We start from the raw sequence: 56,364 nt of genomic DNA, 5'->3' as shown, positions 1-56,364 counted from the left end.
AACCGGAGCAACAGGACTGCCACCGTGAAGCCATCGCGCCCCGGACAAGGATCGTCGCCCCGGACCTTGTCGGATTGGATCAAGCAACAAGAGCGCAGCGGCGGGCGATACTGACGGTTTCAACGCGCGAGTGCCCCCCGGCCGCGGTCTGATTGAGCGGCAGTCCGTCTGGCGGATCAGCGCAGCGTGATCCGCCGCCTCGCGTCGCAGTTCAGCACAGTCACGTCCATCCCCGCACATGCGCGCAGCAGCGCTGGACCCCGGCCCGCGCAGGGGCAGTTTGACGCGCCTCTCGCGGCGATCCGTGGGGAACGCGCCCTGCGGCCGCACGTTGCCGACACTCGCGGGAACGAAATCCGCAAAGCCAGCGCGGCGTTGCCGTGCAGCCAAGCCCACCCGCGCCATCCCTTCAACCGGCACAACCCAACCCCGACAATGAATTGGAGCCCCTGATGCGAGCAACCATCGTTGCACTCTCCGCCATCCTTCTCGTCAGCTCCGTCGGAGCCTCGGCGGCGCCGATGGCCGCCGCGGCAGATGAGGGCGAAGCGGCTGCTTCTCCGATGCGCCTTGCGCAGCGGGATCACGGCAACGGAGACGGTCGCTGGCAGCACGAGCAAAGACGTCATGGCTATCGCGGCCACGACGGACGGCGTCACGGTCCTCCTGCCGGCTGGCACCGCTATCGCTTCCGCCCGCACGACCATCACCGCCGGGGCTGCATGCAGATCGGACCGGCCTGGTTCTGCCCGTAGGCGCCGCGTGTCCGTCCCGCACGTTGCTCCGCGGAGGACAGTGCTGGACGGGCTAGGCAACTCCGATCACGCCCGTCCGACTCAGCGCGATGCGACGGGCGCGGCAAGCACTGCGAGCATGCCAATGGCAGCGACGTTGGCCGCCACGTCCCTCCGTCGCAGCCGCCTTCGGCTGAAAGAGCCTATTCTCGGAACTGTCGCCGCGTTCGCGGCGCAAATGGCGCGGCCGACCGGACGGCGGCGAGGTCGCGATCGCCGGCAGGCGCATCTTCATCCCTCCGCCCGCCCCGCCGTTAGCACGTCTTTAGGCGATGTCCGCCTTCATCAGGTCGCGCAGCGCTTTCGGTATCGGCTGCGCCCTGCCGCCGCTGATGAACGCGACTCTCACGTCGGCCTTGACGAGCACCTCCTCGCCGCGCCTGACCTCCTGCGCCAGCGTGATCGACGCCCCCTTCACCGCCACGGGCCAGGTGACGACGTCGAGCACGTCGTCCATACGGGCCGGCCGCAGGAAGTCGAGCGTCATCGAACGCACCACGAAGGCGAAGCCCGGGGCCTCGCTTGCCGCCTCCGCGAACAGCGCGTGCTGCTCGGCGCCCATCAGCCGCAGATGATTGGTGCGGCCGCGCTCCATGAAGCGGAGGTAGTTGGCGTGATAGACGATTCCGGAGAAATCCGTGTCCTCGTAGTAGACCCGCACCTGCATGTGGTGGCGGCCGTCGCGGATCGCGCCGTCGAGATGTTGTTGGGTCAAGGGAAGCCCTCGATAGCCGGAAATGGCGATCGTTTCGCCCAGTTCAACGGTCAGCGCAAGAGCAGGCCAGCAAGAGCCGGCTAGGACGTCACCTCGACGGGTTCCCTGCCGACGGTGACCAGCACGATCTCCGGCGGCATGCCGATCCGGACTGGCATGATGCTGCAGCCGAGGCCGCCGGAGACGATCACGTCGCATTGGGTGCGGATGTGGCCGTAGGCCAGATTGACGCCGTTGCGCGCGGGAACGGCCGGCGACCAGCCGAGCACGCGGATCTGGCCGCCATGCGTATGCCCCGACAACTGCAGCGCCACGCGCGGCGGCACGCGGAGCGCGACGTCGGGCTCGTGCGCCAGCAGAATTACCGGGGCGCTGTCCGTCACCTTGCGCAGCGTCCCTGCGAGGTCATCGATGCCGATCCGCGGCATCGGCCGGAAGCGCCGCGCTGGCATGTAGGCCAACTGATCGCCGAGGCCGGCAAGCCAGAAGGCATGGCCATTCTTGGTGAGACGCACGACGTCGTTCTCGTAGACGGGAATGCCGGCGGCCTCGAGCGCCTTCTGGGCATACGGCGCGCCGCGGCCGTCGCGCTGCACGGTTCGATCATCCCAATAATCATGATTGCCCAGGATGGCGTGCACGCCCAACGGCGCCCTCAGGCCGCCGAGCACCGGCGCCCAGGCATCGGCGTCGATGCGTCCGATGTGATGACGATGACCGGCGACGTAGTCGCCGAGCAGGACGATCAGATCCGGCTGCAGCGCGTTGGTTCGCTGCACGATCCCGTCGATATGCACCAGCGACATCCAGGGATCGCAGGCATGGATGTCGGCGATGGCCGCGATCTTCAGTCTTAGCCCAGCCGGCCAGTTGCGTGGATGGATGTGATAGTCGGTGACGCCCAGGCGGAGCGGCTCGACGCCGACGCCGTAGGTCGCGGTCGAAAAACCGGTCGCGGCAAGACCGCCTGAGAATGACAGAAAGCGACGGCGTGACAGCATCGATAAACTCCTCGCAGCGGCTCCCTTCTCCCTGATCATTGCAACCGATTTCGGGTGCGTTTGTGCAGATTGTCAGCAGTTTCGTCAGTCATCATCCTCGCTGCCGAACAGGCCGAACTGGCCGGGATCGCGGTTCGAGGGCTCGGCCAGGCCGAGATGCCTGAATGCATGCGACGTCAGCAGCCGGCCGCGCGGCGTACGCTGCAGATAGCCGCATTGGATCAGATACGGCTCGATGATGTCCTCGATGGCATCGCGCGGCTCCGACAGCGCTGCCGCCATGGTCTCGACGCCGACCGGCCCGCCGCCGTAGTTCAGCGCGATGGTCGAGAGATAGCGCCGGTCCATCGCGTCCAGCCCGGCGGCATCCACTTCGAGCGCGCTCAGCGCGTGATCGGCGATGGCGCGATCGATCGCGTCCGCGTTGGCGGCCGACGCGAAGTCGCGCACGCGGCGCAGCAGCCGGCCGGCGATCCGTGGGGTGCCGCGGGCGCGCCGCGCGATCTCGTTGGCGCCGTCGGCGGTCATACCGACCCCGAGCACGCGGGCACCGCGCGTGACGATGCCTTCGAGCTCCTCGACCGTGTAGAAGTTCAGCCGGATCGGAATGCCGAACCGGTCACGCAGGGGATTGGTCAGCAGGCCCGCGCGCGTCGTCGCGCCGACCAGCGTGAACTTCGACAGGTCGATCTTCACCGAGCGGGCCGCGGGGCCTTCGCCGATGATGAGATCGAGCTGGAAATCCTCCATCGCCGGATAAAGGACCTCCTCGACCGCCGGGCTGAGACGATGGATCTCGTCGATGAACAGCACGTCGCGCTCTTCGAGATTGGTCAGCAGCGCGGCGAGATCGCCGGCCTTGGCGATGACCGGGCCCGAGGTGGCGCGGAAGCCGACGCCGAGCTCACGCGCCACGATCTGCGCCAGCGTCGTCTTGCCAAGTCCGGGCGGACCGACGAACAGCACATGGTCGAGCGCCTCGCCGCGCTTGCGCGCCGCCTCGATGAAGATCGACAGATTGGCGCGCGCCTGCTGCTGGCCGACGAACTCCGACAGCTGCTGCGGACGCAGCGCGGTGTCGCCGACATCATCGGAGCGCCGCTCCGGACTGACCATGCGCGCAGGCGGCTTCATTCGTTGCCGCGCCTGTACTTGTTCGGCAGCAGCTCGCCGATGGTCACCGCCGCAGGCCCCTTGCCGTTCGACGGCACGATGACGCGCGCCTTGGCATCATAGTCGTGGATCAGCTCGCGGCAGGTGCCGCAGGGCGAGACCACGGCGACCTCGCCGGGCTCGCCGGGCTTGGGATGGCGCACCGCGACGATGGTCTCGATGCCGTGGTCGCCGTACTCCGTGATGGCGCGGCCGATCGCGATGGCCTCGGCGCAGACGGCGTTGCGGCCGAGATAGGCATCGATGTTGACGCCGGTGATGATGCGGCCGTCGCGCGTGCGCATGGCTGCGCCGACCTCCTGCCAATCGTTGCGATAGCGGCTCTTCACCGCTGATGCGGCCGCCTCGATCAGCTCCTTGTCCTTCTTGCTCACCATGGTGAAGATCGTTGTCCTTCTGCTCGCCCGGTGCGGCGACCTACTTCGCCAGCTCCTTGAGGCCGAGGCGGATGAGTTGGGCGGTCTCGGCCTTGTCGCCGGCCGTACGCGAGGCGGCGGCGATGGCGGCGGCCGCCTGCGGCTGGCCGTAGCCGAGATTGATGAGCGCCGAAATCGCGTCCGCAATCGGCTGCGGCGCGCGGGACTCCTCGATCGCGCCGGACAGCCGCACCACGCCGGGATCGACATCGGCGAACGCCGGCGCCTTGTCCTTCAGCTCGGTCACGATGCGCTCGGCGACCTTCGGACCGACGCCCGGCGTGCGCGCCACCGCGGCCTTGTCGCGCAGCGCGATCGCGTTGGCGAGATCGGCCGGCGGCAGAGTGCCGAGGACGGCGAGCGCGACCTTGGCGCCGACGCCCTGCACGGTCTGCAAAAGGCGAAACCATTCCCGTTCGACATCCGAGCGAAAACCGAACAGCTTGATCTGGTCCTCGCGCACATAGGTCTCGATCGACAATGTGGCGGCTTCACCCGGCGACGGCAAGGCCTGCAGCGTGCGCGCCGAGCAGTGCACCTGGTAGCCGACGCCGCCGACATCGAGGATGACGAAGTCCTCGGCATAGGAGTCGATCAGCCCCTTCAGCTTGCCGATCATAGCCCGGCCACCTTCATGCGCAGCGCCTGGCCCTGGCGGTGATGGGCATGGGTGATCGCAATCGCGAGCGCGTCCGCCGCGTCGGCCGACGGCGGCTCGGCCTTCGGCAGCAGGATCTTCAGCATCACCGCGATCTGGCCCTTGTCGGCGTGCCCGGCGCCGACCACGGTCTTCTTGACCTGGTTGGGGGCGTATTCGGCGACCGAAATTCCGAACATCGCTGGCGCCAGCATCGCGATGCCGCGAGCCTGGCCGAGCTTCAGGGTGGCGACGCCGTCCTTGTTGACGAAGGTCTGCTCGACCGCGGCCTCCAGCGGCTGGAAGTCATTCAGGACCTTGGCGAGACCCTCGTGGATGGCGAGAAGTCTGTTCGCCAGCGGCAGGTCGTCGGGCGGCTCGACCGAGCCGCAGCCGACATAGATCAGCCGGTTGCCCTCGCTCTCGATCACGCCCCAGCCGGTGCGGCGGAGGCCAGGATCGATCCCGATGATGCGGACGGCTGCGCGAATCGGCTGGGCTTTCATGGGTTAGAGATAGCCTCGCGCCGCACCGATGGAAACATAAACGGAACGCACGAACGGCGTAGTTAACCGTCCGTCAACCGCCCATCTTCGCCATCAGCGCGTCCGAGATCTCGAAATTGGCGTAGACGTTCTGGACGTCGTCGTGCTCGTTCAGGAGGTCCATCAGCTTCAACAGCTTCTCGCCGGTCTCGTCGTCGACCGCCACCGTGTTCTGCGGCTTCCAGGTCAACGCCGCCTTGCGCGGCTCGCCGAACTTGGCCTCGAGGTTCTTGGCGACTTCGTGGAAACTGTCCGGCGAGGCATAGACCTCGTGGCCGCCCTCGCCCGAGATCACGTCATCCGCGCCGGCCTCGATCGCGGCGTCCAGCACCGCGTCGTCAGAGGCGACGCTGCGGTCGAACTCGATGATCCCGACGCGGTCGAACATGAACGAGACCGAACCCGTTTCGCCGAGATTGCCGCCGGACTTGGTGAAATAGGAGCGAATGTCGGAGGCGGCGCGGTTGCGGTTGTCGGTCAGCGCCTCGACGATGACGGCGACGCCGCCCGGGCCATAGCCCTCGTAGCGGATCTCGGCATAATTGTCGCCCTCGCCGCCGAGCGCCTTCTTGATGGCCCGCTCGATATTGTCCTTGGGCATGTTCTCGGCCCGGGCGGCGACCACGGCGGCGCGCAGCCGCGGGTTCATCGCCGGGTCGGGCGTGCCGAGCTTGGCGGCGACGGTGATTTCGCGCGCCAGCTTGCCGAACAGCTTGGACTTCATCGCATCCTGCCGGCCCTTGCGATGCATGATGTTCTTGAATTGGGAATGGCCGGCCATGCGAGGTCTCTTGCAATCGTAGGGGATCAATGGGGGAAGCGCGGCCTTATAGGCCGGGAATCGGCAAAATCAAAGATTTGAGGTGGATTCTGCGGTGGCTGCCCCCTTCGGGAAGCCGGCCGGGTGCCCTGCAGCATAAGCCAATGTTAACCATGGCTTCACAGTCAAGTGCAACGATCCCGCCCCTCTGCACCTTTTCACCCGCACCGGGGCCCACCCCATGGCGTTTGGTTTCCTTGCAAGACGACCCTCTGCGCCCGATCCGGCAGCCGAACCGAACCCGGTGGCCGCGCCGGAGCCGCCGACGTCGTCGGATGCCGATTCGGCCAAGGCCATCCTCGACCTGCTGGAGCTGGAACTCGGCGGCATGATTCGTCAGCTCGAGCGCGCCGCCGATGCGGTCGCCAGCGGCGCCGAGGCGACGGCGGGGACGCTGACGGACATTCGCCAGCGCGCCGATGCGCTGAGCGGGCGCAGCAGCGCCGCGCAAGGAACGGCGGCGACGTTCGCCCACGCCGCGGAGAAGGTGACCCAGTCCGCCCACGGTATCCGTGCCCAGGTCCAGGACGCCGGCCAGCTCGCCGACCAGGCCAGCGCCGCCGCCACGGAAGCCCAGGCCAACGTCGACCGCCTGCGCGAATCCTCGGCGGCGATCGGCAACGTCGTCAACCTGATCTCCCAGATCGCGCGCCAGACCACCCTGCTCGCGCTCAACTCGACCATCGAGGCCGCCCGCGCCGGCGAGGCCGGCCGCGGCTTCGCGGTGGTCGCGACCGAGGTCAAGGCCCTCGCCGTGCAGACCCAGAACGCGACCGAGGAGATCACGCGCAAGATCGAGGCACTGCAGAAGGACGCCGCCGGCTCGGCCGACGCCGTCCACCGCATCGCCCAGGCGATCGAGGCGATCCGCCCCGTCTTCACCAACGTCAACGGCGCCGTCGCCGAACAGAACCAGACCACCGGCGAGATGTCGAACAATGCGGCCCAGGCCTCGCAGTTCATATCCTCGGTGGTCGACAGCGCCGCCGACATCGGCAGCGCCACCCAGCAGGCCGAGAGCTATGGCGAGCGCGTCACGAACGCCGGGCGCGCCGTGACCATGTACGCCCAGAAGCTGAAGGCGCGCTGCGCCGTGCTGCTGCGGCAGGGCGATCGGCCCGTGCGCAGCGGCAGCGAGCGTCTGCCCTGTCACCTCAAGCTCGAGATCAAGTCGGGCGCACGTACGATCGATGCGCCGGTCTATGAGATTTCCAACGACGGCCTTCTGATCACCGGCCCAGATGCCAGCCGCCTGCCCGTGAACGAGCGTCTCGACGCCGTGCTGGAGGACGTCGGTCCGTGCCGCCTGCGCGTCACCGAGCAGGTCAAGGCCGGCGCCCAGGCGCGGTTCGATGCGCCAAGTGCCGAACTGCGCGAGAAGATCGAGGACAAGCTCTGGGCGCTGCACGAGGAGAACAACGAGTTCGTCACCCGCGCCATGGAAGCCGGCACCGAGCTGAACCGGATGTTCGAGAGCGCCGTCGCGCGCGGCGAGGTCACGATCGAGGACATGTTCGACACCAACTATGTCGAGATCCCCGGCACCAATCCGCAGCAGCATCGCAGCCGGATCCTCGACTGGGCCGAGCGCGCGCTGCCTGCGTTCCAGGAGGCCTTCCTGGCCAAGGATCAGCGCTTGGCGTTCTGCGTCGCGATCGACCGCAACGGCTATCTGCCGGTGCACAACAAGATCTATTCGCATCCGCAGCGGCCTGGCGATGTCGCCTTCAACACCGCCAACAGCCGCAACCGCCGCATCTTCAACGATCCGGCCGGGCTCGCGGCCGGCCGCAACCAGCGACCTTATCTGATTCAGAGCTACGCGCGCGACATGGGCAACGGCAACACCGTCATGATGCGCGAAATCGACGTGCCGATCCGGGTTCGCGGCCGGCACTGGGGCGGCTTCCGCACCGCCTATAAATTGTGAGCCGCGCGGTGATTTTCTGATCCTTTCAAGCCCGGGAGTCTGGACATGTCGGTCGCGCAACGCGCCATTCTGGAAAGTCACGACGCGCGCACCGGCGCCGAGCGGCTGATCGACGAGATCGCCGACCGCATCGGGGGCCTCGGCGTCGAGCTCGCCGACGTCGCCGGCAACGTCCAGGAGGTCGCCAACCGCGTCAGCTACCAGTCGCAGCGGTTCGGGCATCTGCAGGCCACAGCCAAGACCATGGTCGCGGCCAATCACGACATCGCCACCGCCTCGCAGGCGGTGCAATCGGCCACGACCGCCGCGGTCGGCGACATCACCCAGTCGCGCAACGTGGTCGACACCGCGGTGCGGCACATCGCCGAACTGGTCGAGTCCGTCGAGCGCATCGAGCAGCGGCTCGGCTCGGTCGGCGATGCGCTGTCGCAGGTCGCCAAGGTCTCGGTGGCGATCGAGGCGATCGCCAAGCAGACCAACCTGCTGGCGCTGAACGCCACCATCGAGGCCGCGCGCGCCGGCAGCGCCGGCCGCGGCTTTGCCGTCGTCGCGAGCGAGGTGAAGTCGCTCGCCGAGGCGACGCGGCAGGCCACCCAGGAGATCGGCGATACCCTGCGTGGGCTCGACTCGCAGGTGAAGAGCCTGCTCGGCGAGAGCGGCCAGGCCTCGTCGCGCGCCAAGACAGCGGGTGAAGGCGCCCAGCAGATCGGCGGCATCATCGTCCGCGTCCAGGACGGCTTCACCAGCGTCGGCCAGGAGATCGACGGCGTGGCGAAGGCCGCGACCTCCAACCTCGCGCATTGCGACGCCGTGATCAGCGAGCTCAACGAGCTCGCCAAGGGCGTCGACCAGTCCTCGGTCGAGCTCAAACAGGCCGACAGCCGCATCGCCAAGCTGCTCGATCATTCCGAGGCGCTGATCGGGCTGATCGCCGAAAGCGGCGTACAGACCACGGACGCGCCGCTGATCAAGACCGTCGTCGACACCGCCCGGCAGATCTCGGCGACCTTCGAGGCGGCGATCGATCGCGGCGAGATCACGCTCGCCGACCTGATGGACGAGACCTATCGCGAGATCCCCGGCACCAATCCCAAGCAGTACATGACGCGCTACGTCGAGTTCACCGACCGCGTGCTGCCCGCGATCCAGGACCCGATCCAGGGCAGCGACCCGCGCATCGTGTTCTGCGTCGCCTGGGCGCGCGGCGGCTATCTGCCGACGCACAATCCGAACTACCGCAGGCCGCAGGGGCCCGATCCGGTCTGGAACAACGCCAACTGCCGCAACCGCCGGCTGTTCGACGACCGCGCGGTGAAGAAGGTCGCCGCCGCCAGCAACAAGCCGTTTCTGCTCCAGACCTACCGCCGCGACATGGGCGGCGGGCAGTTCGTGCTGATGAAGGACCTGTCCGCGCCGATCGTCATCAAGGGGCGGCATTGGGGCGCGTTCCGGATGGGCTTTCGCCTCAAGGCCTGACGCAGGCTCTCATCCTCCCCAGAACGCCGGCCTCGTCTGCGACAGCCGGCCGCCGATCCGCACCGGCGCGACCTTGATCGCAAGCCCGGTGCCGTTGTCGGTCTCGACCGCCACCCCGCTCAACGTCGCCTCGCCCGTCGCCGGCTCGAACCGCGCCGACGGGATGCCCGACTGGAAGCGCCGCAACGGCTCGTCCTTCTGCATGCCGATGATGGAATCGTAATCGCCGGTCATGCCGGCATCGGTCATGTAGGCGGTGCCGCCGGGCAGGATCTGGTGATCGGCCGTTGGCACATGCGTATGGGTGCCAACGACGAGGCTGGCGCGGCCGTCGCAGAAATAGCCCATGCCCTGCTTCTCGCTGGAGGCCTCGCAATGCACGTCGACCACAACAGCATCCGCCGCCTGGCGCAGCGGGCAGGCGCCGAGCTCGCGCCCCAATGCCGCGAACGGATCATCGAACGGCGTCATGAACACGCGCCCGAGCACGTTGACCACCAGCGCGCGGGCGCCGTTCTTGGCATCGATCAGCGCGGCGCCACGGCCGGGCGTGCCCGCCGGATAGTTCGCGGGACGCACCAGGCGCGGCGCGCGCTCGATGAACACCAGCGCCTCGCGCTGGTCCCAGGAGTGGTTGCCGAGCGTGACCGCGTCGGCGCCGGCATCGACCAGCTCCTGATAGATCGCCTCGGTGATGCCGAACCCGCCGGCCGCGTTCTCGCCATTGATGATGACGAGATCGAGCGCCCAATCGCGGATCAAGCCCGGAAGGTGGTCCGAGACGGCGCTCCGGCCGGCCCGGCCGACGACGTCGCCGACGAAGAGAATTCGCAACTCAATTGCTCCGGAAATCCAAGGTCTCGCGCTCGGTTAGCACATAATCCAGCGCCGCGTCGTGGGCCAAGGCCGGGACGGCCTCGGTTTCCTGCACGGCAAAGCCGAGGCCGACGCCGATGAGATGATGTGTCTTCCGCAAGTGCGAAAAGGTGTAGTCGTAGTAGCCGCCGCCATAGCCGATGCGATGGCCGGTGCGGTCGAAGGCGGCGAGCGGGACCAGCATCACGTCCGGCACCAGCTCGGCCGCGACCGGCGACGGCTCGGGGATGCCGAGCGAGCCCAATGTCAGCCGATCGCCCGGCGACCACGCCCGGAAAGAGAGCGAATGGCCGCGCGCCAGGATGACCGGCAGCGCCAGCCGCGCGCCCTTCGTCGCCAGCACGCGCATCAGCGGCACCGGATCGAGCTCGTTGCGAATCGGCGCATAGCCCGAGACCACCTGGCCCGGCTCCAGCGCGAAGGGCAGCCCTCGCACCGCGATGGCCTCCGCCGCGGCGCTGCGCGCCTCGTCGCTCAGCGCATCGCGCGCGGCCAGGGCTGCAGCCCGCAGCTGCTGCTTGGTGTGCTGGACGGCCTTCATCGGCATGCGGCGGGACCTCCGTCAAGAGCGCGCGGACGCGGGCACTCCAACGTTCTCAGAAACGCAGCAGGTCGGCAATCGAAGGGGCAGAGGAGAGATACAAAGAGGAGAGAGACAAGCGCGAAGCCGCAATCGCCGTTGAAACGCTCGATCCCGGAGTTCCCTACGAAAGTAGGTGGGCACCATATGTCCAGGTCCACGGACCTGGCCAGGGACAGTTCCCTAAAGGATCGATAAGGCCCCGGGGATATGTTGGTTCCGGACGCGCGTCGCAGCCTCGCCGGCGCAATGTAACCATGGCGGGGTGATTTTGCCAGCGGTGCCGACGGATTGGGACGGGACGCCGTCGCCCATCCTCGGTGTCGTCGCTCGGCTTGCCGCCTTCGCTGAAGCTCAAGCGCGCCCTGCGTGCCCGTGGCCGCGTCGAAGCCGCAGGCGAAGAAGGGGCCGGGCGCCCTAGTACGCCGTGACGGCAGTGGCTCAGCCGAGAGGCCGCGGCGTACTGGATCGCCCGCCTGCGCGCGCGACGACAGCGGTGGGGTGGCGGCAGCCGGGCTGATCCCTGCTGAGCCGATTGCCGCGGGGCCTTTCATTCCAGTGCAGATCACGGTGGATTCGGCGTCGGCCATGGCTTCGACTCCTCGCGGCGCGTAGCGTCCGAGCTGTTGAACTTCGATCGCCCTCCGTGAACAGAGGGCACAGGGAAGGCCGGGCGTCGGCTGACGCCCGTGGCCCGCCTGCTCAAAAAATGCAGGCGGCAGGTACCACAGGTGCAGCCGGAAACACCCGGCCTTCCCTGCGCGACGGTTGGAACGGCTGCTTCGCGATCTCCCTGGTGCGCCGGGCTTGTTGGCCACCATGCTCTGCGCGACGCCTCAAGCGTCGTCGCAAAGGTAACACCAGCATCGGGGTGTCAGGACCACGCGACTTGACCGTACGTGCATCGCCGTTCGTCCGCGCGATCAACTCACGCTGCGGCAATCCACGCCCATCGCATCCCACTGCCAACGTCTCGTGACGGTCGCGACACGCCCCTCATGCGGCAGCAGGACGAGCGGAAGCATCCGCCTGATTTGCCCGACACGGCAAGCGACGTAGCCTGCGACATCGTAACGCGACGGGCAGTTTGCGCATGATCGACATGCGCGGCTTGCCCGTCGTGCAGTCCACCGCGTGCATCTGCTCACGTGCCGCCGCCCTAACATTCCGCCGTCGTCCCGGCCTCGCGCGCTTTGCGCCGAGGCAATTCAGGATCTCTCCGCAGTTGCAGCCTGGATTGCTTCGCCACTGCGCTCGCAATGACGCCGTGGCGATGACGGCGCTCCCGCGGCAGCGCCGCGTCGGCAGCGCATAGTCTTGCCACGATTCAGGCCCATCGACTGGAAGCTGAAGTTGTGGCAGATCGTGCCCACATCCGAATGCCCCGTATCGTACGTTGGAGTCCTGGCATGCGCTTCAATCTCACAACTGTCACGGCCGCGTGCGCGCTGCTGATTGTGTCGGCTGGAGCGGGCCTCGCCGCCGACGTCAAGATGCATCGCGTCGCGATCCAGGTCGATCAGAACGATCCGGCGATCATGAATCTGGCGCTGAACAACGCCACCAACATCATGGAGACGTTCAAGGAGAAGGGCGAGGAGGTCGAGATCGAGCTCGTCACTTATGGCCCCGGCCTGAACATGCTGCGCGAAGATACCTCGCCGGTGAAGGACCGGCTTAAGCAGATCGCCGAGCTCAGCTTTCCCGCCAAGATCAAGTTCTCCGCCTGCGGCATCACCAAGCGCGGCATGGAGAAACGCGAAGGACATCCGATTGAGATCGTCTCCCAGGCGAGCCTGGTGCCCTCGGGCGCAGTGAGGCTGATGGAGCTACAGGAGGGCGGCTGGAGCTATCTGAAACCTTAGGTAGTTTTTGCCCCAAAACTGCCCGCTTTAAGGCTCATTGAGATACGACCTTGGATTGAGCCGTATCATCGGTCTGCTCGGGGGAATGGCGAGCGGACGATCGGGGACTAGTCACATGCACAGAGTACTCGCCCGTCCGGCGCTGCTGGCGCTGGCAACGCTTTCGGCTGCCTTGCTCACCCCCGTCGGCGCGGTGCTTGCGCAAGGGCAGTCCGCCGCTCCGCTCTCGATCAAGCCTGCGCGCGCGTCGGAACGGCGGGCCGTCGAGCCTCGGGTCTCCGAGACCCGCGCGCCCGAGCCACGGAGCGCCTCGGACGAAGCCGCCATCAAGACGCGCATGAACCAATGGACCGTCGGCCTGGCCGCCGGCCTGCCCGACGGTGGCTTCGTGCGCTTCGCCAGCGAGATGGCGCGGACCATGGACGACGGCGACAACATGCGCCTGATCCCGATGGTGACGCGCGGCACCACCTCGAATATCGCCGACCTGCTCTATCTGCGCGGCGTCGACGTCGCGATCACCTATGCCGACGCCTTCGACTTCTACGCCAGGCAGGCCGGTCTTTCCAACATCAACGACCGCATCCGCTACGTGCTGCGCTTCTTCATCTCCGACGTGCACATCTATGCGCGCGACGAGTTCAAGACGCTGCAGGATCTGAAGGGCCAGAAGGTCGCGGTGGGCACGGCGGGCGTCGCCGCTGCCCACACCGGCCCGCTGATCTTCCGGCGCCTCGGCATCGACATCGAGCCGGTCGCGGTCGGTGGCCCCGTCGCGCTGGAGAAGCTGCACAAGGGCGAGATCGCCGCGATGGTCTATGTCGCCTCCAAGCCCGGCGAACTGTTCAGCGGCAAGAAGGCGGATCCAGGATTCCACTTCGTGCCGGTGCCGTATACGCAGCAGTTCTCGGATTTCTACTATCCGACCAGCATCAAGGCCGACACCTATCCAGGGCTTGTCGCACCTGACACCGCCGTGGAAACCATCGCCGTGCCGTCGGTGCTGGCCGTCTACAACTGGAAGCCGGGCAGCGATCGCGCCGACCGCGTCGACCGCTTCGTGGATACGCTGTTCACCAACCTCGCACGGCTGCAGCAGCCGCCGTTCCATCCGGGCTGGAAGGATCTCAATCTCGAGGCCCAGGTGCCGGGCTGGCAACGCTATCCGTATGTCGACGCCGTGCTGGAGCGGATGAAGAAGGAGGCCAATGTCGGCCTGCCCCCCACCGCGACCGGCAGTCTCTCGCAACAGGACCGCTTCGAGGCGTTCCTCGAATCGCAGGCCAAGGCGCCGACCTCGAAGGCGGAGAAAGAGGAGCTGTACCGCTCGTTCCTGGACTGGAGCCGCAAGCGGCAGAGATGAGGGGGACCGCCAATAGCGGCTCGGGCAGTCGGCTCCCTCTCCCCGTTCTTACGGGGAGAGGGCTGGGGTGAGGGGCCGCCACACGGGAAGTGTGAGTTGGGGCAGACGCGCAGGGAGCGTCCTTGGTGAGACCTGTACCCCCTGACCCGGATTGCATCTGGCGATGCAATCCGACCTCTCCCCGCAAGCGGGGCGAGGTACACCGAGCCAGCCGCGTGAGCGATCGCGCAAACTTCTTGCAATCAACTCAACAACAACTTCATCCCCGGATCGCCCTTCTCCATCGCCCGCTGATAGGCCGGGCGGGCGGCGATGCGTGACAGATAGGCGCGGATGTTGGGGAAGGGGCTGAGATCGTAAGGCAGGAAGTAGCGCATCGTCGTCAGCGAGAACACGGTCATGATGTCGGCGGTGGTGAGCGCCGGCCCCGCCAGATAGTCCGCCTCGCCGCAGCGCGCCTCGACGGCCGCGAAGGCGCGATCGACCCGCGCCCGCATCGCGCCGAGCATGGGATTGTCGTCGGGCAGATCGAGACGGTTGAGGATCATCAGCCGGCCCATCGCCGCCTGCAAGGTGCCGTTGGCGAAGTGGAACCAGTAGAGGAATGGCGCGAAGTTCGGATCATCGGGGCCTGGCCGCAGCCGGCCCTGGCCGTATTTGGAGATGATGTAGTCGACAACGGCGCCGGATTCGGCGAGCACCAGATCGCCGTCGGTAATGACCGGCGCGGCGCCGATCGGGTGCAGCGCCTTGTACTCCGCGGGCGCCAGGACCGTCCTGGCGTCGCGCGTGTAGCATTTCAGCTCGTATGGGATCGCCAGCTCCTCGCAGAGCCAGACGATGCGCTCGGATTGGGACTTCCCTAGATGATGGATTGTCAGCATGCGCTATCTTACCTCACCATCGCGCCGTACACGATGTCCTGCACCTGCTCGCGATAATATTTGCGCAGGTCGCCGGGCGCCGCGGTGCCGACCACCACGACGAGGCGCTCCTTCGGGTCGCAGAAGAACTGCGTGCCATAGGCGCCGTTCCAGCTGAACTCGCCGGGATTGCCGGGCACGGCCGAGAGGCCCTCGCTGACGCGCACCGCGACGCCGAGCCCGAAGCTGAAGCCGGCGCGATGCGGCTCGACATTGGCGACGGTGTTCTTGATTTCGGGCCCGAGATGGTTGGAGGTCATGTGGTGCACCGTCTTCGGACTCAGGATGCGCGCGCCATCGAGCTCGCCGCCATTGAGCAGCATCTGGCCGAAGCGGACGTAGTCGCCGATGGTGGCGAACGAGCAGGCGCCGCCGCAGTCCGACTTCGTCGGCGTATCCAAGAGCTTGATCGCCTGCGGCTTGCCGGTCAGCGGATTGTTCGGAAACGGATGCGCCAGGCGCGGGCGTTGTGCGTCGGTCGGCGCGAAGGTCGCATCGACCATGCCGAGCGGCTTCCAGACATTGGCTGACAGATATTCGCCGAGCCGCTGCTCTGAGACCTTCTCGATCACCGCGCCGAGCACGTCGATGGAGAAGCCGTATTCGAACTGCGTGCCAGGCTGGTGCGCCAGCGGCAGCTTGGTGATGCGCTCGATGAAGGCCTGGGTGTCGCCCTCGATCGCAGGCGCGGTGCCGTCGGGATAGAGCCGCGCCACCGGGCTCGAGCTGTCCGGCCGGCCGCCATACATCAGGCCCGAAGTGTGGCGGTAGAGATCGTGGATCAGGATGGGGCGGGCCTGCGGCACCAGCAGCAGCGCGCCGTTCTCCTGGGTGACGCCGACCTTCATGTCGGCGAAGGCCGGATAGTAGTCGGCGAGCCTGGCCTGCAACGGCAGTCGCCCCTGCTCCATCAGCGTCAGCCCCGCCACCGCGGTCATCGGCTTGGTCATCGAGGCCAGGGCGAAGATCGCGTCGAGCGGCATCGGCGTGCCCTTCACCGGATCGAGCTGGCCGTAGGCCTTGTAGTGCACGAGCTTGCCGTCACGCGCGATCGCCACCACTGCGCCTGGCACGCGCTTGGCGGCGATCTCGCGGGCGAAGAAGTCATCCATGCGCGCCAGGCCAGCTTGCGAGAAGCCGACCTCGTCGGGCTTGGCCTCCGGCAGGGGCGCGGCGGCGAGCTGCGTGATGATCATGGTGAAGGCTGTGGCTACGGCCGCCTTGAGCAGCGTCTTCATGGGCACCTCCCTGATGCGCGGATGATCCCGCTTGTCTCGCGGGATTCGATCGCTCCGCCTGACCAATGGGTAGAGGACATGGGAAAGAACGACAAGCGCTCGCAACACGAACACATCGCGATGACGTGATCGGCTTCGCTGCCGCTTAATGGCGTATCCGCGCGACCCATCGGAAGGGGACGGGTGAGACCGCTGACAGGCGATATCACGCATGCTGAGGACGATCGGACTCATCCTTCACACGCTCTGGGCCATCTGTACGCTTGCGACGGGAGCCTTCGTCGGTGCAACCGTCGGCTTTCATTCGGGCGGCTGGATCGGTGCCGTCGTCCTCGGCCTCGTCGGTCTGGTCATCGGCGCAGTAGGTGCGGCATTGCCGTTGGAAACCATCGCATTGATCATAGAAGGTCTTTGATCCCTGTTCGGAACCGTTGCCGCTGCGAGAGGTTGCCTGCTCTCGTCTCGAACGGACGCAGCGCCATGACCGGACCCGAGCTCGCCAATCACTATCGCGCCTACATCGTGTGCCTGAATGCGCAGGCATGGCCGGTGCTCGGCGATTTCGTGCACGACCACGTCGTTCACAACGGCCGGCAGCTCGGGCTCAACGGCTATCGCGATATGCTGGTGGGAAACTTCGCCGATATCCCCGACCTTCGCTTCAACATCGGCCTGCTGCTGTCAGAGCCGCCTCGCGTCGCAAGTCGGCTGGAGTTCGACTGCACGCCGCGTGGCGCGTTCCTCGGGCTGCCGGTCAACGGCCGGCGGGTCGCCTTCACGGAGAACGTGTTCTACGCATTCCGCGACGGCAGGATCGCGGAAGTATGGTCGGTGATCGACAAGGCCGCCATCGAGGCGCAACTCGCGCGAGCGTGAGTGAGGCTGCGAAGGAAGAGCGTGCTCTCAGATACAGCGCCCTCGCCCGTTGTGGGAGAGGGCATCGCCGGCCTATCCACGCACGCGGTTGGGTGAGGGGTTTCTCTCCACGAACAACGCTCGCCGCGAGAGACCCCTCACCCAACCGCGCTCGCCGCACTGTCATACATGCCCTCTCCCACAAGGGGCGAGGGCACACTCATAAGCACCGCGAAATGAGGCGGTCCACGTTGACTGCACTAGGACTGACTTGTTAGTTCCGCCCTATCCGATCGCCACCCCGCCACCGATGGTCCGGTTGAGCACCTGCGTGGTGCGCTCGATGCGCTCGGCGGCGGCGTTCAGCGCCTTGGCCACCGCGACTTGCGTGGCGCGGGCGCGGTCGCTCGCCTGGTTGCGCACGTTGCGCAGGCCTTCCAACTCCTGCTCCAGCATCTGCACGCGCTGATTGGCGTCGATCAGCTCATCGCACACGGTGAGCGCAGCCATCACGGTCAGGCGGGCGTCGCCGATCTCGCCGAACTTGCCGCGCAGATTGGTGATGCGCGATTCCAGACTCTCCGCGAGTTTCAGCAGCCTGAGCTCCTGGCCCTCCTCGCACGCCATGCGATATTGGCGGCCGTTGATGGTGACGTTGATGTGGCTCATTCTTCGTCCTCATCGTCTTCAGCGGCGTCCTGCCCGTCGCCGCCAGCGAGCACGGCGCGGATGGTGCCGATCGCGGTGTCCAGACGTTCGGCGATCTCGCGATTGGTGCGCTCGAGCCGGCGCGTCTTCATCAGGGAGCCGTCGAGCTCGTCGGCGAGACGCGAGCGGTCGGCGCCGAGCGCCTGGATGCGCGTCGCCAGCTCGTCCTCGTCACGATCCGCCTCACGCCGCCGCTCGACCGCGCTCTCCAGCGCGTCGAGGGCCGTCATCAGTCGCCGCGTCGCCGCCTCGAGATCGGCGGCGCCGGGTTCCACCTGGCCGGCAAGATTGGCAGGGTGATCGTTCATGGCGCGGATGCGAGGCCCTCGGAGCAAGCGGGACGCGACAAAAGCGCTGTCCGGCAAGCGGTTACGGGCAAAATCTTACGTGCTGGGCGAGCCAAGCGCAACGCTCGGCCGAAACTATGCACTACTAAGCAACTTTTGGGACGTCCGGGACGTTGCATTGCCTTTGATTCCCGGAACCGAGGTGCTAATCAGCCCGCAAAATCCCGGCCCGCCAGCAATACCGGCGGCGTCCCTGTCATCAGCATTTCACGTTTGGACGGATTCCAGCATGACGCAGGTCGATCATTCCCGCATGGCCAACGCCATCCGCGCGCTCGCAATGGATGCCGTCGAAAAGGCGAAATCGGGCCATCCCGGCCTGCCGATGGGCGCCGCCGACGTCGCCACCGTGCTGTTCACCCGCGTGCTGAAATTCGATGCCGCGGCGCCCGCCTGGCCGGACCGCGACCGCTTCGTGCTGTCGGCCGGCCACGGCTCGATGCTGCTCTACGCGCTGCTGTATCTGACCGGCAACGAGGAGATGACGCTCGACCAGATCAAGCGCTTCCGCCAGGTCGATTCGCTCACCCCCGGCCATCCGGAGAATTTCCGCACCAAGGGCATCGAGACCACCACCGGCCCGCTCGGCCAGGGCATCTCCACCGCGGTCGGCATGGCGCTGGCCGAGAAGATGCTGCAGGCGGAATACGGCAAGAAGATCGTCGACCATCACACCTATGTGCTGGCCTCCGACGGCGACCTGATGGAGGGCATCTCCCAGGAAGCGATCGCGATGGCCGGGCACTGGAAGCTCAACAAGCTGATCGTGCTGTGGGACGACAACGGCATCTCGATCGACGGCCCGCTGTCGATCGCCGACTCGGTCGACCAGGTGAAGCGCTTCAAGTCTGCCGGCTGGGCCGCCGAGCTGATCGACGGCCATGATCCCGAGGCGATTGCCGCCGCGATCGCACGGGCGCAGAAGTCGTCGAAGCCGTCGCTGATCGCCTGCAAGACCACGATCGGCTATGGCGCGCCGACCAAGGCCGGCACCTCCAAGGTGCATGGCGAGGCGCTGGGAGCAGAAGAGCTGAAGGGCGCCAAGGAGAAGCTCGGCATTTCGCAGGAGCCGTTCTCGGTGCCCGACGACGTGCTCGCCGCCTGGCGCGAGGCCGGCCGCCGCGGCGCGGCTGCGCGCACGGAGTGGGAGACCCGGCTCGGCGAGATGGGCCCGCGCAAGCGCGCCGAGTTCGAGCGCCGGCTGCGCCACGAGCGCCCGGCGTCGCTGGCGAAGGCGCTGAAGGACCACAAGAAGGCGCTGCTGGAGACCCCGCTCAACGTCGCCACCCGCAAGTCCTCGGAGGCCGCGATCGAGGTGATCGCCGCAGCGATGCCGTTCGAGTTCGTGGCGGGCTCGGCCGACCTCACCGGCTCCAATAACAACAAGGCGAAGTCCGCGACCTCGTTCTCGGCCAAGACGCCGAAAGGCCGCTTCATCCATTACGGCATCCGTGAGCACGGCATGGCGGCGTGCATGAACGGCATCTTCCTGCATGGCGGCTTCGCGCCGAACGGCGCCACCTTCCTGGTGTTCTCGGACTACGCGCGCGGCGCAATGCGCCTGTCGGCGCTGATGGGCGCCGGCGTCGTCTACGTGCTGACCCACGACTCCATCGGCCTCGGCGAGGACGGCCCGACGCATCAGCCGGTCGAGCATCTCGCCGCGCTGCGCGCGATCCCGAACATGCGCGTCTTCCGCCCGGCCGACGCGGTCGAGACCGCCGAGTGCTGGGAGCTGGCGCTGAACCGCACCAACGGCCCGACCGTGCTGGCGCTGACGCGGCAGAACCTGCCGCAACTGCGCACGTCCGCGCCGGCGGACAATCCCTGCGGCCGCGGCGGCTATGAGCTGGTCGCGGCGCAAGGCGAAGCCAAGGTGTCGCTGTTCGCCACCGGCTCGGAGGTCGAGATCGCGGTCGCCGCGCAGAAGCAGCTCGCCGAGCGTGGCATCCCAGCCCGCGTCGTCTCGGTGCCGTCGCTCGAGCTGCTGCTGGAGCAGCCGGCCGAGACCCGGGCCGCGATCATCGGCAAGGCGCCGGTCAAGATCGCCATCGAGGCCGCGGTGCGCTGGGGCTGGGACGCGGTGATCGGCCAGGATGGCATCTTCATCGGCATGCATTCGTTCGGCGAGAGCGGCCCGGCCAAGGAGCTCTACAAGCATTTCGGCATCACCGCCGAGGCGGCTGTCGAGGCCGCCGTACAGCGGCTGGCGTAAGGCCTTCGGTCCCCCGCGCGGCCGTCCATCACGTCTGAGCGACCGGACAGCCGCGCTGGCGGATCCCTGATTCGCGACGGTTGAGCGAGCGCAAAAAAAGGACTACGAAAGGGCCATATCGTCCGCTCCCGCCCGGCAGAACCGGGCGTCAACAGGTCCAAACCCTCGTAGAGCCCTTGCCAGGGGCCGGCTACGAGGGACGAGAAACGTCATTGAACGATAAACGTCATTGAAGGAGACGAAAATGGCAGTCCGGGTCGGGATCAACGGGTTTGGCCGCATCGGCCGCAACGTTCTGCGCGCCATCGCGGAATCGGGCCGCAAGGACATCGTGGTGGTCGGCATCAACGATCTCGGCCCGGTCGAGACCAACGCCCACCTGCTGCGCTTCGACAGCGTGCATGGCCGCTTCCCGCACACCGTGACCGTCGACGGCGACACGATCGATATCGGCCAGGGCAAGATCAAGGTCACCGCCGAGCGTGATCCGTCGAAGCTGCCGTGGAAGGATCTCGGCGTCGACATCGCGCTGGAATGCACCGGCATCTTCACCTCCAAGGACAAGGCCTCCGCGCACCTGACCGCCGGCGCCAAGCGCGTGCTGGTCTCGGCCCCGGCCGACGGCGCCGACGCCACCATCGTCTACGGCGTCAACCACACCACGCTGACGAGGGATCATCTGGTCGTCTCCAACGGCTCCTGCACCACTAACTGCCTGGCGCCGGTCGCCAAGGTGCTGAACGATACGGTCGGCATCGAGACCGGCTTCATGACCACGATCCACGCCTACACCGGCGACCAGCCGACGCTCGACACCATGCACAAGGATCTCTATCGCGGCCGCGCGGCGGCGATGTCGATGATCCCGACCTCGACCGGCGCCGCCAAGGCGATCGGCCTGGTGCTGCCCGAGCTGAAGGGCAAGCTCGACGGCGTCGCGATCCGCGTGCCGACGCCGAACGTCTCGGTGGTCGATCTCAAGATCGTCGCCAAGCGCAACACCGATCCGAAGGAGATCAACGAGGCGATCAAGCGTGCCGCCGAGCAGGAGCTCAAGGGCGTGCTCGGCTACACCAATTCGCCGAACGTCTCGATCGACTTCAACCACGATCCGCACTCCTCGACGTTCCACATGGACCAGACCAAGGTCATGAACGGCAACCTCGTGCGCGTGATGTCCTGGTACGACAACGAGTGGGGCTTCTCCAACCGCATGGCCGACACCGCCGTCGCGATGGGCAAGCTGCTCTAACAAAATTGACTGTCATGGCCGGGCTTGTCCCGGCCATCCGCGTTTTACGCCCATAGAAGGACGACGTGGATGCCCGGCACAAGGCCGGGCATGACGCCTGGGAGGCACCGCATGAAACAATTCCGCACCCTCGACGACGTCGATCCGAAGAGCAAGCGCGTGCTGCTGCGCGTCGATCTCAACGTGCCCATGGAGAATGGCCACGTCACCGACGCCACGCGCCTGGAGCGCGTCGCGCCGACCATCAATGAGCTCGCCACCAAGGGCGGCAAGGTCATCCTGCTCGCGCATTTCGGCCGGCCGAAGGGCCGCGACGCCAAGGACTCGCTGAAGCCGGTCGCCGCCGCGCTCTCGCAAGTGATCAAGCGCCCGGTCGCCTTTGCCGACGACTGCATCGGCGAGCCGGCGGCGACCGCCATCGCCGCAATGAAGGACGGCGACGTGCTGTGCCTGGAGAACACGCGCTTCCACAAAGAGGAAGAGAAGAACGATCCGGCCTTCGTGGCCGAGCTCGCCAAGCTCGGCGACATCTGGGTCAACGACGCCTTCTCCGCCGCGCACCGCGCCCATGCCTCGACCGAGGGCCTCGGCCACAAGCTGCCGGCCTATGCCGGCCGCACCATGCAGGCCGAGCTCGACGCGCTCGACAAGGCGCTGGGCCGCCCGGCCAAGCCGGTGATCGCGATCGTCGGCGGCGCCAAGGTCTCGACCAAGATCGACCTGTTGGAGAACCTCGTCACCAAGGTCGATGCGCTGGTGATCGGCGGCGGCATGGCCAACACCTTCCTGCATGCCCAGGGCGTGCAGATCGGCAAGTCCCTGGCCGAGAAGGATCTGGCAGCGACCGCGCTCAGGATCATGGAGAAGGCGGAAGCCTCGAACTGCGCCATCATCCTGCCGGTGGACGCGACCGTCTCCTATCACTTCGCAGCCAACTCGCCGTCCTTCGCCTATGGCCTCGACGCGATCCCGCCGGACAGCATGATCCTCGATGTCGGCCCGCAATCGACCGCACGCATCCATGCCGCGATCGACGATGCCGCGACGCTGGTCTGGAACGGTCCGCTCGGCGCCTTCGAGCTGACGCCGTTCGACCGCGGCACGATGGTCGCCGCCAAGCACGCAGCGGAACGCACCAAGACCAAGAAGCTGGTCTCGGTGGCCGGCGGCGGCGATACCGTCGCGGCCCTCAACCAGGCCGGCGTGGCCGCCGACTTCAGCTACGTCTCGACCGCCGGCGGCGCCTTCCTGGAATGGATGGAAGGCAAGCCGCTGCCGGGCGTGGAAGTGCTGAAGGCCTGATCCTCAGAGCTTGTCGGCCATGGATGTTTCTGTTATGTTCCATTCATGGCTGACACTCCGACAGACGCCGTGCACTCGATCCTGATCAAGATTCAGGAGAGCATTGCTGCGTTCCGATCGGAGTTTGGACAGTTCAGACAATCGACCGAGACGCGGCTCGATAGCTTGGAAACCTTGATCCGCAAGCAGCGGCGTGATTCCGCCGGCATGCTGGTCATGATGCGCGCGGCCGCCAGCGACTTCGACGAGCGTGTCACCGAGGTCGAAGAGCGCATCGCGGCTCTCGAAGCGAGGAAGAGCTGAGCCAGCTCTTACGTGCTGTCCGTTGCGACGGATTTGGCTGATAACCTATGAATGGCCGCTGATAGCGCGGTCTGGTGGCCTGCGTCGCCCGCAACCCTTGGAATCTCCCGACCACCGCGTTATGCACGGTGCAGCAGTTTCGACACGTGCGCATCCTGCCGCACGGTCCAATTCTTAATCAGGGAGTTCCAGCCATGGCTCGTATCACGTTGCGTCAATTGCTCGACCACGCGGCGGAAAATGACTACGGCGTCCCGGCCTTCAACATCAACAACATGGAGCAGGCACTGGCGATCATGGAGGCGGCCAATGCGGTCGACGCTCCGGTGATCATCCAGGCCTCGCGCGGCGCCCGCTCCTATGCCAACGACGTCATGCTCAAGCACATGATGGACGCGGTCACCGAGATCTATCCGCACATTCCGGTGTGCGTGCATCTCGACCATGGCAACGGTCCCGACACCTGCATGACCGCGATCCAGTCCGGCTTCACCTCGGTGATGATGGACGGATCACTGAAGGCCGACGGCAAGACGCCGGCTGACTGGGACTACAATGTCGGCGTCACCAAGACGGTCGCCACCATGGCGCATCTCGGCGGCATCTCGGTCGAGGGTGAGCTCGGCGTGCTCGGCTCGCTCGAGACCGGCATGGGCGACAAGGAGGACGGCCACGGTGCCGAAGGCAAGCTGTCGCACGACCAGCTGCTGACCAACCCGGACGAGGCCGTGAAGTTCGTGCGTGAGACCCAGGTCGACGCGCTCGCGATCGCGATGGGCACCTCGCACGGCGCCTACAAATTCACGCGCAAGCCCGACGGCGACATCCTCGCCATGAACGTGATCGAGGAGATCCATCGCAAGCTGCCGAACACGCATCTCGTGATGCACGGCTCGTCCTCGGTGCCGCAGGACCTGCAGGAGATCATCAACGCCTATGGCGGCAGGATGAAGCCGACCTGGGGCGTGCCGGTCAGCGAGATTCAGCGCGGCATCAAGAACGGCGTGCGCAAGATCAACATCGACACCGACAACCGCATGGCGATGACCGGCCAGATCCGGAAAGTTCTGTCGGAGCACCCGGAGGAATTCGATCCGCGCAAGTACCTGAAGCCGGCGATGGAGGCGATGGCCAAGCTGTGCAAGCAGCGCCTGCAGGAGTTCAACACCGCCGGCCAGGCCTCCAAGATCAAGCGCGTGCTGACCACGGCCGAGATGGCCAAGCGCTACGCCAAGGGCGAGCTGGCTCCGAAGGTGGCGTGAGGCAGCTGCCGCCCCGCTGCGTTGAGCTTCTCGACCCCAGCAGCCGCCGCAACGGCGGTAAGCTCCCCTCCCCCTTGCGGGGAGGGGTCGGGGGGGTCCGGGGCGTACTATCAGTGATGAGATCGAAGGCGCATATCGACCATCGCGCTTGCGATTGAAGTGGCCGAACGCGTGCGCGCGACAGCGTTCACCACTTACGATCTCAACGCGTAACTCACTGAGTTCAGTGCGTGTGGACCCCCACCCCCAACCCCTCCCCGCAAGGGGGAGGGAAGCCGACCACCGGTGACGTGATCGCTTGCTCCGATCAGCAACCTCCCCTTCACCTCTTCGAGAGTCCGCCTCACCGGCGGCCAATGTTTGCTCGGCATCCGCCCGAGAACCGTCTATTTTGATGGGCAGGGCAGGTGCGTCTGGAGCCAAGCATGAATCTCTCCGCACTGAACACCACGGCCCTTGCCATGGTTGCACCGGGCAAGGGCATCCTCGCCGCCGATGAATCCACCGGGACGATCAAGAAGCGCTTCGATGCCATCAAGGTCGAATCGACCGAACAGAACCGCCGCGACTATCGCGAGATGCTGTTTCGCAGCGAGGGCATGTCGTTCATCTCCGGCGTCATCCTCTATGACGAAACCATCCGGCAGCATGCCGCCGACGGCACCCCGCTGGTGAAGCTGATCGAAGCGGCCGGCGCCATTCCCGGCATCAAGGTCGATGAGGGAACACAGCCGCTGTCCGGCTGCCCCGGCGAGCGGGTCACGGTCGGCCTCGACAGGCTTGCGGATCGGCTGGCGACGTACTACGCGCTGGGTGCGCGCTTCGCCAAATGGCGGGCCGTGATCGATATCGACAAGGACAACATCCCTTCGATGACAGCGATCCATGTCAACGCGCATGCGCTCGGCCGCTATGCCGCCCTGTGCCAGGCAGCGAACATCGTGCCGATTGTCGAACCGGAGGTGCTGATGGACGGCGATCATGACATCGGTCGCTGCTTCGACGTCACGCGCCGCGTGCTGAACGAGGTGTTTCGTGAATTGCGCATCCAGCGCGTCGCGTTGGAAGGCATGATCCTGAAGCCCAACATGGCGGTCGCGGGCAAGCAGTCGCCGGACCAGGCCGGGGTGCAGGAGGTCGCCGAAAGGACCGTCCAACTGTTGAAGGAATGCGTGCCTGCGGCGGTGCCCGGCATCGCCTTCCTGTCCGGCGGACAATCCGACGAGAGCGCGACCGCGCATCTCGACGCGATGAACCGGCTCGGACCGCTGCCCTGGAAGCTGACCTTCTCCTACGGCCGCGCGCTGCAGGCGGCGCCGCAGCAGGCATGGGCAGGCAGGGCGGCGAACATCTCCGCCGGCCAGCGCGCCTTCACCCACCGCGCCCGCATGAACGCGCTTGCCAGCCGCGGCCAGTGGACCGCAGCGATCGAGAAAGAGGCCGCCTAGTGTCCGGCAAGACGACATCCGCGCGGCCCGCGCCGCGCCTCTATCTGGCAACGCCGGTCGTGACCGATGCGGCGGCGCTGGCCGCCGGCCTGCCCGAGATCCTCGCCAGCGCCGACGTCGCTGCGGTGCTGGTGCGGCTGAAGGACAGCGATCCGCGCAGCATGATCACGATGGTCAAGACGCTGGCGCCGGCGATCCAAGGCGCCGGCGCAGCGCTGCTGATCGACGGCCATCCCGACATCGTCGCCCGCGCCGGCGCCGATGGCGCGCACCTGACCGGCATCGCCGCGCTGGAGGAGGCGCTGCCCGGCCTGAAGCCGGACCGCATCGCCGGCTGCGGCGGCCTGTCCACACGCCATGATTCGATGCGCGCCGGCGAGCTCGGCGCCGACTATGTGCTGTTCGGCGAGCGCGATGCGCAGGGACGGCGGCCCTCGCCGGATGCTGTCAACGAGCGCCTCGCCTGGTGGGCGGAGCTGTTCGAGCCGCCCTGCGTCGGCTATGCGATCTCGCTCAAGGAGGCCGCGGACTTCGTCGCGGCGGGAGCCGATTTCGTGCTGGTCGACGACCTCGTCTGGAACGACGCCCGCGGCCCGGCCGCGGCGCTTGCTGAGATCAGCACCGCGATCCGCAGCGCCCATACGGCCGCGCCAGCCGACGCGCCAGGACAGAGCTGAACGGCGGCCGATGACGATCCTGCGCCTGACATGTGTCGTTGCTGCGCTCGCCATGGCGATGCCGGGCGCACGCGCGCAGATCTCGTTGACGCCGCCGGCCCTGCAGCCGGCCCCGGCGGAAAAGCCCAAGCCGGTCGAACGGCCGGCGGAGAAGGCGGCCGAGAAGGCCAAGCCGCCGGCAACGTCCGCGGCAAGGAAGCCGGCCCCCGCCCCGTCGGCCAAGCCGGCCGCTCCAGCGCCGGCCGCGACGCCACCGCCCGCCACCAATGATCCCAATGTCGACCTGGTCTACGGCGCCTATCAGCGCGGCCAGTACAAGACCGCGTTCGATCTCGCCACGCCGCGGGCGCAGGCCGGCGATCCCAAGGCCATGGCGATGCTCGGCCAGCTCTACGAAAACGCCCAGGGCATCCGCCGCGATTACGAAAAGGCGGCGATCTGGTACAAGCGGGCCGCCGAGGCCGGCGACCGCGAGGCGATGTTCGCGCTGGCGATGATGCGGCTGGCCGGGCGCGGCGGCCCTGTCGACAAGCTCGAGGCGGTCAAGCTGCTGGCCTCCGCCGCCAAGCTCGGCGAGCCCAAGGCGGCCTACAATCTCGCGCTGCTCTATCTCGACGGCCAGACCTTGCCGCAGGACCTCAGGCGCTCGGCCGAGCTGCTGCGCCTGGCTGCGGATGCCGGCAATGCCGAGGCGCAATACGCGCTGGCGACCTTCTACAAGGAAGGAACCGGCGTGCCGAAAGACCTCGAAAAGGCCGCGCAATTGCTGAAGGCGGCCGCGATCGCCGACAATATCGACGCCGAGGTCGAATACGCCATCGCGCTGTTCAACGGCACCGGCGTGCCGAAGGACCAGCCCGCGGCCATCGCGCTGCTGCGCCGGGCCGCGCGGCAGAACAGCCCGGTCGCCCAGAACCGGCTGGCGTGGGTGCTGCTGTATGGAATCGCCACCCCGATGGACAAGGTCGAGGCCTACAAATGGCACCTGGTGGCCAAGACCGCCGGCAAGGGCGATCCCAAGCTCGACGAGAAATTCGCCGACATGCCCCCCGAAGACCGCGCCAAGGGCGAACAGGCCGCCAAGCACTGGCTGGGCACCATCAAGTGATCGGCCGCTGATCCGGCCTTGACGCGGCCGCCCCGGCAGGGCACCCACAGCCAGCCATTTCACCCGCCTTCGTCCGCTTCCGGGGAAGGCGCGCACCGCGAGGTGCGGTCAGCCCAGCGCATCGAGCTCATGATCCATTCCGCCCTCATCAACGTCATGGTCAAGGCCGCGCGCCGCGCCGGCCGCAACCTCAAGCGCGATCTCGGCGAGATCGAGCACCTGCAGGTGTCGCTGAAGGGGCCGGCCAATTTCGTCTCGCGCGCCGACAAGAAGGCCGAGGAGATGCTCTACGAGGACCTTTCCAAGGCCCGCCCGGGCTACGGCTTCCTCGGCGAGGAGGGCGGCAAGCGCGAGGGCAGCGACAAGTCGCACACCTGGATCGTCGATCCGCTCGACGGCACCACCAATTTCCTGCACGGCATCCCGCAATTCGCGATCTCGATCGCGCTGCAACGCGAGGACACCGTGATCGCCGGCGTGATCTACAATCCCGCCAATGACGAGCTCTACATCGCCGAGCGCGGCAAGGGCGCGTTCCTCAACGACCAGCGGCTGCGCGTCGCCGCGCGCAAACAGCTGCATGAATGCGTCATCGCCTGCGGCCTGCCGCATATCGGCCGCGGCGATCACCAGCTGTTCCTGCGCGAGATGACCTCGCTGCAGGTCAAGGTCGCAGGGCTCCGCCGCTTCGGCGCCGCCTCGCTCGACCTCGCCTTCGTCGCCGCCGGCCGTTTCGACGCCTATTGGGAGCGCGACCTGCAGCCCTGGGACATCGCCGCCGGTATGATCCTGGTGCGCGAGGCCGGCGGCACCGTGTCCGGCATCGACGGCAAGGAGGACGCGCTGGCGACCGGGCACGTGGTGTGCGGCAACGAGGTCATCCACCGCGAGCTGGTGAAGGTGCTGAAAGCGGCGGCGTAGCTTGATTCTGCGCGGCGACGCGGTTCGCCTTCTTATGGTTTGCCACCCACTCGCCTCACATACAGTGCCGTCCCGGCCTTTAGCCGGGACCCATCACCGCCGGCGGCTCTGATTGAGCGAGATGGATCAACCAGAGTGCCTCAAACATCTCCCCGGGGTCATGGATCCCGGATGGGCGCGCGCGTGACGCGCGCTTGTCCGGGACGACACCGAGGGTGAGGCTGGCCGCGCCTAGTATCGCCGTCCGCTGGTGAAGGCCTGCGGCGTGGCACCTGGCAGCGCCGGAGAGTTGATGTCGCTGTCGACGCGATCGGACGACTGGCCGGCGTAGCTGAAGCCGAGCGACAGGCTGACATTGGAGGTCGGCTTGAACTCGACGCCGCCATTGATCGCGTAGGCCGGCGTCGAGGTCGAGCGCCCGTCGAACGTCGCGAACGGGCCGCCGAGGCCGGGATTGTATTTCAGCGTCTCGAAGCCGCCATAGAAGCTGACGCCGCTCTTGAAGGTGTAGCCGTATTGCGCGCCCTCGGTCGTGTACGACCCGAGCCCGCCGTAACGGTTGACGAGGTTCGAGCTCAGGCCGACGCCCGACAGCGCCGCCCAATTGTTCGTCACGCTGTAGCTCCGCGCGAAGAAGCCGCTGTCCCTGCCGCTCCCCGTGAAGCTTGGGTAGTCGCCGTAGGACTCGAGACTGCCGGAGTCGCTGAAGCCGACCGGCCAGCCCGGCAGCCAATATTTGACGGGACCGGATTGGGCGTGGGCGGCTGAGGCGCCGAGAGCAGCGAACACCAACGCGAGAACAGATTTGCGAGAGACCATCGACATGCCGTACCCGTCACGTGTCGTCGCAGCATACACGGACGGACCAAGAAACTCCAGTCGCGGGGATTGCAGCATCATGTCCCAGCGCCGGCGGTGCTCTCCCCTCCCCCTTGCGGGGAGGGGTCGGGGGTGGGGGTCCGCGAACTCCGAACGCCGATAAGGGAACATATCTTCGGGCGCCCACGAATGAGCAAGCGGCTTGCGTTTCTCGCTCAAGCAAATGAGCCGCGTCGTGGATGGGAGTAGATTTCATCACATTGAGCGGGACTGGTGGACCCCCACCCCCAACCCCTCCCCGCAAGGGGGAGGGGAGCGCACCGACGGCTTGGCGAGATTGCGGCTCGCTTGATCGAGCGAGGTAATTCGATCGCCTACGGCTTCGCCGGCGCCGGCGGCCCGTACACCTCGCGCCCCGCCGCGGGCTCCGTCTTCTCCCGATCGCCCGCGAGCACGCGCTGCACCGAGACGAAGAACACCGGCACCATCAGCAGCGCCAGGATCACCACCGCGATCATGCCGCCCATCACGTTGGTGCCGAGCGCCTGCTGGCTGGCGCCGCCGGCGCCCGTCGCCATCGACATCGGCAGCACGCCGCAGACGAAGGCGAGGCCGGTCATGATGATCGGGCGGAAACGCAAGGAGCAGGCTTCGATCGTCGCCGCGACCAGCGGCTTGCCGTGGGCGCGCAGATCCTTGGCGAACTCGATGATCAGGATCGCGTCCTTGGCGGCGAGGCCGATGATGGTGATCAGCGCCACCGTGAAGTACACGTCGTTCGACAGGCCGCGCAGATTGGCGGCGACGACGGCGCCGAGGATGCCGAGCGGCACGGTCAGGAGCACCGCGAGCGGGATCGTCCAGCTCTCGTAGAGCGCAGCGAGACACAGGAACACGACCAGCGCCGAGAGACCGAGCAGCAGCGGCGCCTGCGAGCCCGACAGCTTCTCCTGCAGCGACTGTCCGGTCCATTCATAGCCGAAGCCGCGCGGCAACTTGCCAGCGAGCCGCTCCATCTCCTTGAGCGCATCGCCCGAGGTGTAGCCCGGCTTGGCCTCGCCGGAGATGCGGATCGCCGGATAGTAGTTGAAGCCGGCGATCTGGGTCGGTCCCTTGGCCCATTGGATGGTCGCGAACGACGAGAACGGCACCAGCTGTCCCTTGGCGTTCTTGACGCTGTAGTTGAGGATGTCGTCCGCGTTCATGCGGCTGATGCGGTCGGCCTGCACCACGACGCGCTGCATGCGGCCGCGGTTCGGGAAGTCGTTGACGTAGGTCGAGCCGAGATTGGTCGAGATCGTGTTGTTGATGTCCTCGAAGGTGACGCCGAAGGCGCCGGCCTTCTCGCGGTCGATCATCAGATTGACCTGGGGACCCTGCGGCAGGCCTTCGATGAAGACCTTCTGCAGCACCTGGCTGGCATTGGCCTCGGCGATCAGCTGGTCGGCGGCCGCGGTCAGCGCGGCATAGCCCTTCTGGCCGCGGTCCTGCAGGCGGAAGCTGAAGCCGGAGGAGTTGCCGAGATTGTCGATCGGCGGCGGCTGCAGCGCGGTGATCTTGGCGTCGCGCAAGCCGGCGAGATCGCGGTTGATGTCGGCGACCAGCGCCGCGGCGCTGTCATGCTTGCCGCGCTCCGACCAGTCCTTCAGCGAGATGAAGGCCTGGGCGGTGTTGACGCCCTGGCCGGCATAGCTGAAGCCGGTCAGGAAGGTGACGTCCTCGATGCCCGCGCGCTTGGCGAGATACTTCTCGACCGCCTCCACCGCGGCCTGCGTCCGCGCGTAGGACGAGTCCGCCGGCGTCTGCACGTCCGTCGTGATGAAGCCCTGGTCGTCGACCGGCAGGAAGCCGCCGGGCAACTGGATGAAGGCGAAGGTCAGCCCGACCAGGAAGATCGCATAGATCAGCATCAGCCGGCCGGTGCGCTTCAGCGCGCCGCCGACCACGCCGGTGTAGCGGTTGCGGCTGTTGTCCATGAAGCGGTTGAACCAGCCGAACAGGCCTTTCTTCGCGTGACCGTGACCGGCCGTGACCGGCTTGAGCAGGGTCGCGCACAGCGCCGGCGTCAGCGACAGCGCCAGCAGCGCCGAGAAGCCGATCGCCGCCACCATGGTAACCGAGAACTGCCGGTAGATGATGCCGACCGAGCCGGGGAAGAACGCCATCGGCACGAACACCGCCATCAGCACCAGCGTGATGCCGATGATGGCGCCGGTGATCTGGCCCATCGCCTTGCGCGTCGCCTCCTTCGGCGACAGCCCCTCCTCGGTCATGATGCGCTCGACGTTCTCGACCACGACGATGGCGTCGTCGACGAGGATGCCGACCGCGAGCACCATGCCGAACATCGTCAGCATGTTGATGGAGTAGCCGACCAGCATCAAGGTGGCGCAGGTGCCGAGCAGCGCCACGGGCACCACGATGGTCGGAATGATGGTGTAGCGGATGTTCTGCAGGAACAGGAACATCACCACGAACACCAGCACGACGGCTTCGACCAGGGTCATCAGCACCCGCTTGATCGAGGCCTTCACCACCGGCGTGATGTCGTAGGGAATCTCATAGGTGATGTTGGAGGGGAAGAAGCGCGACAGCTCCTTCATCTTGGCCTCGACCGCACCAGCGGTCGCCAGCGCATTGCCGGTCGGCGACAGCAGCACCGAGAGACCGGCGGTCGGCTTGCCGTTGAGGCGGGTGTTGAACTGATAGCTGAGGCCGCCGATCTCGACGCGCGCGACGTCGCGCAGCCGCACCGTCGAGCCGTCGGGGTTGGCGCGCAGGATGATCGCGCTGAACTCGTCGGGTGAATCGAGCTGGCCCTTGACCAGCACCAGCGCCGAGGTGCGCTGCGAGGTCGTCGCGGGCTCGGCGCCGATGCTGCCGGAGGCGACCTGCGCGTTCTGGGCGCCGATCGCCTTGGTGACGTCGTCGGCGGTCAGGCCGTAGCCGATCAGCTTGGCCGGATCGAGCCAGACGCGCAGCGAGCGCTCGGTCGAATACAGCGTGGCACGGCCGACGCCGGGGATGCGCCGGATTTCGCCGAGCACGTTGCGGATCATGAAGTCGCCGAGGCCGACCTCGTCGAGGCTGCCGTCGGTCGACTGCAGGGTGATGATTTGCAGCACCGCGGCGGAGGCTTCCTCGACCAGGATGCCCTGCTGGATGACCGCGCGCGGCAGCCGCGCCTCGACACGCTTGAGGCGGTTCTGCACCTCGACCGAGGCATCGTTGGTCGACGTGCCCGGCACGAAGTTGGCGGTGATCTCGACCTGGCCGAGCGAGTCGCTGGTGGATTCGAAATTGAGGATGCCGGAGGCGCCGTTGAGCTCCTCCTCGATCAGCCGCGTTACGCTGTTGTAGAGGTTCTCGGGCGACGCGCCGGGATAGCTGGTCGAGATCGAGATCGAGGGCGGCGCGATGATCGGATATTGCGCCACCGCCAGCAGCGGGATCGCGATCGCGCCGATCAGGCAGATGAACAGCGCAACGACCCAGGCGAAGATCGGCCTGTCGATGAAGAAGCTCGGCATGGCGAATTACCGCGACGTCGACTTCGATTCGAGCTGCGTCGCGGCGCTGACCTCGGTCCAGACCTGCGGCGCGACCCTGTCGCCGGCGGCAAACTTCTGGAAGCCGTCGACCACGACCTTGTCGCCGGCGCGCAGACCGTCGGTGATCAGCACGAGGCCGTCCTGGATCGGACCGGTGCGGATCGGCCTCGCGATCGCGCGGTTGTCGTCGCGGATGACGTAGACCTCGGAGCCGCCGGCCGCATTGCGCTGCACCGCCTGCTGCGGCACGCCGACGGAGTCGCTGTCGATGCCCTGCTCGATGCGGACGCGGACATACATGCCCGGCAGCAGCTCGCGCTTGGGATTGGCGAACTCGCCGCGCAGGGTGACCTGACCAGTGGCGGCATCGACCTTGGCGTCGGAGAACAACAGCTTGCCCGGGATCGAGTACGGCGTGCCGTCGTCGAGCACGAGACGGACCTTGATCGCGTCGGGCGAGATCTGGTCGAGATCGCCGGACTCGAACGCGCGGCGCAGGCGGTTCAGCTCGCTCACAGACTGGGTGAAGTCGGCATAGATCGGGTCGAGCTGCTGGATCGTGACCAGCGAGGTCTCGTTCTGGACCGCGATGGCGCCTTCGCTGACCTGGGCCGCGCCGACGATACCGTCGATCGGCGCGCGCACGGTCGCGTAGTCGAGATTGAGCTGGGCGCGCGCGAGATCGGCCTTGCGGGCCTCGATATCGGCCGCAGCCTCGCGTTCCGACGAGATCGCCTTCTCGTTCTCGACGGCTGGCGCCGCGCGCTCCTTGAACAGCTGCGCGATGCGATTCGCCTGCTGCACGGCGCGCTCATGCACCGCTTCGGCCTTGGCCAGCGCCGCACGGCTCGACAGGATCTCGACCTCGAAGGGTCGCGGATCGATCCGATAGAGCGGATCACCCGCCTTGACCTCGCTGCCCTGACGGAACAGCCGCTCGACGACGATGCCCGAGACGCGCGGGCGCACGTCGGAGACGCGGGTCGGCGCGATGCGGCCGGGCAGCTCGCGCACGATCGCGCGCGCCTTCTGCTCGACGGTCACGATGCCGACCTCGGGGATGACGATCTGCTCATTGGCGGAGGCCTGAGCCTGGATGGGGTCGTTGCAGCCGGCCAGCAGCGGCGCGGCGGCCGCGAGCATCAATGCACTGCTGACCAGCGACGCGCGAAAACGAGACATGAGTGGAGGAGCCCCCTCGATGATGATGAAAACCAGTCGACCGGATGGCCCGGTCATGGCGCCATTCTGGCGCTCGCCTTGCGTGCAACATAGAAAACAGCTGCTGCGACGCAACGCGGAACCTGGGCGGCTTGATGTCACACGAACTACGTAGCTGATAGATTTAGCTTTTTCGCGACTCACCTGATTGTGAGCGCTTTGTGGCAACAAGTTCCGGGCAGGTTCCGCAGAGCGAAACGCGAATCCCATGACGGCGCTGCGGCATCCCGCCGCAGCGAACAAATTAGTTGGCCGGCCGCAGACGGTAATGGCTGACGCCCCATTCGCGGCCTTCGTCATGGCCGAACAGACCCGCGGTGGCGAGGAAGAACCAGCGCCAGCGGCGCATCCACAGCGTCGCGTCGTCGCCATAGACGGGCTGCAGCACCTGCAGGATGCGGTCGCGGTCGGCGTCGAAATTGGCGAGCCAGTCCCGCGCCGTGCGCTGATAATGCGCGCCGCTCCAACGCCATTCTTTCTCGACCGCGAACAGATCGTCGTACTGCCGGATCAGCCCGTGGCTCGGCATGATGCCGCCGGTGAAGAAGTGCTGCGCGATCCAATCCTCGCGATCGTTGCGGTCGAACAGGTAGGATGCGGTGCGATGGGTGAAGATGTGCATGAACAGCCGGCCATCCGGCAGGAGCCATGCCCGGACCCGCGACAGCAGCTCGCGCCAGTTCATCATGTGCTCGAACATCTCCACCGAGACGATGCGATCGAACCGCGCGTCGGGAGCGAACCCGTTCATGTCGGCGGTGACGACCCGCAAATTGAGCAGGCCGCGCGCGGCCGCCATCTCCTCGATCGCGCGGCGCTGCGAATGTGAGTTGGAGACCGCCGTGATCTTCGCACGCGGGAACTGCCGGGCCATGAACAGCGACAGCGAGCCCCAGCCGCAGCCGAGCTCCAGAATGCTCTGGCCGTCCTGCAGATCGGCATTGGCCACCGTCTGGCGCAGCGCCTCCTCCTCCGCCTCCTGCAGGGTCGAGACCGGCTCCTTGTAGAAGCAGCAGGAATATTTGCGGTTCGGCCCGAGCACGCGGGCGAAGAACGCCGCCGGCACCTCGTAGTGCTGGCTGTTCGCCGCGTCGGTATGCTCGGCGATCGGCCGCGTCGTCAGCAGGCGGGCGAACTCTGCGTCGCCCATCGCATCGGCCCCGCCGAGCCGCGCCGCCGTGCGCGCGCACAATTCGGAGATCGCCGAGCGGATGACGGCATCGGGCAGCGGCACGCGCTCGGCGGCGCCGATGATGGTCGAGATGAAGCTCATGCGGTGGCTCCGTTACTTCGCAAAGTGATTTGGCGGCAGGGGAAAGAACGCGCTGGTGCGCGCCTGGTAGGCCCGGTAGCGTTCGCCGCGCGAGCGCAGCATCTGCTGCTCCAGCGGCGGGATGCCGGTGACGTGGACCAGGATCCAGTACATGAACAGCGGCGCGAGCAGGCTGGCGAAGCCCCACGGGTGGTCGAACGACAGCGCGATGACCGGGTAGGACAGCCAGCACACCCATTCGAAGAAATAGTTGGGATGGCGCGACCAGCGCCACAGGCCGACGTCGCACACCTTGCCCTTGTTGGCGGGATCGGCACGGAACGCCTTGAGCTGAGCGTCGGCGACGCCCTCGCCGGCGATCCCTGCGAACAGCACGAGGATGCCGAGATAGTCCTGCAGCCGCAGCTCGGCGGCCGGCGCATGGGCGGCGACGAACATCGCGAACACCAGCGGGATCGAGCCCCAGGCCTGCTGCTGCAGGAACAGGAACATCTTTCGCGGTGCGGCCGCGCCCCATTGCCGGGCAAACTCCGCATAGCGCGGGTCGTCGGAGATGCCGCGGCTGCGCGCCGCAACATGGCCGCCGAGCCGCAGCGACCAGACCGCTACCAGCACCGCGACCAGCCATTGCCGCGCGTTGGGGGCGGCGCCGCCGGCGGGCCAGATCGCGCCGACAGCGCCGACCAGCCCGACGGAAAACGTCCAGATCGTGTCGACCCAGCCGGAGTTGCCGCTGCGCTGCTGCACGACCCAGGCGAGCCCCATCAGCACCGACATCGCCACGGCCATCGCCAGCAGCGCTTGCAGATATTCAACGACGGTCATGACAAAGCCAGGGCGTTCCCGCTAGATATGAGCCACGGGACTAACTACGCCGCGGGTGCCCGCCGGTTTCAGCCATAGTTCCGCGCAGGGGACGGGATTGCGCCGATCGCGGCTTTTTTCCCGCTGCTGCTGTGCCATAGTGGATTTCAGGGACCGGTCCCCGCAACGGATGTCATCGACAATGCCTCAAGGCTCCCCCTCCCGCTCCGCGATGGACGTCGAACGGACCAAGCTGTCCACGCCCCGGATCTTCCTGGTGCGGATGCTGGTCTTCCTGGTGCTGTGCGCCCTGGTCGGCGTCGTGCTCTACAAGCAGATCGTCATGGCGTTCTTCGCCAATCCCGGCCTCAACGCCCTGATCGGGGCCGTGCTGCTGATCGGCGTCATCCTGTCGTTCCGCCAGGTGGTCCGGCTCTATCCGGAAGTGTCCTGGGTCAACAATTTCCGCATCGCCGATCCCGGCCTGGCGGTGCCGCGCCACCCGGTGCTGCTGGCGCCGATGGCTGCCATCCTGGGCCGTGAGCGCTCCGGGCGGATGTCGATCTCGCAGCAGACCATGCGCCATCTGCTCGACTCGATCGCCACCCGGCTGGACGAGGCCCGCGACATCTCGCGCTACATGACCGGCCTTCTGGTGTTCCTGGGCCTGCTCGGCACGTTCTGGGGCCTGATCGAGACGGTCGGCTCGGTCGGCAAGGTGATCGAAGGGCTGAAGGTCGGCGGCGACGCCGGTGCGCTGTTCGACACGCTGAAGGGCGGCCTTGCCGCGCCGCTGGGCGGCATGGGCATCTCGTTCTCGTCCTCGCTATTCGGCCTCGCCGGCTCGCTTATCCTCGGCTTCCTCGACCTGCAATCGAGCCAGGCGCAGAACCGCTTCTATACCGACCTGGAGGACTGGCTCGCCAGCACCGTGCGGGAATATGGCGGCAGCGGCGACACCGGTGCCGACCTCTCGGTTGCCATCGAGCGGCTGCGCACCGCCATGGAAGAAGGCTCCAACCGCGGCGCCACCGCGGCGATGGCCAACCTCGCCGAGGCGATCCAGGGCCTGGTCGGGCACATGCGCACCGAGCAGCAGATGATCCGCGAATGGGCCGACGGCCAGGGCGAGCAGAACCGCGAGATCAAGCGGCTGCTGGAGCGGCTGGCGCGGCAGACGGAGAAGAGTTGAGCTGCTCCGTCGGCCGGCCCAGGCCGAACTACTAGACGAGCTAGGAGACGCTGAATGGCGCTTGCCCGTACCCGCCGCGGAGATTCCGGCCTCAACTACTGGCCGGGCTTCGTTGACGCGCTGTCGACGCTGGTGCTGTCGATCGTGTTCCTGCTGACCGTGTTCCTGGTGGTGCAGTTCTTCCTGTCGCAGGAGGTCACCGGCAAGGACAAGGCGCTGGAGCAGCTCAACGCCAAGATCGCGCAGCTCAACGAGATGCTGTCCCTGGAGAAGCTCGGCAAGCTCTCGCTGGACGACCAGGTTGCGCAGCTGCGCGCCGGGCTCGCGAACGCCGAGGCCGAGCGCGACCGCGTCAAGGGCCTCTATGACGGGCTCGCCAATGCCGGCAGCAATGCCGCCGGCCGCGCCAACGAGCTCAACCGGGCGCTCGACTCCGAGAAGCAGGTCACGGCGCGGGCGCTGGCCCAGATCGAGGTGCTCAACCAGCAGATCAGCGCACTGCGCCGCCAGCTCGCCGCGCTCGAGGATGCGCTCGATGCCTCGGAGAAGCGCGACAAGGAATCGCAGAGCCGCATCGCCGATCTCGGCTCGCGCCTCAACGTCGCGCTGGCACAGCGGGTGCAGGAGCTGACCCGGTACCGCTCGGAGTTCTTCGGCCGGCTGCGCGCCATCCTCGGCAACCGTCCCGACATCCGCGTCGTCGGCGACCGCTTCGTGTTCCAGTCGGAGGTGTTCTTCGACACCGGACAGGCCACCCTGCTGCCCGAGGGCCAGCAGGAGCTGAACTCGGTGGCGACCGCGCTGGTCGACCTCGACAAGCAGATCCCCGCTGAGATCTCCTGGGTGCTGCGGGTCGACGGCCACACCGACGTTCGTCCGATCAACAGCCCGGTGTTCAAGTCGAACTGGGAATTGTCCTCGGCGCGCGCCATCTCGGTGGTGCAATATCTGATCTCGCTCGGCGTACCGGCCCAGCGCCTGGTCGCGGCGGGCTTCGCCGAATTCCAGCCGCTCGATCCTGCGAACACCGAGGAAGCGTTCCGCCGCAACCGGCGTATCGAGCTGAAGCTGACGGAGCGGTGACGTCGAACTCCACCCTGCGCCCCTATCGCGCCGAGGACGAGGACGCGGCGATCGCGCTGTGGCAGGAGACGTGGCAGCTCGCCTATCCCGCCATCGATTTTGCCGCGCGCGTGCCGTGGTGGCGCGAGCGCTGGCGCAATGAGCTGGTGCCGAAGGCAGAGGTGATCGTCGCCGAGACGGAGGGGACGCTCGCCGGCTTCGTGACGATCGACGCAACAGGCTATCTCGATCAGCTCGTGGTCTCGCCCCAACATTGGGGCTCGCCGCTCGCCACGCAGCTGGTCGATGCCGCCAAGCGGAAATCTCCTCGAGGCATCACGCTGCTGGTCAACAAGGATAACGCTCGCGCGATCAGCTTCTACAGGCGCAACGGCTTCGTCGATGCCGGCGAGGACGTCAACCCGACCTCGGGCCGTCCCGTGCTGCGGATGGCGTGGACGCCTTAGTCGCCGCGACGGGCCGCATCACGGTCACATCAACGCTGTCGTCCCGAACGACCGGGCGCAGCAAGGGCAGATCCGGCACCCATACTCCGCAGCAGACGTTTTGAAGGACGCGGCCACGGGCATTTGCCCGTCAAATATCGGGCTGGGGTTATGGGCCCCTGCTTTCGCAGGGGCGACACCGAGTGTGGGGTGGCCAGCAACTACACGCCGCGGAACAGCACGCCGATGGTCAGCACCACGAAGGCAATCGCCAGCGCATCGAAGGCGTGCGCTGCCGACAGCAGCGGCACCGACGCGTGCATGTAGTGTGCGAGCATCGCGACAAGCGCGAGTACCAGGGCGATCGCGAAGATGACGAACGAGGGTGGGGTGAGGGCAAAACTGCCACGACGATAAGGCATGCGCGTTGCTCCTGTGCGGTTGGGCGCGCAGCAGGACGGCGCGCCATCTGTTCCGGCAGGGAACGTATAAAGCGGGAGAAAGGTTGCAGGGGCGGGAACAAGAATTCCGAGAGTGTTGCCGCTCATCCACGGTGTTGCCGAAACTACACGCCCTCGAACTGCAACCGCGCCAGCCGCGCATAGAGGCCGTTGGCCGCAACCAGCGACGTGTGCGTGCCCTGCTCGACGATGCGGCCGCGGTCCATGACCAGGATGCGGTCGCAGGACAGCACCGTCGCAAGACGATGCGCGATCACCAGCGTGGTCCGGTCCTTCATCAGCCCCTCGAGCGCGGTCTGCACCAGCGTCTCGCTCTCGGCGTCGAGTGCAGAGGTCGCCTCGTCGAGCAGCAGCAGCGGCGCATCGCGCAGGATGGCGCGCGCGATCGCGATGCGCTGGCGCTGGCCGCCCGAGAGCGTGACGCCGCGCTCGCCGAGCGAGGTGTCGAAGCCATCCGGCAAGCGGCGGATGAATTCGCTGGCATGAGCGAGATCGGCGGCGCGCTCGACCTCGGCGTCGGTCGCCTCGGGCCGGCCGAAGCGGATGTTCTCGCGCGCGCTTGTCGCGAACACCACGGATTCCTGCGGCACCAGCGCGATGCGCTCGCGCATCCTGCGCGGATCGGCCGCGCGCACCGGCACGCCGTCGCACGAGATCGAGCCGGAGGCGGGATCGTAGAAGCGCAGCAGAAGATGGAACAGCGTGCTCTTGCCGGCGCCGGAGGGGCCGACGATCGCGACCTTCTCGCCGGCGCTGATCGCAAACGAGACGTCATCGAGGACGCGGACGTCGGGGCGGCTCGGATAGGCGAAGCTCACGTGGTCGAAGCCGAGGTCGCCGCGCGCCGGCTCCGGCATCGGGCGCGGCTGCGCGGGCGCCGTGATCTCCGGCTGCACATGCAACAGCTCGAACAGCCGCTCGGCCGCGCCGGAGGCTGCCGACACTTCGCCCCAGACCTCCGAGAGCTGGCCGAGACCGGCGGCGGCAAAGGCCGCGTAGAGCACGAACTGACCGAGCCGGCCGGCGCTGATCGCGCCGGTCAACACGTCGTGCGAGCCGACCCAGAGGATCGCGACCACGCTGGAGAAGACGATGAAAATGATGATCGCGGTGAGCACGCCGCGCGCCTGGGTCGAGACCCGCGCCGCCTCGTAGGCCTGCTCGACCTCGCCGCCGAAACGCGCCGCAGCGAGCTTCTCGCTGGTATAGGCCTGCACGGTCCTGATCGAACCGATCAGCTCGGACGCATAGGCCGAGGCGTCGGCGAGCGTGTCCTGGGCGTTGCGCGACAGCCGCCGGACCCAGCGCCCGAACGCCACCAGCGGCAGCACGATCAGCGGGATCGCCAGCAGCACGAAGCCGGACAGCTTCGGGCTCGTGATCACCATCATCGCGGTGGCGCCGATGAACAGCAGCAGATTGCGCAGCGCGATCGACACGGAGGCGCCCGCCGCCGATTTGATCTGGGTGGTGTCGGCGGTGAGCCGCGACACCAGCTCGCCGGAGCGGGCGGAATCGAAGAAGGACGGTGACAGCGACATCAGATGCGCGAACACGTCGCGCCGGAGATCGGCGACGATGCGCTCGCCGATCGTCATGACGAGGTAGTAGCGGGCGGCGCTTGCCAACGCGAGCACCGCCACGACGGCGATCATGACGCTGAAATAGCTGTTGATCAGCTCGATGCCCTTCGGCGTGAAGCCGAAATCGATCATGCGGCGGACCGCGATCGGCACCAGCAAGGTGGTCAGGGCCGCCACCGTCAGCGCGATCAGCGCCAGGAAGGCGCGGCCGCGATAGCGCAGGACATAGGGAGACAGCGCCAGCAGCGGGCGCAGCTTCGAGCGCCGCACAGGGCTTGCCGGCTCCGCCAATGCCTCGACGGCCGCAACGGCATCTCCGACCGGATCCTGCCCTGGGGCAGCGCCCTGCCGTTCGTCAAGCCGTTCCACTGCGCTCATGGGCCACCTGAGAATTCTTCCAAATACCGATCTGCCGTCCTGATAGGCCTGCCGGGCCGGGCTTGGCAAATCCGGAAACGTACCAAGGTGTTCAACCGCGACCTTGGCTTGTTTTGGGCAGAACCTTGGGCTATAGAGCCGGCCAATTGTCCCCCTTCAGTGACGACAGGATCAGGCGCGGCCGCGCCGCATCATGTCCTCGCATCGTGCCGCAGGATCAGCCATGAAAGCCGACATTCACCCGAATTATCATACGATTACGGTCGTGATGACCGATGGCACCGAGTACCAGACGCGCTCGACCTGGGGCAAAGAGGGCGACAAGCTCAACCTCGACATCGACCCCAAGTCGCACCCGGCCTGGACCGGCGGCACCCAGCAGATCATGGATCGCGGCGGCCGCGTCTCGCGCTTCCAGAAGAAGTTCCAGGGCTTCCTCAAGAAGGATTGATCCTTCCTGGGCCCTCGGCACCGGCCATCCTGGCCTGCGCCCATGGACAGCTCACAGCAAAACGCCCCCGGACACGGGGGCGTTTTTGTTTCTGGGCTGGACGCAACGAGACCTCCGGGTGAGGCGAGCGGCCCGGCAGGGCCGCCCGATGCCGCGGCCTACTGCTCGAACGCAGCCTTCAGCCGATTGAGATGCGGCACCAGCGGATTGCCGATCGCGCTCTGGTCCGGCGGCGGGGAATGAATGGTCGAGTCGAGGCGGCGGACCCGCACCTGAAGGCTCATCGAGCGCGAGATCAGACTCTGCAGCTGCTGCGGCAGCTTCTCCAGCAGATCATCCGGCCCGGGATCTGCGGCGGTCAGCTTGACCTTGGTCTTCTCGCGGTTGGCCTGGCTCAGGGTCATCTCGCCCTCCTTCACCGCACGGTGCAGGAGCAGCCAGGACGCCAGCTGCATCAGGCGGGTGGTGAGGCGCATGCTCTCGGTGGCGTAGGTCAGGCTGACGGCGCGGTCGAGCGCCTTGGCCTCGTTGCGGCCGTCGCCATCGAGATAGGCGGCGGTCTCCTCGACCAGATCCATGCCTTCCCGGAACAGCGCGCCGAATGCAGCAGAATTGGTGAGCCGCTCGTTGAACTGAACCAGAGCGCCATCGCTCAGCAAACGGTCCGACATGGTTAACGCCTCTTAAACGCGACTGTTTACGCAACCCGGCAACGGCGCCGGTATGATGAACAAATCATTGCGCGGCCGGTTTCGAGAGTCCAGCAGCAACGCCTTTTATGGTTTCCACGGCGTGGGCCATGCCGTGCCCTCGTACCATTTGCGACTGCAACACGGCCGTTTCAGGCCGAGTCGCACGATCAGCTCAACTAGCAACCATGATCACGGCAATAGTTTGCAGTCGTCGAACCGGGATCGTCACGCCCGCCGCGGCGCACAGAATTTTCGCGCGTAACCTGCTGGCGACCGAAGACCGGCACGGGCGCAATGAGCGGGCACGACGATCGTTCCACGACCGCCCGCCTGCGGGTGGGAGGGCGCGCCACGGGCGCCCGCCCGGTTCGCCGGGCTTGGCGAGCGCGCAAAAAAAGAGCCGCCGTTTCCGGCGGCTTTGAAGTTGATAACAGGGAGGCGTCAAACAGAGTGGACAGGAGCCACTCGGTGTCCAAACGAGGACGGTTCCGGTTGTAAACGCGAAAGCTTAATCAACCGTAAATGGCGAAAATTTTTCAATCTTCGTTAGCCATGTCGGCCACTGGCCGACCGTGTTTCCACGGCCGCGAGGTTCACGACTTGAAGATGCTGGCGGCGGCATCACGCGAGGCGCGCTTTTTCGCCACCGCCTGTTCGATGCGCTCGATCTCGGCGCGGAGCAGCGCCACCCGGCTGGTCAGTTCCTCGACCGACAGCATCGACAGATCCTGCCCGATCTCGTGCGAAACGGCCTTGCGCGGCCGATCGTCGTCCTCGTTGGCCATCTCAACCTCCTCCCGGTTGCCAGCCATGCCCCGGCTGGCTTAAGCACGCGGCAGCACCGCTTTCAGCCCCTGCCGAAGGATTTCTCATGGAACAGCTGCCCGCGCAAATGACCGTGGTCGCCATCAGCCAGCCGGGCGGGCCCGAGGTGCTCAAGCCGGAAACCCGGCCCGTGCCCAAGCCCGGCCCCGGCGAGATCCTGATCAAGGTGAAGGCCGCCGGCGTCAACCGTCCCGACGTTGCCCAGCGCTCCGGCAGCTATCCGCCGCCGCCGGGCGCCAGCGACCTGCCGGGGCTGGAAGTGGCCGGGGAGGTCGTGGCGCTCGGCGAGGGCGCCGTCCGGCACAAGCTCGGCGACACGGTGATGTCCCTGGTCGCCGGCGGCGGCTATGCGCAATACTGCATCGCACAAGATGCGCAGGCGATGGCGGTCCCCTCCTCGCTCTCCATCCTGGAAGCCGGCGCCCTGCCCGAGACCCTGATGACGGTCTGGCACAACGTGTTCGAGCGCGGCGGTCTGAAGGCCGGCGAGACCCTGCTGATCCATGGCGGCTCCTCCGGCATCGGCACCATGGCGATCCAGCTCGCCACGGCGTTCGGCGCCAAGGTGCTGGTCACTGTCGGCTCGCAGGACAAGGCCGACGCCTGCGTGAAGCTCGGCGCCACCAGAGCCATCAACTACAAGACGGAGGACTTCGTCGCCGTGGTCAAGGAGGCGACCGGCGGCAAGGGCGCCGACGTCATCCTGGACATGGTCGGCGGCGACTACATCGAGCGCAACTACGACGCCGCGGCCACCGATGGCCGCATCGTCCAGATCGCCTTCCTCGCCAGCCCCAAGGCGTCGGTGAATTTCGTCAAGCTGATGGTGAAGCGCCTGACCCATACCGGATCCACGCTGCGCCCGCGCAGCAACGCCGACAAGGCGGCGATGGTGGCGGCGATCGAGGCCAAGGTGATGCCGTTCCTGCGCGAGGGCCGCATTAAGCCGCTGATGGACTCGACCTTTCCACTCGTGGACGCAGCGAAAGCGCATGCACGCATGGAGACCAGCCAACATATTGGCAAAATTGTGTTGGAAATCTAGGCGCAGTCTAAACAGAGCGTGTTTGGAAACTCTTTGATTCTCCTCGCTTTCGTGCCAATGATCGCGCACATCTGAACCGTGCCTGGAACGGCTCCAATTTGCCCGGCGACGACCTCTTTCGATTTGGCTTGTTTCGCTTTGGATTGGTGTCGAACGCGGAGATTTGACATTGCGTCTGATCAGGTGCCTCGCGTCGTTGGCGACGCTGGGCCTCGTGATGTGTGGTGCCGCTGCCCCCGCTCAGGCCGTTGACGCCGTCAGCGTTCGCAGCGACGCGCCTGCGATCGACCTCACGGGCATCCTCGATCATCAGCGCAGCGAGAACGACCGCATCCAGGTCTCGACCGCGCCCGGCACCGACGGCATCGTCCGCCGCATCGAGGTGCGGGCCCGCGAGGGTGGCCAGAACTGGATCGTATTCGCGCTGGCCAACAACACCGACGACCAACTCGACCGCCTGATCGTGGCACCGCACTACCGCGTGGTCGGCTCCGGCGTGTTGTGGCCCGATCTCGGGCTGTCGCGCATCGCCACCATCACGCCCTCGGTCGGCGACCTGCCGGAGCGGCAGGAGAGCCCGACCGCCGACGTCTTCCGCGTCACCCTCGATCCCGGCTCGGTCGTCACCTTCGTGGCCGAGCTGCGCACCGACAAGCTGCCGCAGCTCTATCTGTGGGAGCCCGAGGCCTACAAGGACAAGGTCAACTCGTTCACGCTGTACCAGGGCATCGTGATCGGCATCTCCGGACTTCTCGCGCTGGTGCTGACGATCCTGTTCGTGGTCAAGGGCAGCATCATGTTTCCGGCGGCCGCGGCGCTGGCCTGGGCGGTGCTGGTCTATATCGGCGTCGACTTCGGCTTCTGGGGCAAGGTCCTGGACATGTCGAACAATGCCGAGCGCGTCTGGCGCGCGGCGGGCGAGGCGATCCTCGCCGCGACCCTGCTGGTGTTCCTGTTCGCCTATCTCAACCTGTCGCGCTGGCACGTTCGCTACTCGCACATCACGCTGGGCTGGCTGTTCTTCCTCGGGTCGCTGGTCGCGGTGGCGCTGTTCGACCCGGCGGTGGCCTCGGGCATCGCGCGCATGTCGTTGCTCTTGATCGCCGTGCTCGGCTTTGCGCTGATCGTCTATCTCTCCAGCCACGGCTTCGACCGCGCGGTGCTGCTGATCCCGACCTGGTTCCTGCTCACGGTGTGGGTCGCCGCCGCCGGCATGACGGTCGCGGGCCAGGTCACCAACGACATCGTCGGTCCGGCCCTGCTCGGCGGCCTGGTGCTGATCGTGATGCTGATCGGCTTCACGGTGATGCAGCACGCCTTCGCCGGCGGCGGCGCCACCACCGGCATCGTCTCCGACGTCGAACGCCGCGCGCTGGCGCTGGCCGGCTCCGGCGACCTGATCTGGGACTGGGACGTCTCCGCCGACAAGGTGTTCACCAGCCCGGAGACCGAGAGCCTGCTCGGCCTCAAGCGCGGCACGCTCGAAGGCCCGGCCGCCAAATGGCTCGAGGTGCTGCATCCCCTCGATCAGGACCGCTTCCGCGCCGCGCTCGACAGTGTCCTCGACCAGCGCCGCGGCCGCCTGGTGCAGGACTTCCGGCTGCGCACGCCCGACGGCCATTTCATGTGGTTCGCGCTGAAGGCGCGCCCCGTGGTCGGCTCCGACGGCGAGGTCTCGCGCGTGGTCGGCACCTTGACGGACGTGACCGAGTTCAAGAATGCCGAGGAGCGCCTACTCCACGATTCCGTGCACGACAATCTGACCGGCCTGCCCAACCGCAAGCTGTTCATCGATCGTCTTGCCGCCGTCGCCAATTTCGCCAAGTCGATGCCGGCCATGCGGCCGACCCTGATGGTGATCGATCTCGACCGCTTCAAGCAGGTCAACGACTCCGTCGGCATCGCGGTCGGCGATTCCATCCTGCTGACCCTGGCGCGGCGGCTGTCGCGCATCCTCAAGCCCCAGGACACGCTGGCGCGGCTGGCCGGCGATCAGTTCGGCCTGATCCTCTTGTCGGAGCAGGACCCCGCCCGCATCACCGCGTTCGCCGAGACCATCCGCAAGACCATCCGCGCGCCGATCGCCTTCAACGAGCGCGAGATCTTCCTGACCGCCTCGATCGGGCTCGCACTGTCCGATCCGCAGACGCAGCTGTCGGAGGACATCATCAAGGATGCCGAGCTTGCGATGTATCACTCCAAGCGCATCGGCGGCGACCGCATCGACGTCTACAAGCCGGCGATGCGCGCGCGCAAGAACGACCGCCTGACCCTGGAGAGCGAGCTGCGCCGCTCGATCGAGCGCCAGGAGATCACGATCCTGTACCAGCCGATCGTGCGGCTGGAGGATCGCTCGGTCGCCGGCTTCGAGGCGCTCGCGCGCTGGGATCACCCCAAGCTCGGCCGGATGTCGCCGATCGAGTTCATCACCATCGCGGAAGAAATCGGCCTGATCGTCGATCTCGGCACCTTCGTGCTCGACCAGACCGCGCGGCAGCTCTCGGTGTGGCAGCGCGCAACGCGGCTGCGCGAGCCGATCTTCGCCAGCGTCAACGTCTCCTCGCGCCAGCTGCTCCGCCACGACCTGATCCACGACATCCGCTCGGTGCTGGCGCGCTCGTCGGTGGCACGCGGCTCGCTCAAGATCGAGCTGACGGAATCGCTCGTGATGGAAAACCCCGAGCACGCCGCGCAGATGCTGGCGCGCATCCGCGAGCTCGGCGTCGGCCTGTCGATCGACGATTTCGGCACCGGCCATTCGTCGCTGGCCTATCTGCAGCGCTTCCCGTTCGATACCTTGAAGATCGATCAGTCGTTCGTGCGCACCACGGCGCGCGGCACCCGTCCCGTGATCCTCAAATCGATCATCGCGCTGGCGCACGACCTCGGCATGGACGTGGTGGCCGAAGGCGCGGAGACCGACTCCGATGCCGTCGAGCTCTACCAGCTCGGCTGCGAATACGCGCAAGGATATGCCTTCGGCGAGCCGATGGATGCCGACGCCGCGATGCGGCTGCTGACCGAAGAGCGGCTGGAAGCGGCGAGCTGAGGGCCGCTATGGGTCCGGGACGGCAACAGCCTCAGGATGTATCTTTCCTTTTGCCTCGTTTGAGGTAGAGTTACCACGGTACCGCGTAAAGGGTGCCGTGTGAGTGATGACCGATGCGTGCTTGCGGGGCAGAAGGCTCGCGACATGGCCCGTTCGCGACGAGCCTAGTCCGTCTCGAACTGCGACAGCGCCGTGAGCGCGCGGCGATAATTGTCGGCACCGAGCCGGCGTGCCACCCGCTTCTCGTGCGCGGCGACGAGTGCATTGGCCTTCTTCAGGATCAGGCGGCCACGCGGCGTCAGCCCGAGCGCATGGGCCCTGCGGTCGTGCTCGGAGCGTTCGCGCACGATCAGGCCGGCCTGCTGCAGGTCGTCGAGCAGCGCGACCATGCGCGCGCGCTCGATGCCCAGCGCGCCGGCGATCGCGATCTGCGCGGCGCCGGGATTGGCGGCGATCGTCTCCAGGATCGAATAGAGGATGACGTCGAGGTCGATCGTTGCGAGCGCGGCGTTGACGTCGCGGAAGATCCAGTGCTGCAGGCGGCGGACGAAATAGCCGAGATGGTTCTCGAGCTCACCGAGACCGATCCCGGACTCCCGGCTGGTTGCGTCTCGCTGCGCTCCGGCGCTCGCGCTCTTGGGCATGCTGGCTCGCTGACATGAAGCATCCCTGCCTAGACCGATGCCGTCGCCAGGGCAAGCCGCCCCAATTGGTCACATCCACAATAATTGCAAAGTACAACCATTCTGTTAGTCTCGCGCTCAACGACTACACCATGGGAGGGAAACGCATGCCGTCAAAGACGACGACGGCTGCCTGCATTGCGACCGCAATGCGGCGGCAGATGGCACCCGATCGCGGCGCCTGCCGCGCGGCATCCTCCCTCCCCGCCTCCTCCCGCATTGCGGCTTCCGCGATCACGTCCCGCAGCCCGGAGACACGCCATGGCTGATGCAGAACGCCGCGCCTCCGAGCCTGCGATGTTCGCCGAGCCGTCGATCGAGGCTGTCAGGCGCGACGACGGCACGATCATCCTGCGCTCGCGCATGCCGCTGCAGCCGGCCGCGCGCTGCACCGGCGAATGGCTGGAGCATTGGGGCCGCCATTTCCCGGATCGCACGTTCCTGGCCGAACGCCGTGGCGACAACTGGACCTGGCTCACCTACGGCGAAACATTGATGCAGGTCCGCGCCGCCGCGGCCTGGATGCTCGCCCAGGGCCTGGGTCCCGAGCGTCCGCTCGCGATCCTCTCCGACAACAGCATCGCCCATGCCGTGCTGGCGCTCGCCGCGCAACATGTCGGTGTCCCCGTCTGCGCGATCTCGCCGGCCTATTCGCTGATGTCGACGGATCACGAGAAGCTGCGTGCGATGATCCGTCTGCTCGATCCAGGCGCCATCTTCGTCGCGCAGCGCGAGCCGTTCGCGCGCGCGCTCGCGGCCATCGACGGCCTGCACCGGGCAACGATCATCGCCGGCGATGGCGATGGAACGAGCGCGGTGCCGCTGCAGACCCTGCTCGCGACGAAGCCAGGCGCCGAGGTCGACCGCGCCTTCGCCGCGGTCACGCCGGACACGGTGGCCAAGCTGCTGTTCACCTCGGGCTCGACCGGGCAGCCGAAAGCGGTGATCAACACGCACCGGATGCTGACCATGAGCCAGCAGGCCAAGGCGCAGCTATGGACGTTCCTGCGCGAGGTCGAGGGCGGCCCCGTCATCGTCGACTGGCTGCCATGGAGTCACACCTTCGGCGCCAACCACAATTTCAACCTGGTGCTGAGCCACGGCGGGTCGATCTACATCGACAGCGGCAAGCCGGCGCCCGGCCTGTTCGAGACGTCGCTCGCCAATCTACGCAGCCTGGTGCCGACGATCTATTTCAACGTCCCGCGCGGCTTCGACATGCTGGTCGCCGCACTCGGGGCCGATGACGATCTGCGCCGCAGATTTTTCTCCGGCGTGAGGTGCATCCTCTATGCGGCCGCGGCCCTGCCGCAAAATCTGTGGGATGCGCTCAATGAGATGAGCCGGGCCACGATCGGCCGTCCTGCACCGCTGGTGTCGGCGTGGGGCGCCACCGAGACATCGCCGCTCGCGACCGACTGCCACTTCTTCGCCGAGCGCGCCGGCAACATCGGCGTGCCCATCCCCGGCACCGAGCTCAAGCTGGTGCCGACCGGCGAGAAGCTCGAAGTCCGCGTGCGCGGGCCGAACGTGATGCCGGGCTATTGGAAGGCGCCCGAGCTCACGGCCGCGGCTTTCGACGAGGAGGGCTTCTACAAGATCGGCGACGCCGTGAAGCTCGCCGATCCCGAACATCCGGAGCGCGGCTTGTTCTTCGACGGCCGCATCACCGAGGATTTCAAGCTGAGCTCCGGGACATGGGTGAACGTCGGCGCGCTACGCGTCGCCGGCATCGCGGCGCTGGCACCATTGGCGCAGGATATCGTGATCGCCGGCCACGGCACCGACGAGGTGCACTTTCTCGTCGTGCCCAACATCGCAGCGTGCCGCAGCGCTGCTGGGCTGGCCGAGACGGTCCCGGCCAGCGACGTTCTGGCGCATCCGTCGGTGCGCACCGCCATCGCGCGAGGATTGGCCAGGCTTCGCACTGAGGCGGTCGGCTCGTCGCGCTATGCGAGCCGTGCGCTGTTGATGGCGGAGCCGCCCTTGCTCGATGCCGGCGAGATCACCGACAAGGGCTATATCAACCAGCGCGCGGTGCTCAGCCGCCGCGCCGATCTGGTCGCACGACTGAAGGATGAAACCGCGACCGAGCTGATCAGGCCCGACATGTCCTGATCCGGAACTACACGACTACTCGACTCACTCACAAAATGTCGCACGTATAATTACGGAAACGCCTCGCGAATACGGCAATTAGCTACCAGTCACACTTAACCGGGCATCAACTGCGAATCCTTAAAATGGCTTGCATCTAGCTCCCTCATTTGTCCGGACCGCCCCATGGCCAAGCCGCGTTTCTCTCTCGCCCTCCGCATCTACGCGATCATCGGCCTGTCATTCTGTGGACTGGTCGGGCTCGCCGCAACGCAGAGCCAGAACCTCGAGACCGCTCTCAAGGATCAGCGGCAGAGCGAGCTGAGCCATCTGGCACAGACGGCAGTCAGCATCGCCCGCGAGGAATATGACGCGATCGCGCGCGACAAGGTGGCGCCCGAGGTCGCGCAGAAGAAGGCGGCCGAGCGAATCGGCAAGCTGCGCTACGGCAGCGGCGACTATTTCTGGATCAACGACATGGGTCCGAAGATGGTCATGCATCCGATCAAGCCGGAGCTGAATGGCCAGAACCTCGCTGACAACAAGGACCCGACCGGCAAGCGGCTGTTCGTCGAAATGGTCGATGTCGTCAAGCGTCAGGGCGCCGGCGTCGTCGACTACATGTGGCCGAAGCCCGGCAAGGATGCGCCGCAGCCGAAGATGTCCTATGTCGCCGGCTTCGAGCCCTGGGGCTGGATCATCGGCACCGGTGTCTATGTCGACGATCTCGAAGCCCAGATGTGGGAGAGCAAGCGCAGCGTGTTCATTGCCGCCATGCTGGTGATGCTGATCATCGGATCGATCACGCTGATCATCGCGCGGCGGATGTCATCGGCGCTGGCCGCGATGAGCGGCGCGCTGACCGAGCTCGGCAACGGAAACTTCGACATCAAGCTGCCGGGTCAGAACCGCAGCGACGAGCTCGGCGACATGGCGCGCTCGATCGAGCAGTTCAGGCAGAAGACCGAGGAGAAGGCGCGGCAGACCGCGATGCTCGAAGACGAGCAGCGCCAGGTCGCCGAGCGCATCAAGACCAGGGCGCTGCAGGAGATGGCCGAAGCCGTCGAGCAGGCCGCCAGCAACGCGGTCGGCGAGGTCGCGCAGGGAACCGGCCACATGGCCGACAATGCCAAGTCGATGACCGACAGCGCACTGACGCTGGAGCGCAACTCGAGCAGCGTTGCGGCGGCGGCCGAGCAGGCCCTCGCCACCACCCAGACGGTCGCCAAGGCGTCCGCCCAGCTCGCCGCCTCGATCTCGCAGATCTCCGGCCAGGTCAGTTCGTCGCGCGAGCTCACGCGCAAGGCCGTGGCCGCCTCGTCCGACGCGCAGGCCACCATCGCCAAGCTGTCCGAGGCCGCCGACAAGGTCGGCGCCGTGACCAGCCTGATCAGCGAGATCGCCGGCCAGACCAATCTGCTGGCGCTGAACGCCACCATCGAGGCCGCCCGGGCCGGCGATGCCGGCCGCGGCTTTGCCGTCGTCGCCTCCGAGGTCAAATCGCTCGCCGAGCAGACCGCCAAGGCGACCAGCGAGATCGCGCAGCAGATTGCAGAGATTCAGGACTCGACGCGCGCCTCGGTCACCTCGATCGGGGCGATCGGCGAAGTCATCCGCAACGTCGAAGCCGTATCCTCCGGCATTGCCGACGCGATCCAGGCGCAGAACAGCGTGACCATCGAGATCTCGCGCACGGTCGAGGAGACGTCCGCCGCCGCGCGCGAGGTCGCCAGCCAAATCGCCGAGGTCTCGCGCGAGGCCAGCGAGGCCGGCCGGCGCTCGACCGACATCCGCGACGGCTCGACCGTTGTCGCCGACAAGGTGCAGCGGCTGCGCACCGAGCTGGTGCGGGTGATCCGGACCTCGACGGCCGACGTCGACCGCCGGCTGTCGACGCGGCTCAACATCAACCGTGCCGGCACGCTGCAGGTGAACGGCGAAGCGGTCGCCGTCACCGTGCGCAACCTCTCGCTCGGGGGCGCCCTGCTCGAAGCCGTTCCGGTTCGTCTGGCGATGAATGCGTCGGTGACGCTTGCCATCACCGGCATGGTGTCCGATCTGCCGGGCACCGTGACCCGCGTCGGCGACCGCACCGCGCTGGTGCAGTTCGCGCTGAACCCGGAGCAATCGGCGCGGCTGACGGCGCTGGTCTCGGACCGTCAGGCGGCGTAACGCGCCGACCTCCGCCTCAGCGGAAATGGCAGGCGACGAGATGCCCCTCGGCGCTCGCCTTCAATGGCGGCACTTCCTTGCTGCAGACGTCCTTGGCGATCGGGCAGCGGGTGTGAAAGTGACAGCCCGACGGCGGATTGATCGGGCTCGGCACCTCGCCCTTGAGCCGCACGCGCTTGCGCTTGATGCTCGGGTCCGGGATCGGCACTGCCGACAACAGCGCTTCCGTGTAGGGATGTTTCGGCGCCGAATAGAGCTGGCGTGACGGCGCGGTCTCGACGATGCGGCCGAGATACATCACCGCGACGCGGCGGCTGATGTGCTCGACGACCGAGAGGTCGTGCGCGACGAACAGATAGGCGATGCCGAACTTCTGCTGCAGATCCTCGAGCAGGTTGATGACCTGGGCCTGGATCGAAACGTCGAGCGCCGACACCGGCTCGTCGCAGATGATCAGCTTGGGCTCGACAGCGATCGCACGCGCAATGCCGATGCGCTGTCGCTGGCCGCCGGAGAACTCGTGCGGATAACGCGTCATGTGGTCGGCCTGCAGGCCGACGGTCTCCAAGAGATGAACGATGCGCGCCTCGTATTGCTGGCGCGAGGTCGCCAGCCCGTGGATCGTCAGCGCCTCGCCGATGATGGCGCCGATGGTCATGCGCGGGTTGAGCGAGGCATAGGGGTCCTGGAAGATGATCTGGATGTCGCGGCGGAGCGCGCGCAGGCCTTCGCCGGACAGCGCGATGACGTCCTTGCCTTCGAAATTCAGCTCGCCCGAGCTCGGCTCGATCAGCCTGAGCACGCAGCGCCCGGTGGTCGACTTGCCGCAGCCGGACTCGCCGACGAGGCCGAAGGTCTCGCTCGGCTCGATGTGGAAGTTGACGCCGTCCACCGCGCGCACGCTGCCGATCTGGCGCTTCAAGAGCCCACCCCGGATCGGGAACGCCTTGGTGAGGTTGCGTACGCTGAGCAGAGGCGCGGGTGCGGCGGGCGTGGCAATCGCAGCTTCGGTCATCACAGTAACGTCTCTTCGGCGCGGATGCACGCCACCTTGTGGCCGGGCTCGATCTCGCGCAGCAGAGGCTGCGCGGTCCTGCAATCGGGAATGGCGAAGCGGCAGCGCGAGGCGAAGCGGCAGCCCTCCGGCGGATTGACCAGCTTCGGCACGCTGCCGGGAATGCTCTCCAGCCGGCTCTTCCTGACCGCGTCGAGATCGATGCGCGGGATCGAGCGGATCAGGCCCTGCGTGTAGGGATGGCGCGGATTGGCGAACAGACGATCGACCGGCGCCTCCTCGGCCACCCGGCCGGCATACATCACCACGACGCGCTGGGCGACCTCGGCGACGACGCCCATCGCGTGGGTGATCAGCATGATCGACATGCCGAGCCGCTCCTTCATGTCGAGCAGCAGATCGAGGATCTGCGCCTGGATCGTGACGTCGAGCGCGGTGGTCGGCTCGTCGGCGATCAGGAGCTTCGGGTTGCACGACAGCGCCATCGCGATCATCACCCGCTGGCGCATGCCGCCGGAGAAGTGATGCGGATAATCGTGCACGCGGGCTTTCGGATTGGGGATCTGCACCAGCGCCAGCATCTCCGCCGCCCGATCCATCGCCGCCTTCTTGGACAGGCCCTGATGCAGCCGGATCACCTCCGCGATCTGATCGCCGACGGTGTAGACCGGGTTGAGCGAGGTCATCGGCTCCTGGAACACGATCGCGATCTCGCTGGCGCGGATCTTGTTCATCTCGGACGAGCCGAGCGACACCAGGTCACGACCCTGCCACAGGATCTGGCCCCCGGCGATGCGGCCGGGCGGCATCGCGATCAGCTTCAGCACCGACATCGCGGTGACGGTCTTGCCGGAGCCGGACTCGCCGACCACGCACAGGGTCTCGCCGCTGCCGATCGAGATGTCGACGCCGTCGACGGCCTGGACCTCGCCCTCGTCGGTGTTGAAATAGGTCTTCAGCCCCTTGATCTCGAGCAGCGGAGCTACGCGCGCGTCCATCACATCACCTTCCGCGGATCGAGCGCATCGCGCAGGCCATCGCCGATGAAGTTGATCGCGATGACCGTGAGGAAGATCGCGCCGCCGGCGAACAGCGCCCAATGCGGCGCGATGTCGAGATAGTCCTTGGCGTCGAACAGCAGCCGGCCCCAGGTCGGAATGTCCGGCGGGAAGCCGAGACCGAGGAACGACAACGTCGATTCCGCGATGATCGCCGCCGCGACGTCGATCGTGCCGGCGACGATCACGGGTCCCAGCGCGTTCGGCAGGATGTGACGGACGACGAGACGGGCGTTGGAGGCGCCGAGCGCGCGCGCGGCCTCGACGAACTCCTTCTCGCGCAGCGACAGGAACTGCGCGCGCACCAGACGCGCCACCGGCATCCAGCGGAAGCCGCCGATCACGAGCACGATCAGGACGAAGGTGCCGCCCTCCGGCCCGACGAGGCCCTTCAGCAGGTCGCGGAACAGATAGATCACGAGCAGCAGCAACGGCAGCTGCGGCAGCGACAGGAACAGGTCGGTCAGCCACATCAGCGCGGCATCGACCGGCCCCTTGGAGTTGCCGGCAATGGCGCCGATGACGACGCCGACGAACAGGCCGACCGCCATCGCCGCAAAGCCGACCGCGAGCGAGATGCGGCCGCCATAGATCATGCGGGCGAGAAGATCCTGGCCGAGATCATCGGTGCCGAACGGATGGTCCCAGGACGGCGCCGCGAGCCGCGCGGTGAAATCGATCTCGTTGATCGGCACGCGCCAGATCCACGGGCCAACGACGATCGCGAGCGCCAGCAGCGCCAGCACGACGATGCTGACAGCCGCGAGGCGATGGCGCAGGAAGCGCCTGACCGCATCTCGTCCGGGCGAGAAGCGGCGTTTCGTCGAAGCCGGCGCGAGCGGCGTCTCAACGGAAGGAGATGCGTGGGTCAAGCCAGCCATACAGGATATCGGCGATAAGGTTGAATAGGACGACGAGGCAGGCGAACACGAAGGTCACCGCCATGATGACGGGCGTATCGTTCGCGAGGATCGCGCTGATCAGGAGCGAGCCGATGCCGGGAATGCGGAATATCTGCTCGGTGACGATGGCGCCGCCGAACACAGTCGGCATCTGCAGCGCCACCAGCGTCACCACCGGAATCAGCGCGTTGCGCACCACGTGCTTGACAATGACCTTGCTCTCGTCGAGCCCCTTGGAGCGCGCCGTCGTGACGTAATCGAGCTTGATGACGTCGAGCACGGCCGAACGCACGTAGCGCGTATACGACGCGGCCTGGTAGAGGCCGAGCACGGTAACCGGCATCACCGCCTGCTTGAAGTTTTCCCACCACCACATCCAGCCCGTGGCCTGGATGTCGGCACGATAGACGAATGGCAGCCAGCCGAGATTGACGCTGAAGATCAGGATCAGCAGCAGCCCGGTAAAAAAGGTCGGCAGCGAGAAGCCGATGAAGGCGAAGGTGTTGGCGATCTGGTCGAAGATCGAATAGGGCCGGCGTGCTGCAAGCACGCCGACCGGAATCGCCACGATCAGCGCGAGGAGCTGAGCGGTTCCGACCACGTAGAGCGTAGCCGGAATGCGCTGCAGGATCAGTGTGTCGACGTTGACGCGGCTGGCGAAGGAGAAGCCCCAGTCGCCATGCATCATCGCAATCAGCCAGTGGAAGTAGCGCACCATGATCGGGTCATCCATGCCGAACTTGACGCGCAGCGCCTCGCGGACCTCCGGGGGAATGTTCGGGTTGCTCGCGAGCTCGCCGAACGGATCGCCCGGTGCGAGCGCCAGCAGCACGAA

At 66.8% G+C, this 56,364-nt stretch carries 51 protein-coding genes and 1 other RNA gene (2 of these 52 cut by a window edge); 24 read left to right on the top strand and 28 right to left on the bottom strand.

Annotated features, from left to right (window positions below):
* Positions 1–114 carry the 3' portion of a ParB N-terminal domain-containing protein gene (locus QX010_RS02380; RefSeq protein WP_316177356.1) on the top strand. It extends 414 nt beyond the left edge of the window, so only the last 114 of its 528 coding nucleotides appear in the window; its start codon lies off the left edge, out of view; its stop codon occupies positions 112–114.
* Between the two features lie 945 nt (positions 115–1,059).
* On the opposite strand, the gene ybgC is transcribed toward QX010_RS02380, so the two are convergent.
* From ybgC to QX010_RS02345, 7 genes are all read right to left on the bottom strand, one after another.
* Entirely contained in the window at positions 1,060–1,509 is a 450-nt protein-coding gene (gene ybgC, locus QX010_RS02375; RefSeq protein ID WP_316177354.1) for a tol-pal system-associated acyl-CoA thioesterase, read from the bottom strand.
* An 80-nt stretch (positions 1,510–1,589) separates the two neighbouring features.
* Positions 1,590–2,510, bottom strand: coding sequence for a metallophosphoesterase (locus tag QX010_RS02370; protein WP_316177352.1), 921 nt, complete (start codon positions 2,508–2,510; stop codon positions 1,590–1,592).
* Positions 2,511–2,594: 84 nt separating this feature from the next.
* Positions 2,595–3,644 carry a Holliday junction branch migration DNA helicase RuvB gene (gene ruvB / locus QX010_RS02365; protein ID WP_316177351.1) on the bottom strand — a complete coding sequence of 350 codons (1,050 nt, stop codon included), beginning with the start codon at positions 3,642–3,644 and terminating at the stop codon, positions 2,595–2,597.
* Positions 3,641–4,060, bottom strand: a complete 420-nt coding sequence (locus QX010_RS02360; RefSeq protein ID WP_315804798.1) for a cytidine deaminase — start codon at positions 4,058–4,060, stop codon at positions 3,641–3,643. Before QX010_RS02360 ends, ruvB begins: the two co-directional genes overlap by 4 nt.
* A 40-nt stretch (positions 4,061–4,100) precedes the next feature.
* A complete protein-coding gene (gene ruvA / locus QX010_RS02355; RefSeq protein ID WP_315804797.1) occupies positions 4,101–4,718 on the bottom strand; it encodes a Holliday junction branch migration protein RuvA in 618 nt (205 codons plus the stop codon).
* Positions 4,715–5,242, bottom strand: a complete 528-nt coding sequence (ruvC, locus tag QX010_RS02350; protein WP_012046730.1) for a crossover junction endodeoxyribonuclease RuvC — start codon at positions 5,240–5,242, stop codon at positions 4,715–4,717. Before ruvC ends, ruvA begins: the two co-directional genes overlap by 4 nt.
* 73 nt (positions 5,243–5,315) lie before the next feature.
* Positions 5,316–6,062, bottom strand: coding sequence for a YebC/PmpR family DNA-binding transcriptional regulator (locus tag QX010_RS02345; protein WP_315804796.1), 747 nt, complete (start codon positions 6,060–6,062; stop codon positions 5,316–5,318).
* Positions 6,063–6,282: 220 nt separating this feature from the next.
* On the opposite strand from QX010_RS02345, the gene QX010_RS02340 reads away from it, so the two are divergent.
* Positions 6,283–8,031, top strand: a complete 1,749-nt coding sequence (locus QX010_RS02340) for a methyl-accepting chemotaxis protein (RefSeq protein ID WP_316177349.1) — start codon at positions 6,283–6,285, stop codon at positions 8,029–8,031.
* A gap of 45 nt (positions 8,032–8,076) precedes the next feature.
* Positions 8,077–9,507 (top strand): methyl-accepting chemotaxis protein, encoded by a 1,431-nt coding sequence (locus QX010_RS02335; RefSeq protein ID WP_316177348.1) that lies wholly within the window; start codon positions 8,077–8,079, stop codon positions 9,505–9,507.
* A 9-nt stretch (positions 9,508–9,516) separates the two neighbouring features.
* Here the strand turns inward: QX010_RS02335 and QX010_RS02330 are convergent, their stop codons facing one another.
* The 3 genes from QX010_RS02330 to ssrS all read right to left on the bottom strand — a co-directional run bounded on the left by QX010_RS02330 (position 9,517) and on the right by ssrS (position 11,205).
* Positions 9,517–10,341 (bottom strand): TIGR00282 family metallophosphoesterase, encoded by an 825-nt coding sequence (locus QX010_RS02330; protein WP_316177346.1) that lies wholly within the window; start codon positions 10,339–10,341, stop codon positions 9,517–9,519.
* A gap of 1 nt (position 10,342) precedes the next feature.
* Positions 10,343–10,924, bottom strand: coding sequence for a 5-formyltetrahydrofolate cyclo-ligase (locus QX010_RS02325; RefSeq protein WP_316177659.1), 582 nt, complete (start codon positions 10,922–10,924; stop codon positions 10,343–10,345).
* Between the two features lie 119 nt (positions 10,925–11,043).
* A non-coding RNA gene (gene ssrS, locus QX010_RS02320) (6S RNA) lies at positions 11,044–11,205 on the bottom strand.
* 1,167 nt (positions 11,206–12,372) lie between these two features.
* Here ssrS and QX010_RS02315 point away from each other — a divergent pair.
* Positions 12,373–12,828: a DsrE family protein gene (locus tag QX010_RS02315; protein WP_316177344.1), complete on the top strand. Its 456-nt coding sequence runs from the start codon at positions 12,373–12,375 to the stop codon at positions 12,826–12,828.
* 115 nt (positions 12,829–12,943) lie between these two features.
* Positions 12,944–14,191, top strand: coding sequence for a TAXI family TRAP transporter solute-binding subunit (locus QX010_RS02310; RefSeq protein ID WP_316177342.1), 1,248 nt, complete (start codon positions 12,944–12,946; stop codon positions 14,189–14,191).
* 242 nt (positions 14,192–14,433) lie between these two features.
* Here QX010_RS02310 and QX010_RS02305 read toward each other — a convergent pair whose 3' ends face one another.
* Together QX010_RS02305 and QX010_RS02300 are read right to left on the bottom strand one after the other, a co-directional pair.
* Positions 14,434–15,075 (bottom strand): glutathione S-transferase, encoded by a 642-nt coding sequence (locus tag QX010_RS02305; RefSeq protein ID WP_316177340.1) that lies wholly within the window; start codon positions 15,073–15,075, stop codon positions 14,434–14,436.
* Between the two features lie 8 nt (positions 15,076–15,083).
* The gene (locus QX010_RS02300) at positions 15,084–16,352 is read right to left on the bottom strand and encodes a serine hydrolase domain-containing protein (protein WP_316177339.1); all 1,269 of its coding nucleotides are present in this window, start codon (positions 16,350–16,352) and stop codon (positions 15,084–15,086) included.
* 211 nt (positions 16,353–16,563) lie between these two features.
* On the opposite strand from QX010_RS02300, the gene QX010_RS02295 reads away from it, so the two are divergent.
* Complete coding sequence (locus QX010_RS02295; RefSeq protein WP_316177337.1) at positions 16,564–16,767, top strand: hypothetical protein; 204 nt, start codon at positions 16,564–16,566, stop codon at positions 16,765–16,767.
* A 65-nt stretch (positions 16,768–16,832) separates the two neighbouring features.
* On the top strand, positions 16,833–17,228 hold the full coding sequence (locus QX010_RS02290) for an ester cyclase (RefSeq protein WP_316177335.1): 396 nt from the start codon (positions 16,833–16,835) through the stop codon (positions 17,226–17,228).
* A gap of 264 nt (positions 17,229–17,492) precedes the next feature.
* On the opposite strand, the gene QX010_RS02285 is transcribed toward QX010_RS02290, so the two are convergent.
* A complete protein-coding gene (locus tag QX010_RS02285) occupies positions 17,493–17,876 on the bottom strand; it encodes a cell division protein ZapA (protein ID WP_315804786.1) in 384 nt (127 codons plus the stop codon).
* On the bottom strand, positions 17,873–18,223 hold the full coding sequence (locus QX010_RS02280) for a DUF4164 domain-containing protein (RefSeq protein ID WP_316177332.1): 351 nt from the start codon (positions 18,221–18,223) through the stop codon (positions 17,873–17,875). The genes QX010_RS02285 and QX010_RS02280 overlap by 4 nt, the downstream gene beginning before the upstream one ends.
* Before the next feature lie 268 nt (positions 18,224–18,491).
* Here QX010_RS02280 and tkt point away from each other — a divergent pair, with 268 nt between their 5' ends.
* From tkt to QX010_RS02235, 9 genes are all read left to right on the top strand, one after another.
* The gene (gene tkt, locus QX010_RS02275; protein WP_316177330.1) at positions 18,492–20,477 is read left to right on the top strand and encodes a transketolase; all 1,986 of its coding nucleotides are present in this window, start codon (positions 18,492–18,494) and stop codon (positions 20,475–20,477) included.
* 244 nt (positions 20,478–20,721) lie between these two features.
* On the top strand, positions 20,722–21,729 hold the full coding sequence (gene gap / locus QX010_RS02270) for a type I glyceraldehyde-3-phosphate dehydrogenase (protein WP_316177329.1): 1,008 nt from the start codon (positions 20,722–20,724) through the stop codon (positions 21,727–21,729).
* Positions 21,730–21,840: 111 nt separating this feature from the next.
* The gene (locus QX010_RS02265; protein ID WP_316177327.1) at positions 21,841–23,031 is read left to right on the top strand and encodes a phosphoglycerate kinase; all 1,191 of its coding nucleotides are present in this window, start codon (positions 21,841–21,843) and stop codon (positions 23,029–23,031) included.
* Positions 23,032–23,076: 45 nt separating this feature from the next.
* Complete coding sequence (locus QX010_RS02260) at positions 23,077–23,334, top strand: hypothetical protein (RefSeq protein ID WP_315804781.1); 258 nt, start codon at positions 23,077–23,079, stop codon at positions 23,332–23,334.
* A gap of 194 nt (positions 23,335–23,528) precedes the next feature.
* Entirely contained in the window at positions 23,529–24,596 is a 1,068-nt protein-coding gene (fba, locus tag QX010_RS02255) for a class II fructose-bisphosphate aldolase (RefSeq protein ID WP_315804780.1), read from the top strand.
* A 425-nt stretch (positions 24,597–25,021) separates the two neighbouring features.
* Positions 25,022–26,044 carry a class I fructose-bisphosphate aldolase gene (locus tag QX010_RS02250; protein WP_316177325.1) on the top strand — a complete coding sequence of 341 codons (1,023 nt, stop codon included), beginning with the start codon at positions 25,022–25,024 and terminating at the stop codon, positions 26,042–26,044.
* Complete coding sequence (locus QX010_RS02245) at positions 26,044–26,721, top strand: thiamine phosphate synthase (protein WP_316177323.1); 678 nt, start codon at positions 26,044–26,046, stop codon at positions 26,719–26,721. The genes QX010_RS02250 and QX010_RS02245 overlap by 1 nt, the downstream gene beginning before the upstream one ends.
* A 10-nt stretch (positions 26,722–26,731) precedes the next feature.
* The gene (locus QX010_RS02240; RefSeq protein WP_316177321.1) at positions 26,732–27,829 is read left to right on the top strand and encodes a tetratricopeptide repeat protein; all 1,098 of its coding nucleotides are present in this window, start codon (positions 26,732–26,734) and stop codon (positions 27,827–27,829) included.
* Positions 27,830–27,958: 129 nt separating this feature from the next.
* Entirely contained in the window at positions 27,959–28,750 is a 792-nt protein-coding gene (locus QX010_RS02235) for an inositol monophosphatase family protein (RefSeq protein ID WP_315804776.1), read from the top strand.
* A gap of 231 nt (positions 28,751–28,981) precedes the next feature.
* On the opposite strand, the gene QX010_RS02230 is transcribed toward QX010_RS02235, so the two are convergent.
* The 5 genes from QX010_RS02230 to QX010_RS02210 form a co-directional block, all read right to left on the bottom strand.
* Positions 28,982–29,575, bottom strand: a complete 594-nt coding sequence (locus QX010_RS02230; protein ID WP_316177319.1) for a hypothetical protein — start codon at positions 29,573–29,575, stop codon at positions 28,982–28,984.
* Positions 29,576–29,943: 368 nt separating this feature from the next.
* Positions 29,944–33,099 carry a multidrug efflux RND transporter permease subunit gene (locus QX010_RS02225; protein WP_315804774.1) on the bottom strand — a complete coding sequence of 1,052 codons (3,156 nt, stop codon included), beginning with the start codon at positions 33,097–33,099 and terminating at the stop codon, positions 29,944–29,946.
* A 6-nt stretch (positions 33,100–33,105) separates the two neighbouring features.
* The gene (locus QX010_RS02220) at positions 33,106–34,302 is read right to left on the bottom strand and encodes an efflux RND transporter periplasmic adaptor subunit (RefSeq protein WP_315804844.1); all 1,197 of its coding nucleotides are present in this window, start codon (positions 34,300–34,302) and stop codon (positions 33,106–33,108) included.
* A gap of 283 nt (positions 34,303–34,585) precedes the next feature.
* On the bottom strand, positions 34,586–35,614 hold the full coding sequence (locus QX010_RS02215) for a cyclopropane-fatty-acyl-phospholipid synthase family protein (protein WP_315804773.1): 1,029 nt from the start codon (positions 35,612–35,614) through the stop codon (positions 34,586–34,588).
* Positions 35,615–35,626: 12 nt separating this feature from the next.
* Positions 35,627–36,439: a DUF1295 domain-containing protein gene (locus QX010_RS02210; RefSeq protein ID WP_316177318.1), complete on the bottom strand. Its 813-nt coding sequence runs from the start codon at positions 36,437–36,439 to the stop codon at positions 35,627–35,629.
* Between the two features lie 181 nt (positions 36,440–36,620).
* Between QX010_RS02210 and QX010_RS02205 the strand changes: the two genes are divergently transcribed.
* Genes QX010_RS02205 through QX010_RS02195 form a run of 3 tightly spaced genes read left to right on the top strand, consistent with a single transcriptional unit; the run spans position 36,621 to position 39,139 of the window.
* Positions 36,621–37,610, top strand: coding sequence for a flagellar motor protein MotA (locus QX010_RS02205; RefSeq protein ID WP_316177317.1), 990 nt, complete (start codon positions 36,621–36,623; stop codon positions 37,608–37,610).
* 54 nt (positions 37,611–37,664) lie between these two features.
* Positions 37,665–38,693 (top strand): peptidoglycan -binding protein, encoded by a 1,029-nt coding sequence (locus QX010_RS02200; RefSeq protein ID WP_315804770.1) that lies wholly within the window; start codon positions 37,665–37,667, stop codon positions 38,691–38,693.
* Positions 38,690–39,139, top strand: coding sequence for a GNAT family N-acetyltransferase (locus tag QX010_RS02195; protein ID WP_316177316.1), 450 nt, complete (start codon positions 38,690–38,692; stop codon positions 39,137–39,139). The genes QX010_RS02200 and QX010_RS02195 overlap by 4 nt, the downstream gene beginning before the upstream one ends.
* Before the next feature lie 200 nt (positions 39,140–39,339).
* Here the strand turns inward: QX010_RS02195 and QX010_RS02190 are convergent, their stop codons facing one another.
* On the bottom strand, positions 39,340–39,540 hold the full coding sequence (locus QX010_RS02190; protein WP_006614616.1) for a hypothetical protein: 201 nt from the start codon (positions 39,538–39,540) through the stop codon (positions 39,340–39,342).
* A 143-nt stretch (positions 39,541–39,683) separates the two neighbouring features.
* Positions 39,684–41,540, bottom strand: coding sequence for an ABC transporter ATP-binding protein/permease (locus QX010_RS02185; RefSeq protein WP_316177315.1), 1,857 nt, complete (start codon positions 41,538–41,540; stop codon positions 39,684–39,686).
* A 223-nt stretch (positions 41,541–41,763) separates the two neighbouring features.
* On the opposite strand from QX010_RS02185, the gene rpmE reads away from it, so the two are divergent.
* Positions 41,764–41,991: a 50S ribosomal protein L31 gene (gene rpmE / locus QX010_RS02180; RefSeq protein ID WP_012046762.1), complete on the top strand. Its 228-nt coding sequence runs from the start codon at positions 41,764–41,766 to the stop codon at positions 41,989–41,991.
* Positions 41,992–42,149: 158 nt separating this feature from the next.
* On the opposite strand, the gene QX010_RS02175 is transcribed toward rpmE, so the two are convergent.
* Positions 42,150–42,662: a DUF1465 family protein gene (locus tag QX010_RS02175; RefSeq protein WP_315804767.1), complete on the bottom strand. Its 513-nt coding sequence runs from the start codon at positions 42,660–42,662 to the stop codon at positions 42,150–42,152.
* Between the two features lie 614 nt (positions 42,663–43,276).
* The gene (locus tag QX010_RS02170) at positions 43,277–43,468 is read right to left on the bottom strand and encodes a DUF1192 domain-containing protein (protein ID WP_315713892.1); all 192 of its coding nucleotides are present in this window, start codon (positions 43,466–43,468) and stop codon (positions 43,277–43,279) included.
* An 86-nt stretch (positions 43,469–43,554) separates the two neighbouring features.
* On the opposite strand from QX010_RS02170, the gene QX010_RS02165 reads away from it, so the two are divergent.
* Together QX010_RS02165 and QX010_RS02160 are read left to right on the top strand one after the other, a co-directional pair.
* Positions 43,555–44,553 (top strand): NAD(P)H-quinone oxidoreductase, encoded by a 999-nt coding sequence (locus tag QX010_RS02165; protein ID WP_316177314.1) that lies wholly within the window; start codon positions 43,555–43,557, stop codon positions 44,551–44,553.
* A gap of 169 nt (positions 44,554–44,722) precedes the next feature.
* Positions 44,723–47,602, top strand: coding sequence for an EAL domain-containing protein (locus QX010_RS02160; protein ID WP_316177313.1), 2,880 nt, complete (start codon positions 44,723–44,725; stop codon positions 47,600–47,602).
* A gap of 164 nt (positions 47,603–47,766) precedes the next feature.
* Here the strand turns inward: QX010_RS02160 and QX010_RS02155 are convergent, their stop codons facing one another.
* Complete coding sequence (locus tag QX010_RS02155; RefSeq protein WP_316177312.1) at positions 47,767–48,246, bottom strand: MarR family winged helix-turn-helix transcriptional regulator; 480 nt, start codon at positions 48,244–48,246, stop codon at positions 47,767–47,769.
* A gap of 300 nt (positions 48,247–48,546) precedes the next feature.
* Between QX010_RS02155 and QX010_RS02150 the strand changes: the two genes are divergently transcribed.
* Together QX010_RS02150 and QX010_RS02145 are read left to right on the top strand one after the other, a co-directional pair.
* Complete coding sequence (locus QX010_RS02150; protein WP_316177311.1) at positions 48,547–50,403, top strand: feruloyl-CoA synthase; 1,857 nt, start codon at positions 48,547–48,549, stop codon at positions 50,401–50,403.
* Positions 50,404–50,568: 165 nt separating this feature from the next.
* Positions 50,569–52,554 carry a cache domain-containing protein gene (locus QX010_RS02145; RefSeq protein ID WP_316177310.1) on the top strand — a complete coding sequence of 662 codons (1,986 nt, stop codon included), beginning with the start codon at positions 50,569–50,571 and terminating at the stop codon, positions 52,552–52,554.
* Positions 52,555–52,570: 16 nt separating this feature from the next.
* On the opposite strand, the gene QX010_RS02140 is transcribed toward QX010_RS02145, so the two are convergent.
* The 4 genes in view from QX010_RS02140 to QX010_RS02125 are tightly spaced (each overlapping or abutting the next) and all read right to left on the bottom strand, a layout consistent with a single transcriptional unit that may run on beyond the window.
* The gene (locus QX010_RS02140) at positions 52,571–53,569 is read right to left on the bottom strand and encodes a dipeptide ABC transporter ATP-binding protein (protein WP_315804761.1); all 999 of its coding nucleotides are present in this window, start codon (positions 53,567–53,569) and stop codon (positions 52,571–52,573) included.
* Positions 53,569–54,567, bottom strand: a complete 999-nt coding sequence (locus tag QX010_RS02135) for an ABC transporter ATP-binding protein (RefSeq protein WP_315804760.1) — start codon at positions 54,565–54,567, stop codon at positions 53,569–53,571. Before QX010_RS02135 ends, QX010_RS02140 begins: the two co-directional genes overlap by 1 nt.
* Positions 54,567–55,508 carry an ABC transporter permease gene (locus tag QX010_RS02130; protein ID WP_316177309.1) on the bottom strand — a complete coding sequence of 314 codons (942 nt, stop codon included), beginning with the start codon at positions 55,506–55,508 and terminating at the stop codon, positions 54,567–54,569. The genes QX010_RS02135 and QX010_RS02130 overlap by 1 nt, the downstream gene beginning before the upstream one ends.
* Positions 55,474–56,364, bottom strand: the 3' portion of a protein-coding gene (locus QX010_RS02125; RefSeq protein ID WP_316177308.1) for an ABC transporter permease. The gene runs 69 nt beyond the window's last position; the window shows 891 of its 960 coding nt (coding positions 70–960); its start codon lies off the right edge, out of view; its stop codon occupies positions 55,474–55,476. Before QX010_RS02125 ends, QX010_RS02130 begins: the two co-directional genes overlap by 35 nt.

The sequence above is a fragment of the Bradyrhizobium sp. SZCCHNRI1009 genome (assembly GCF_032487575.1).
Lineage (GTDB): Bacteria > Pseudomonadota > Alphaproteobacteria > Rhizobiales > Xanthobacteraceae > Bradyrhizobium.
This window is presented reverse-complemented; position numbering and strand designations above follow the sequence as displayed.

What these genes read in the sequence shown, in the direction of transcription:
- QX010_RS02370 (WP_316177352.1), bottom strand. Translation starts at nt 2,510, where the DNA reads ATGCTGTCACGCCGTCGCTTTCTGTCATTCTCAGGCGGTCTTGCCGCG.
- ruvB (WP_316177351.1), bottom strand. Translation starts at nt 3,644, where the DNA reads ATGAAGCCGCCTGCGCGCATGGTCAGTCCGGAGCGGCGCTCCGATGAT.
- QX010_RS02360 (WP_315804798.1), bottom strand. Translation starts at nt 4,060, where the DNA reads ATGGTGAGCAAGAAGGACAAGGAGCTGATCGAGGCGGCCGCATCAGCG.
- ruvA (WP_315804797.1), bottom strand. Translation starts at nt 4,718, where the DNA reads ATGATCGGCAAGCTGAAGGGGCTGATCGACTCCTATGCCGAGGACTTC.
- ruvC (WP_012046730.1), bottom strand. Translation starts at nt 5,242, where the DNA reads ATGAAAGCCCAGCCGATTCGCGCAGCCGTCCGCATCATCGGGATCGAT.
- QX010_RS02345 (WP_315804796.1), bottom strand. Translation starts at nt 6,062, where the DNA reads ATGGCCGGCCATTCCCAATTCAAGAACATCATGCATCGCAAGGGCCGG.
- QX010_RS02340 (WP_316177349.1), top strand. Translation starts at nt 6,283, where the DNA reads ATGGCGTTTGGTTTCCTTGCAAGACGACCCTCTGCGCCCGATCCGGCA.
- QX010_RS02335 (WP_316177348.1), top strand. Translation starts at nt 8,077, where the DNA reads ATGTCGGTCGCGCAACGCGCCATTCTGGAAAGTCACGACGCGCGCACC.
- QX010_RS02325 (WP_316177659.1), bottom strand. Translation starts at nt 10,924, where the DNA reads ATGAAGGCCGTCCAGCACACCAAGCAGCAGCTGCGGGCTGCAGCCCTG.
- QX010_RS02315 (WP_316177344.1), top strand. Translation starts at nt 12,373, where the DNA reads ATGCGCTTCAATCTCACAACTGTCACGGCCGCGTGCGCGCTGCTGATT.
- QX010_RS02310 (WP_316177342.1), top strand. Translation starts at nt 12,944, where the DNA reads ATGCACAGAGTACTCGCCCGTCCGGCGCTGCTGGCGCTGGCAACGCTT.
- QX010_RS02305 (WP_316177340.1), bottom strand. Translation starts at nt 15,075, where the DNA reads ATGCTGACAATCCATCATCTAGGGAAGTCCCAATCCGAGCGCATCGTC.
- QX010_RS02300 (WP_316177339.1), bottom strand. Translation starts at nt 16,352, where the DNA reads ATGAAGACGCTGCTCAAGGCGGCCGTAGCCACAGCCTTCACCATGATC.
- QX010_RS02295 (WP_316177337.1), top strand. Translation starts at nt 16,564, where the DNA reads ATGCTGAGGACGATCGGACTCATCCTTCACACGCTCTGGGCCATCTGT.
- QX010_RS02290 (WP_316177335.1), top strand. Translation starts at nt 16,833, where the DNA reads ATGACCGGACCCGAGCTCGCCAATCACTATCGCGCCTACATCGTGTGC.
- QX010_RS02285 (WP_315804786.1), bottom strand. Translation starts at nt 17,876, where the DNA reads ATGAGCCACATCAACGTCACCATCAACGGCCGCCAATATCGCATGGCG.
- QX010_RS02280 (WP_316177332.1), bottom strand. Translation starts at nt 18,223, where the DNA reads ATGAACGATCACCCTGCCAATCTTGCCGGCCAGGTGGAACCCGGCGCC.
- tkt (WP_316177330.1), top strand. Translation starts at nt 18,492, where the DNA reads ATGACGCAGGTCGATCATTCCCGCATGGCCAACGCCATCCGCGCGCTC.
- gap (WP_316177329.1), top strand. Translation starts at nt 20,722, where the DNA reads ATGGCAGTCCGGGTCGGGATCAACGGGTTTGGCCGCATCGGCCGCAAC.
- QX010_RS02265 (WP_316177327.1), top strand. Translation starts at nt 21,841, where the DNA reads ATGAAACAATTCCGCACCCTCGACGACGTCGATCCGAAGAGCAAGCGC.
- QX010_RS02260 (WP_315804781.1), top strand. Translation starts at nt 23,077, where the DNA reads ATGGCTGACACTCCGACAGACGCCGTGCACTCGATCCTGATCAAGATT.
- fba (WP_315804780.1), top strand. Translation starts at nt 23,529, where the DNA reads ATGGCTCGTATCACGTTGCGTCAATTGCTCGACCACGCGGCGGAAAAT.
- QX010_RS02250 (WP_316177325.1), top strand. Translation starts at nt 25,022, where the DNA reads ATGAATCTCTCCGCACTGAACACCACGGCCCTTGCCATGGTTGCACCG.
- QX010_RS02240 (WP_316177321.1), top strand. Translation starts at nt 26,732, where the DNA reads ATGACGATCCTGCGCCTGACATGTGTCGTTGCTGCGCTCGCCATGGCG.
- QX010_RS02235 (WP_315804776.1), top strand. Translation starts at nt 27,959, where the DNA reads ATGATCCATTCCGCCCTCATCAACGTCATGGTCAAGGCCGCGCGCCGC.
- QX010_RS02230 (WP_316177319.1), bottom strand. Translation starts at nt 29,575, where the DNA reads ATGTCGATGGTCTCTCGCAAATCTGTTCTCGCGTTGGTGTTCGCTGCT.
- QX010_RS02225 (WP_315804774.1), bottom strand. Translation starts at nt 33,099, where the DNA reads ATGCCGAGCTTCTTCATCGACAGGCCGATCTTCGCCTGGGTCGTTGCG.
- QX010_RS02220 (WP_315804844.1), bottom strand. Translation starts at nt 34,302, where the DNA reads ATGTCTCGTTTTCGCGCGTCGCTGGTCAGCAGTGCATTGATGCTCGCG.
- QX010_RS02215 (WP_315804773.1), bottom strand. Translation starts at nt 35,614, where the DNA reads ATGAGCTTCATCTCGACCATCATCGGCGCCGCCGAGCGCGTGCCGCTG.
- QX010_RS02210 (WP_316177318.1), bottom strand. Translation starts at nt 36,439, where the DNA reads ATGACCGTCGTTGAATATCTGCAAGCGCTGCTGGCGATGGCCGTGGCG.
- QX010_RS02205 (WP_316177317.1), top strand. Translation starts at nt 36,621, where the DNA reads ATGCCTCAAGGCTCCCCCTCCCGCTCCGCGATGGACGTCGAACGGACC.
- QX010_RS02200 (WP_315804770.1), top strand. Translation starts at nt 37,665, where the DNA reads ATGGCGCTTGCCCGTACCCGCCGCGGAGATTCCGGCCTCAACTACTGG.
- QX010_RS02190 (WP_006614616.1), bottom strand. Translation starts at nt 39,540, where the DNA reads ATGCCTTATCGTCGTGGCAGTTTTGCCCTCACCCCACCCTCGTTCGTC.
- QX010_RS02185 (WP_316177315.1), bottom strand. Translation starts at nt 41,540, where the DNA reads ATGAGCGCAGTGGAACGGCTTGACGAACGGCAGGGCGCTGCCCCAGGG.
- rpmE (WP_012046762.1), top strand. Translation starts at nt 41,764, where the DNA reads ATGAAAGCCGACATTCACCCGAATTATCATACGATTACGGTCGTGATG.
- QX010_RS02175 (WP_315804767.1), bottom strand. Translation starts at nt 42,662, where the DNA reads ATGTCGGACCGTTTGCTGAGCGATGGCGCTCTGGTTCAGTTCAACGAG.
- QX010_RS02170 (WP_315713892.1), bottom strand. Translation starts at nt 43,468, where the DNA reads ATGGCCAACGAGGACGACGATCGGCCGCGCAAGGCCGTTTCGCACGAG.
- QX010_RS02165 (WP_316177314.1), top strand. Translation starts at nt 43,555, where the DNA reads ATGGAACAGCTGCCCGCGCAAATGACCGTGGTCGCCATCAGCCAGCCG.
- QX010_RS02155 (WP_316177312.1), bottom strand. Translation starts at nt 48,246, where the DNA reads ATGCCCAAGAGCGCGAGCGCCGGAGCGCAGCGAGACGCAACCAGCCGG.
- QX010_RS02150 (WP_316177311.1), top strand. Translation starts at nt 48,547, where the DNA reads ATGGCTGATGCAGAACGCCGCGCCTCCGAGCCTGCGATGTTCGCCGAG.
- QX010_RS02145 (WP_316177310.1), top strand. Translation starts at nt 50,569, where the DNA reads ATGGCCAAGCCGCGTTTCTCTCTCGCCCTCCGCATCTACGCGATCATC.
- QX010_RS02140 (WP_315804761.1), bottom strand. Translation starts at nt 53,569, where the DNA reads ATGACCGAAGCTGCGATTGCCACGCCCGCCGCACCCGCGCCTCTGCTC.
- QX010_RS02135 (WP_315804760.1), bottom strand. Translation starts at nt 54,567, where the DNA reads ATGGACGCGCGCGTAGCTCCGCTGCTCGAGATCAAGGGGCTGAAGACC.
- QX010_RS02130 (WP_316177309.1), bottom strand. Translation starts at nt 55,508, where the DNA reads ATGGCTGGCTTGACCCACGCATCTCCTTCCGTTGAGACGCCGCTCGCG.